The organism is Rhodococcus sp. ARP2 (assembly GCF_001029585.1).
Lineage (GTDB): Bacteria > Actinomycetota > Actinomycetes > Mycobacteriales > Mycobacteriaceae > Rhodococcus_F > Rhodococcus_F erythropolis.
Map to the genome: position 1 here is coordinate 114,135 of NZ_LEKE01000046.1, position 57,478 is coordinate 171,612.

General features: G+C 62.6%; 55 protein-coding genes (1 of these 55 running past the window's edge). 30 read left to right on the plus strand and 25 right to left on the minus strand.

Going from position 1 to position 57,478, the window contains the following annotated elements:
- Window positions 1-116: 116 nt before the first annotated feature.
- The 3 genes from ABX74_RS11055 to ABX74_RS11065 all read right to left on the minus strand — a co-directional run bounded on the left by ABX74_RS11055 (window position 117) and on the right by ABX74_RS11065 (window position 4,130).
- Complete coding sequence (locus ABX74_RS11055) at window positions 117-1,475, minus strand: L-serine ammonia-lyase (RefSeq protein ID WP_047888830.1); 1,359 nt, start codon at window positions 1,473-1,475, stop codon at window positions 117-119.
- Window positions 1,472-2,686, minus strand: a complete 1,215-nt coding sequence (locus ABX74_RS11060; protein ID WP_047888831.1) for an amidohydrolase — start codon at window positions 2,684-2,686, stop codon at window positions 1,472-1,474. The genes ABX74_RS11055 and ABX74_RS11060 overlap by 4 nt, the downstream gene beginning before the upstream one ends.
- A gap of 100 nt (window positions 2,687-2,786) precedes the next feature.
- The gene (locus ABX74_RS11065) at window positions 2,787-4,130 is read right to left on the minus strand and encodes a DUF3100 domain-containing protein (protein WP_029255155.1); all 1,344 of its coding nucleotides are present in this window, start codon (window positions 4,128-4,130) and stop codon (window positions 2,787-2,789) included.
- A 136-nt stretch (window positions 4,131-4,266) separates the two neighbouring features.
- On the opposite strand from ABX74_RS11065, the gene ABX74_RS11070 reads away from it, so the two are divergent.
- On the plus strand, window positions 4,267-5,265 hold the full coding sequence (locus ABX74_RS11070) for an Lrp/AsnC family transcriptional regulator (RefSeq protein ID WP_223257884.1): 999 nt from the start codon (window positions 4,267-4,269) through the stop codon (window positions 5,263-5,265).
- A 36-nt stretch (window positions 5,266-5,301) separates the two neighbouring features.
- Here ABX74_RS11070 and ABX74_RS11075 read toward each other — a convergent pair whose 3' ends face one another.
- The 4 genes from ABX74_RS11075 to ppk2 are packed head-to-tail and all read right to left on the minus strand — an operon-like array spanning window position 5,302 to window position 11,563.
- Window positions 5,302-6,267: an endonuclease/exonuclease/phosphatase family protein gene (locus ABX74_RS11075; RefSeq protein WP_029255157.1), complete on the minus strand. Its 966-nt coding sequence runs from the start codon at window positions 6,265-6,267 to the stop codon at window positions 5,302-5,304.
- 47 nt (window positions 6,268-6,314) lie between these two features.
- Window positions 6,315-8,009 (minus strand): SulP family inorganic anion transporter, encoded by a 1,695-nt coding sequence (locus tag ABX74_RS11080; RefSeq protein WP_019748017.1) that lies wholly within the window; start codon window positions 8,007-8,009, stop codon window positions 6,315-6,317.
- Window positions 8,006-10,768: a cation-translocating P-type ATPase gene (locus ABX74_RS11085; protein ID WP_047888832.1), complete on the minus strand. Its 2,763-nt coding sequence runs from the start codon at window positions 10,766-10,768 to the stop codon at window positions 8,006-8,008. Before ABX74_RS11085 ends, ABX74_RS11080 begins: the two co-directional genes overlap by 4 nt.
- A 27-nt stretch (window positions 10,769-10,795) precedes the next feature.
- Entirely contained in the window at window positions 10,796-11,563 is a 768-nt protein-coding gene (gene ppk2, locus ABX74_RS11090; protein WP_153212522.1) for a polyphosphate kinase 2, read from the minus strand.
- Window positions 11,564-11,782: 219 nt separating this feature from the next.
- On the opposite strand from ppk2, the gene ABX74_RS11095 reads away from it, so the two are divergent.
- On the plus strand, window positions 11,783-12,034 hold the full coding sequence (locus tag ABX74_RS11095; RefSeq protein WP_020907398.1) for a three-helix bundle dimerization domain-containing protein: 252 nt from the start codon (window positions 11,783-11,785) through the stop codon (window positions 12,032-12,034).
- Between the two features lie 131 nt (window positions 12,035-12,165).
- The gene (locus tag ABX74_RS11100; RefSeq protein ID WP_020969370.1) at window positions 12,166-12,543 is read left to right on the plus strand and encodes an SHOCT domain-containing protein; all 378 of its coding nucleotides are present in this window, start codon (window positions 12,166-12,168) and stop codon (window positions 12,541-12,543) included.
- Here ABX74_RS11100 and ABX74_RS11105 read toward each other — a convergent pair.
- Complete coding sequence (locus ABX74_RS11105) at window positions 12,521-13,966, minus strand: hypothetical protein (RefSeq protein WP_047888833.1); 1,446 nt, start codon at window positions 13,964-13,966, stop codon at window positions 12,521-12,523. The two genes, ABX74_RS11100 and ABX74_RS11105, sit on opposite strands and share 23 nt — an antisense overlap.
- A gap of 78 nt (window positions 13,967-14,044) precedes the next feature.
- Window positions 14,045-14,443 (minus strand): hypothetical protein, encoded by a 399-nt coding sequence (locus ABX74_RS11110; RefSeq protein ID WP_019748023.1) that lies wholly within the window; start codon window positions 14,441-14,443, stop codon window positions 14,045-14,047.
- 162 nt (window positions 14,444-14,605) lie between these two features.
- Between ABX74_RS11110 and ABX74_RS11115 the strand changes: the two genes are divergently transcribed.
- Window positions 14,606-15,199, plus strand: a complete 594-nt coding sequence (locus ABX74_RS11115) for a GNAT family N-acetyltransferase (RefSeq protein WP_047888834.1) — start codon at window positions 14,606-14,608, stop codon at window positions 15,197-15,199.
- 17 nt (window positions 15,200-15,216) lie between these two features.
- On the opposite strand, the gene ABX74_RS11120 is transcribed toward ABX74_RS11115, so the two are convergent.
- The 4 genes from ABX74_RS11120 to ABX74_RS11135 form a co-directional block, all read right to left on the minus strand.
- On the minus strand, window positions 15,217-16,293 hold the full coding sequence (locus ABX74_RS11120) for an ABC transporter substrate-binding protein (RefSeq protein ID WP_223257885.1): 1,077 nt from the start codon (window positions 16,291-16,293) through the stop codon (window positions 15,217-15,219).
- A gap of 142 nt (window positions 16,294-16,435) precedes the next feature.
- Window positions 16,436-17,254 carry a helix-turn-helix transcriptional regulator gene (locus ABX74_RS11125; RefSeq protein WP_047888836.1) on the minus strand — a complete coding sequence of 273 codons (819 nt, stop codon included), beginning with the start codon at window positions 17,252-17,254 and terminating at the stop codon, window positions 16,436-16,438.
- Between the two features lie 54 nt (window positions 17,255-17,308).
- On the minus strand, window positions 17,309-17,635 hold the full coding sequence (locus ABX74_RS11130; RefSeq protein WP_047888837.1) for a DMT family transporter: 327 nt from the start codon (window positions 17,633-17,635) through the stop codon (window positions 17,309-17,311).
- The gene (locus ABX74_RS11135) at window positions 17,632-17,982 is read right to left on the minus strand and encodes a DMT family transporter (protein ID WP_019748028.1); all 351 of its coding nucleotides are present in this window, start codon (window positions 17,980-17,982) and stop codon (window positions 17,632-17,634) included. Before ABX74_RS11135 ends, ABX74_RS11130 begins: the two co-directional genes overlap by 4 nt.
- 53 nt (window positions 17,983-18,035) lie before the next feature.
- Here ABX74_RS11135 and ABX74_RS11140 point away from each other — a divergent pair, with 53 nt between their 5' ends.
- The 5 genes from ABX74_RS11140 (at window position 18,036) to ABX74_RS11160 (ending at window position 22,726) form a co-directional block, all read left to right on the plus strand.
- Window positions 18,036-18,755, plus strand: a complete 720-nt coding sequence (locus tag ABX74_RS11140) for a transglutaminase domain-containing protein (protein ID WP_047888838.1) — start codon at window positions 18,036-18,038, stop codon at window positions 18,753-18,755.
- 29 nt (window positions 18,756-18,784) lie between these two features.
- On the plus strand, window positions 18,785-19,642 hold the full coding sequence (gene map / locus ABX74_RS11145) for a type I methionyl aminopeptidase (RefSeq protein ID WP_019748030.1): 858 nt from the start codon (window positions 18,785-18,787) through the stop codon (window positions 19,640-19,642).
- A gap of 8 nt (window positions 19,643-19,650) precedes the next feature.
- Window positions 19,651-21,162, plus strand: coding sequence for a cobyric acid synthase (locus tag ABX74_RS11150; protein ID WP_047888839.1), 1,512 nt, complete (start codon window positions 19,651-19,653; stop codon window positions 21,160-21,162).
- An 84-nt stretch (window positions 21,163-21,246) separates the two neighbouring features.
- Entirely contained in the window at window positions 21,247-21,816 is a 570-nt protein-coding gene (locus ABX74_RS11155) for an RNA polymerase sigma factor (RefSeq protein WP_021333021.1), read from the plus strand.
- A gap of 76 nt (window positions 21,817-21,892) precedes the next feature.
- Window positions 21,893-22,726, plus strand: coding sequence for a GAF and ANTAR domain-containing protein (locus tag ABX74_RS11160; RefSeq protein WP_053062015.1), 834 nt, complete (start codon window positions 21,893-21,895; stop codon window positions 22,724-22,726).
- Here the strand turns inward: ABX74_RS11160 and ABX74_RS11165 are convergent.
- On the minus strand, window positions 22,723-23,148 hold the full coding sequence (locus ABX74_RS11165; RefSeq protein ID WP_020907407.1) for a DUF6069 family protein: 426 nt from the start codon (window positions 23,146-23,148) through the stop codon (window positions 22,723-22,725). The genes ABX74_RS11160 and ABX74_RS11165 overlap by 4 nt on opposite strands.
- A gap of 88 nt (window positions 23,149-23,236) precedes the next feature.
- Window positions 23,237-24,106 (minus strand): PhzF family phenazine biosynthesis protein, encoded by an 870-nt coding sequence (locus tag ABX74_RS11170; RefSeq protein ID WP_223257886.1) that lies wholly within the window; start codon window positions 24,104-24,106, stop codon window positions 23,237-23,239.
- 121 nt (window positions 24,107-24,227) lie between these two features.
- Here ABX74_RS11170 and ABX74_RS11175 point away from each other — a divergent pair, with 121 nt between their 5' ends.
- The 3 genes from ABX74_RS11175 to ABX74_RS11185 are packed head-to-tail and all read left to right on the plus strand — an operon-like array spanning window position 24,228 to window position 26,159.
- Window positions 24,228-24,689, plus strand: a complete 462-nt coding sequence (locus ABX74_RS11175; RefSeq protein ID WP_030535630.1) for a PPOX class F420-dependent oxidoreductase — start codon at window positions 24,228-24,230, stop codon at window positions 24,687-24,689.
- A gap of 46 nt (window positions 24,690-24,735) precedes the next feature.
- Window positions 24,736-25,356, plus strand: a complete 621-nt coding sequence (locus tag ABX74_RS11180) for a TetR/AcrR family transcriptional regulator (RefSeq protein ID WP_047888842.1) — start codon at window positions 24,736-24,738, stop codon at window positions 25,354-25,356.
- Window positions 25,353-26,159, plus strand: a complete 807-nt coding sequence (locus tag ABX74_RS11185) for an enoyl-CoA hydratase/isomerase family protein (RefSeq protein ID WP_042450772.1) — start codon at window positions 25,353-25,355, stop codon at window positions 26,157-26,159. The genes ABX74_RS11180 and ABX74_RS11185 overlap by 4 nt, the downstream gene beginning before the upstream one ends.
- Before the next feature lie 34 nt (window positions 26,160-26,193).
- Here the strand turns inward: ABX74_RS11185 and ABX74_RS11190 are convergent, their stop codons facing one another.
- Both ABX74_RS11190 and ABX74_RS11195 read right to left on the minus strand, forming a co-directional pair.
- Window positions 26,194-27,225, minus strand: a complete 1,032-nt coding sequence (locus ABX74_RS11190) for a phosphotransferase family protein (RefSeq protein WP_042450770.1) — start codon at window positions 27,223-27,225, stop codon at window positions 26,194-26,196.
- Entirely contained in the window at window positions 27,218-28,363 is a 1,146-nt protein-coding gene (locus ABX74_RS11195; protein WP_021343973.1) for a hypothetical protein, read from the minus strand. The genes ABX74_RS11190 and ABX74_RS11195 overlap by 8 nt, the downstream gene beginning before the upstream one ends.
- Window positions 28,364-28,390: 27 nt before the next feature.
- On the opposite strand from ABX74_RS11195, the gene ABX74_RS11200 reads away from it, so the two are divergent.
- On the plus strand, window positions 28,391-29,095 hold the full coding sequence (locus ABX74_RS11200; protein ID WP_223257887.1) for a TetR/AcrR family transcriptional regulator: 705 nt from the start codon (window positions 28,391-28,393) through the stop codon (window positions 29,093-29,095).
- Window positions 29,096-29,121: 26 nt separating this feature from the next.
- On the opposite strand, the gene ABX74_RS11205 is transcribed toward ABX74_RS11200, so the two are convergent.
- From ABX74_RS11205 to ABX74_RS11220, 4 genes are read right to left on the minus strand one after another with little or no spacing between them, the layout of a single operon-like run.
- The gene (locus tag ABX74_RS11205) at window positions 29,122-29,733 is read right to left on the minus strand and encodes a TetR/AcrR family transcriptional regulator (protein ID WP_042450768.1); all 612 of its coding nucleotides are present in this window, start codon (window positions 29,731-29,733) and stop codon (window positions 29,122-29,124) included.
- A 28-nt stretch (window positions 29,734-29,761) separates the two neighbouring features.
- On the minus strand, window positions 29,762-30,406 hold the full coding sequence (locus ABX74_RS11210) for a DUF305 domain-containing protein (protein WP_042450766.1): 645 nt from the start codon (window positions 30,404-30,406) through the stop codon (window positions 29,762-29,764).
- Window positions 30,403-31,962, minus strand: coding sequence for an LVIVD repeat-containing protein (locus ABX74_RS11215; protein ID WP_047888843.1), 1,560 nt, complete (start codon window positions 31,960-31,962; stop codon window positions 30,403-30,405). The genes ABX74_RS11210 and ABX74_RS11215 overlap by 4 nt, the downstream gene beginning before the upstream one ends.
- On the minus strand, window positions 31,959-34,400 hold the full coding sequence (locus tag ABX74_RS11220; protein ID WP_223257888.1) for a beta-glucosidase family protein: 2,442 nt from the start codon (window positions 34,398-34,400) through the stop codon (window positions 31,959-31,961). Before ABX74_RS11220 ends, ABX74_RS11215 begins: the two co-directional genes overlap by 4 nt.
- 224 nt (window positions 34,401-34,624) lie before the next feature.
- On the opposite strand from ABX74_RS11220, the gene ABX74_RS11225 reads away from it, so the two are divergent.
- Window positions 34,625-35,623 carry a hypothetical protein gene (locus ABX74_RS11225; protein WP_143173043.1) on the plus strand — a complete coding sequence of 333 codons (999 nt, stop codon included), beginning with the start codon at window positions 34,625-34,627 and terminating at the stop codon, window positions 35,621-35,623.
- 258 nt (window positions 35,624-35,881) lie between these two features.
- Window positions 35,882-36,427, plus strand: coding sequence for an alpha/beta fold hydrolase (locus tag ABX74_RS11230; RefSeq protein ID WP_003942671.1), 546 nt, complete (start codon window positions 35,882-35,884; stop codon window positions 36,425-36,427).
- Window positions 36,428-36,504: 77 nt separating this feature from the next.
- Here ABX74_RS11230 and mtr read toward each other — a convergent pair whose 3' ends face one another.
- Complete coding sequence (gene mtr, locus ABX74_RS11235; RefSeq protein WP_042450758.1) at window positions 36,505-37,881, minus strand: mycothione reductase; 1,377 nt, start codon at window positions 37,879-37,881, stop codon at window positions 36,505-36,507.
- Entirely contained in the window at window positions 37,878-38,927 is a 1,050-nt protein-coding gene (locus ABX74_RS11240) for an alpha/beta hydrolase (protein WP_003942674.1), read from the minus strand. The genes mtr and ABX74_RS11240 overlap by 4 nt, the downstream gene beginning before the upstream one ends.
- A 146-nt stretch (window positions 38,928-39,073) precedes the next feature.
- Between ABX74_RS11240 and mqo the strand changes: the two genes are divergently transcribed.
- The 10 genes from mqo (at window position 39,074) to ABX74_RS11290 (ending at window position 50,476) form a co-directional block, all read left to right on the plus strand.
- Window positions 39,074-40,612 carry a malate dehydrogenase (quinone) gene (gene mqo / locus ABX74_RS11245; RefSeq protein ID WP_082148488.1) on the plus strand — a complete coding sequence of 513 codons (1,539 nt, stop codon included), beginning with the start codon at window positions 39,074-39,076 and terminating at the stop codon, window positions 40,610-40,612.
- Between the two features lie 11 nt (window positions 40,613-40,623).
- On the plus strand, window positions 40,624-41,100 hold the full coding sequence (locus tag ABX74_RS11250) for a GNAT family N-acetyltransferase (protein WP_003942808.1): 477 nt from the start codon (window positions 40,624-40,626) through the stop codon (window positions 41,098-41,100).
- Window positions 41,101-41,324: 224 nt separating this feature from the next.
- Window positions 41,325-43,289: a magnesium chelatase subunit D family protein gene (locus ABX74_RS11255; protein WP_029538010.1), complete on the plus strand. Its 1,965-nt coding sequence runs from the start codon at window positions 41,325-41,327 to the stop codon at window positions 43,287-43,289.
- Window positions 43,290-43,310: 21 nt separating this feature from the next.
- A complete protein-coding gene (gene cobO / locus ABX74_RS11260) occupies window positions 43,311-43,925 on the plus strand; it encodes a cob(I)yrinic acid a,c-diamide adenosyltransferase (RefSeq protein ID WP_019748043.1) in 615 nt (204 codons plus the stop codon).
- The gene (locus tag ABX74_RS11265) at window positions 43,919-45,295 is read left to right on the plus strand and encodes a cobyrinate a,c-diamide synthase (protein WP_047888845.1); all 1,377 of its coding nucleotides are present in this window, start codon (window positions 43,919-43,921) and stop codon (window positions 45,293-45,295) included. Before cobO ends, ABX74_RS11265 begins: the two co-directional genes overlap by 7 nt.
- Entirely contained in the window at window positions 45,279-45,692 is a 414-nt protein-coding gene (locus ABX74_RS11270; protein WP_041814958.1) for a cobalamin biosynthesis protein, read from the plus strand. Before ABX74_RS11265 ends, ABX74_RS11270 begins: the two co-directional genes overlap by 17 nt.
- Entirely contained in the window at window positions 45,689-46,915 is a 1,227-nt protein-coding gene (cobA, locus tag ABX74_RS11275) for a uroporphyrinogen-III C-methyltransferase (RefSeq protein WP_029255169.1), read from the plus strand. Before ABX74_RS11270 ends, cobA begins: the two co-directional genes overlap by 4 nt.
- A gap of 11 nt (window positions 46,916-46,926) precedes the next feature.
- Window positions 46,927-48,423 (plus strand): MFS transporter, encoded by a 1,497-nt coding sequence (locus tag ABX74_RS11280; protein WP_047888846.1) that lies wholly within the window; start codon window positions 46,927-46,929, stop codon window positions 48,421-48,423.
- A gap of 80 nt (window positions 48,424-48,503) precedes the next feature.
- Entirely contained in the window at window positions 48,504-48,932 is a 429-nt protein-coding gene (locus ABX74_RS11285) for a CBS domain-containing protein (protein ID WP_047888847.1), read from the plus strand.
- Between the two features lie 35 nt (window positions 48,933-48,967).
- Window positions 48,968-50,476: a protein adenylyltransferase SelO gene (locus ABX74_RS11290; RefSeq protein WP_047888848.1), complete on the plus strand. Its 1,509-nt coding sequence runs from the start codon at window positions 48,968-48,970 to the stop codon at window positions 50,474-50,476.
- A 12-nt stretch (window positions 50,477-50,488) separates the two neighbouring features.
- Here the strand turns inward: ABX74_RS11290 and yaaA are convergent, their stop codons facing one another.
- Window positions 50,489-51,232, minus strand: coding sequence for a peroxide stress protein YaaA (yaaA, locus tag ABX74_RS11295; RefSeq protein ID WP_047888849.1), 744 nt, complete (start codon window positions 51,230-51,232; stop codon window positions 50,489-50,491).
- A gap of 55 nt (window positions 51,233-51,287) precedes the next feature.
- On the opposite strand from yaaA, the gene ABX74_RS11300 reads away from it, so the two are divergent.
- From ABX74_RS11300 to ABX74_RS11320, 5 genes are all read left to right on the plus strand, one after another.
- Window positions 51,288-53,033: a proline--tRNA ligase gene (locus tag ABX74_RS11300; RefSeq protein ID WP_020969391.1), complete on the plus strand. Its 1,746-nt coding sequence runs from the start codon at window positions 51,288-51,290 to the stop codon at window positions 53,031-53,033.
- Between the two features lie 79 nt (window positions 53,034-53,112).
- The gene (locus tag ABX74_RS11305; protein ID WP_041814959.1) at window positions 53,113-53,784 is read left to right on the plus strand and encodes an O-methyltransferase; all 672 of its coding nucleotides are present in this window, start codon (window positions 53,113-53,115) and stop codon (window positions 53,782-53,784) included.
- Window positions 53,785-53,806: 22 nt separating this feature from the next.
- Window positions 53,807-54,466 carry a rhomboid-like protein gene (locus ABX74_RS11310; protein ID WP_020969393.1) on the plus strand — a complete coding sequence of 220 codons (660 nt, stop codon included), beginning with the start codon at window positions 53,807-53,809 and terminating at the stop codon, window positions 54,464-54,466.
- Between the two features lie 58 nt (window positions 54,467-54,524).
- Window positions 54,525-56,255: an acyl-CoA dehydrogenase family protein gene (locus ABX74_RS11315; RefSeq protein ID WP_020907426.1), complete on the plus strand. Its 1,731-nt coding sequence runs from the start codon at window positions 54,525-54,527 to the stop codon at window positions 56,253-56,255.
- Complete coding sequence (locus ABX74_RS11320; RefSeq protein ID WP_021343990.1) at window positions 56,252-57,031, plus strand: nuclear transport factor 2 family protein; 780 nt, start codon at window positions 56,252-56,254, stop codon at window positions 57,029-57,031. Before ABX74_RS11315 ends, ABX74_RS11320 begins: the two co-directional genes overlap by 4 nt.
- A gap of 76 nt (window positions 57,032-57,107) precedes the next feature.
- Here the strand turns inward: ABX74_RS11320 and ABX74_RS11325 are convergent, their stop codons facing one another.
- Window positions 57,108-57,478, minus strand: partial view of a pyridoxamine 5'-phosphate oxidase family protein gene (locus ABX74_RS11325; RefSeq protein ID WP_020907428.1) — the 3' portion only. Its footprint extends 55 nt past the window's final position; only the last 371 of its 426 coding nucleotides appear in the window; the start codon falls outside the window, past its right edge; it ends in the stop codon at window positions 57,108-57,110.

Consider the following 57,478-nt stretch of genomic DNA (forward strand, 5'->3'; position numbering starts at 1 on the left):
GTCCACAAGGTCATGTCAACGAGTGTAGAAATCGGTACACCGGACTTCATCGTTCGAGAGGATGATATTTCCGGTGATGGCGTCCGCCCGCCGTCGCCGCTGCCGTCGACATCCCCTCAGCACTCGACGACATTGACGGCGAGTCCGCCTTCACTGGTTTCCTTGTAACGCACGGACATGTCGTTTCCGGTTTGGCGCATGGTTTCGATGACGGTATCGAGGCTCACTACATGCGTCCCGTCACCCAGGTATGCGAGCTGAGCTGCGGTGACTGCAGTCGAGGCGGCTACGGCATTTCGTTCGATGCAGGGGATTTGGACCAGGCCACCAACCGGATCGCAGGTCAGCCCCAGATGGTGTTCCATGGCAATCTCAGCTGCATTCTCGATTTGTCGTGGTGATCCGCCCATGACAGCGCACAAGCCGGCTGCCGCCATCGCGCAGGCAGCTCCGACTTCACCCTGGCACCCCGCCTCCGCACCCGAGATCGAGGCATTCGCCTTGATGATCGATCCGATTGCGGCAGCGGTGAGGAGAAAGGTTCGAACGTCGTGAACGCCTGCGCCCGTCGCACGTATGTGGTGATAGAGCACCGCCGGCACGATTCCTGCCGCGCCGTTCGTCGGAGCCGTTACCACGCGGCCACCTGCTGCATTTTCTTCGTTGACCGCCATGGCATAGACGGTCAGCCACTCGCGTGAGGATGGTGCGCAGTTACGTTGTTCCAGTTGAATGTTCGCAGACCGTGCTCTGCGGCGAACTCCGAGACGCCCGGGCAATACACCTTCGGTCTGGGTACCGCGCTCGATGCAGACGCGCATCGCGGACCAGATCGCGTCGATGCCGTTGAATGCTCGATCCTGGCCGTGTATCGCGATTTCGTCCGACAGTGCCAGTTCGGCGATGGTTCCGGAGCCGCATTCCGCCAGTAGCTCTTTCGCGGTTCGATAGCCTGAGTTGATCGAATGCGTGCTTGCTTGCGTCTCCGTTCCGGCGCGCAGTACGAATCCGCCACCGATCGACAGATATGTACTCGTACAGACGATTTCGTTACCCTTGAAGGCTGTCAGTGTCATCGAGTTGGGGTGCCCGTGACGGCGAACGAGTGGCTCGAACACCATGTCCTCGCGAGTGAACACAACATGTCCGAGTGAACCGCCGACTAGCATCACCGATCCGCCGTCCGACAGCTCGGTCCAACGCCCGTGAACGTCGGTCGGCTCGCACGTTTCAGGATCCAACCCACGAAGTCCCGCAATCACCGCGTCGGGAGTGCAGTGACCTATTCCGGTGGCGGCGAGAGAGCCGTGCAGGTTGCAGCGAATTCGGTCGACCGACGCGGTCAAGCCGGCGGCGGAGAGCTCGCCGCCGAAAGTGCGGGCGGCGCGCATCGGACCGACCGTGTGTGAACTGGAGGGTCCGATGCCGATGGAGAAGAATTCGAGAGCGGAAACATAGACGCCGGTGGTGCTCATTCGGCGCTCGTGACGGTGGTCGCTCCTGACTCGCGCTGGGCCGCAATCGTCAGGAGATTGGAGCGCGAGTCCCCAGTGGCGGCTCGGATCACTGTGCGCGCCATTGCGATTGATCCGTGCAGAACAGCTTCGTCGCCCGCTGCGGAGCGGGCATCAGCGGCAAACTCGATAGTGTGAGGAACTCCGGTGACGCCGCGCAACGCGATCATCGGGTGGATCGAGGGGACCACCTTCGACACGTTGCCCATGTCCGTCGAGCCGCCGGTCAGGGGAGTTCGGGCGGCCGCGGTGCGGCCCAGGCTCGCGATCTCCTCGTCCCAGATCGTCGCCAGCACGCGATGTTGAACAAGCTCCTCGTAGCGCGGTTCGGCGCGTTCGGTCGACCAGGAGCAGTCGCTGGCCACAGCTGCGCCCTCGAAGCAGGCGAGCATGCGACGCTTGGCGTCCAACAGCACGTCGAGTTCTGCGGCCCGAACTTCCGCTCGCACCAACGTCGAGGCCGGAATGATGTTTGTTGCTTCGCCGCCGTGCTCGACATAGGCGTTGAGCCTGACGTCGGACGGAAGTTGTTGACGGAGAAGTCCGATGGCGACCAAGGCGATCGTGGCGGCGTCACCTGCGTTGATGCCCTTGTGTGGCGCAGCGGCCGCGTGTGCGGCTCGTCCGGTGTAGGTCACGTCGAACCGGTCGACTGCCTGCGTTCCGGTGACGGTGCAACTGACGTCTTCACCTGCAGCGCCGTGGACCATGATCGACATCGCCGCGCCCTCCCATGCGCCACGTTCGAGCAGCAAGACTTTCCCGCCGCCATGTTCTTCGGCCGGCGTACCGAGAAGGACGACAGTCAGGCCGTGTTCCTCCGCGACCTCTCCGAGCGCGATCGCTGCTCCCAGTCCGGCAGCGGCGATGACATTGTGTCCACACGCATGACCGATGTCGGGAAGGGCGTCGTACTCGGCGCAGACTACGACGCGGAAGGGGCCGGAGCCTCGCACAGCTTCGAATGCCGTCTCGAGGCCGTAGGCGGCGCGAGTAACCGTGAAGCCGGCTTCCTGTGCGGCGTCCGCCAAGAGGGCGGACGCCCGATGCTCTTCGAATGCCAGCTCTGGGTGAGCATGGATCGTGTGGCTGACATCGATGAGGCGTGATGCCCACTTCTCGATCGTGCTCGAAACCGAGTCTGTGTGGGTGAGGGTGTCAGCGATGGACATGGGTATTGCTTCCTTTCAACATCTTTGGTTCTCTGTGTCTTCGGATCGCGGTGTCTTCGGATCGCGGTGTCTTCGGTTCTCAGCGTCTTCGGGTGCAGTTCTAGTGCCAGAGGCCCAGCGCGAACTCCGCGACGACCACGGAAAGTAGGTAAGAGGCGAGGATCGCGACGATTCCGACGGGCACGATCTTCCAGCCGATCGTCTTGAGCAAGGGAAGGTCCTTGCCGAGGCTGAGACCTGCGACAGTCAAGGTGAGGGTGCAGATCGAGAGAAAGTCGACAGTCCCGACGGTGCTCGAGACGAAATCACCGATGGGGGACCACGGTGTTGTCGCCAAGGCGCCGATGGTGATGATTGCGATCATCGCCGCGATCTTGCCGCGCGTCAGGCGGGCCACGCCGACGCCCAGGAGCAACAATCCGGTGAGGATCAGGTAACCGACGATGATCGATCGAGATACGCCACCCGCTGCGATCGAGGAGACGATGACCCCACCGACGAACAGAATCGGAACGATGGTGGTCAGCGGCACGGTGACGCTCGGCGCAACCGCTCGTGGGGCAGTGTCGGCTTTCCGTTCGCTGGTCGTCTTCGAGCGCTTGGTGAGTGCGCCGTAGATTCGATCGGCAAGGGGGAGTGCGACATACATGCCGACATACACGCCGAGGAGGCCGGTGATGATGTTGGATGTTGCCGCTACGGCGAGTACCTGGTCGGCCATCTCGGGGTGCGCCGAAACGACGCTGGCGGCAGCGGCAGCCATCATCGAGCCGGATCCGACCCCAGCACCCATCGCCAATGCAAGGGGGTCGAAGATGTTGAAGGATGTCGCCAGCGACGCAATCAGGCTGATCAGCACGGCACCGAACAGAGTGCCGAAGACGTACATCGACAGGACACCACGGTACTGGTCGGAATCGGGACCGTAGCGTTCACTGACCATCGCGAAGGACCCCTCGCGGTCGATGGAGAAGGTGGCTCCGACGGTGGCCGGTCCCATCCGAAGGAGTACCGCCAGCGGGAGTGCGAGAGCGATAGTGCCGAACAAGTGCCCCAGTTCCTGCAGTAGCAGGGCGGGGCCCGCCTCGAACAACAGTTGGATGTTCGGGCCGATGGTGAAAGACAGTCTCGCGCAAAGCAAGAGAACAGCCAGCCCCATGATTGCCGAGGCTGCGGCCTGAAGATCGAGGCCGAGAGGTTTCCAGTTCTGACTCGAGACGAGACCGCCGGCAATCAGTCCCCACACCATGGGCAAGATCGTGATGGCGGCAGCGCCGACAGGAATCACTGCGGGGCCGATCAGTTGGGCACCTGCCGCAAGCGCGAGGAGCAGAATCGCCACGATCCACAGCCGTGGCGACCTCAAGGCGAAAACGATCTTTTGCGTCGGGGTTTGATCGCTGACCGGAGAATCGTCATGCGAGACAGGGAATGCTTCGGTCATGTCGGTGTCTTTCTCGAGGGGGCGAACGAACGCAAGAAGCAAGCGTTCTCGAGGTTCAGGATTTGGTGGACTATTGATGTGATGAAGTTAGGATCGATGCGTTTCGATCCTGTTTCGGTGCAGCATTCTTTTGAAAGTGAGGTCCTCGGTGCAGGATCAGGTGCTCAAGGACGAAGATCTTCGGCTGTTGAACGCACTGCAGATCAGGCCGCGAGCCTCGTGGTCCGAGCTTTCACGCGCGATCGGTTCCGACCCGGTCACCCTGACCAGGCGTTGGGAGCGTCTGCACTCGCAAGGGATAGCGTGGATCGCTGCGTACCGTGGGGGTCCCATCGTGTCGGCGACCGCACTGCTCGAGATCGAATGCGCACCGGCACAGACCTTGAGCGTGGCCGAACAGATCGCGCACGATCCCGAAGTTCTCACAGTCGATCTCACAACCGGCAATCGGGATCTACTCGTCACGCTCACCTGCACTGACCTCGATCAATTGTCCAGGTATGTCTTGGAACGAACACGATCGCTGCCGATGGTCACTGCGATGCGAACTCAGATCGTGTCCTCGGCGAATTCCGACGCACGAAACTGGCGTCTACGTGCTCTCGATGCGGAAGAAATTGCCGCGCTCGAGTCGGCCCCGGCGGCGAAGAGTCGTGGGGTACGCGCCAGCGAAGAGGAACAGTCGAAGCTGTTCGACATCCTTTCTCGCGAACCACGAATTACCGTCTCGGCCCTCGCTGCAGCCCTCGGCGTCACGCCGGCTCGCGCCGGGGCGCTCCTTTCTCACGAGCTGTCGACGGGGCGCCTGGTCGTCCGCACGGAGATTGCTCGGCCCTACTCCGGCTGGCCGGTCTACGCCTGGTATTTCTTACGTCTCGAGGGGCGAAAGGAAGCCATTGCTCAGCGCCTTTCCCTCCTGCGTGAGGCGAGGCTTGTTGCTTCGACGATCGGCAGCTACGACATCGCATTGGCGGTGTGGCTGCGCTCGATCGACGACGTGCAGCGTTTGGAAGGTTATCTCGCCGAGCAGTTTCCGGGCGTATCCGTGGTGGACCGGTCGATCGTTCTGCGTACGCCGCATCATCTACATCGAACAATCGATGTGTCGGGTCGAAGCATGCCGAAGCACGGGTGATCCGTAACGCGTTCGCGCGGATCGGGTGCTCTCCGACTACTGGGGGATCGCCACGTCGACGATCAAGCCGTAGTGATCGGAACCTTCGATCTCGATGCGCTCGAGAGACTTCGCCTGTGCACCCCGCAGAAGTACATGGTCGATGCCGACGATCGCGGGAAATTTTTTGTCCGCCGGGTAGGTGCGAACGATGCCGACTCCCAATTGGTCTGCGGTATCGGAGTAGCCGACGTCGAGAAGGTCACGGAATTGCTTGTGCGTGAAGGTCGTGTTGAAATCGCCACTGACGATGACGGTTTCCTCGGCGGCAGCGGCGTCGAGCGCGTTTCTCAAAGTGCTCAGCTCGGCAGTCCACACGTCGGGCGGGGTCACGTACGCCGGTCCGGGGTGAACCGCCAGTAGGGTGAACGCGGTTGAGAATCCCACTTCAGCAACAAGATTGGTAGGTCCGAAGCCGTTCAATTCCCGAGTTTCCGTCAGCGGATAACGACTGTAAATACCTGCGCCACCCCCGCCGGCCTCGTCCGGTACCAAGTAGTGATGCGGCAGCAGTTGCTCGAGCCCTTGATCTCTCAGAGAGCCTTCGAGTGATGTGGTCAGTTCCTGAACCGTCAGGACATCGACTGCCTTCTCACGCACCGTCGCAGTCAAACTGACGGGGTCTGCCTGCCCGAAGAGAAGGTTCGCTTGCATTACACGCAGAGACGGCCCGTCGATTTCGGAACTGTTTGCTACATACAGTGGACTGATCACCGACGCGCCCACCGCTATCAGTACCACCGAAATCGCCAGCAGGATCCAGCGGCGAAAAACCAGGCATATCAGGGACGCTGCGAGTGTGACTGCAAGCAGCATCGGGACAAAGGAGGCCACGGCGATCAACGGGTTGATCGGCTTGGTGGAGTACAACGAGATCAGCGCAATGACACCGACGGCAATCCCACCCACCCCGGCGACCTGAGCGATACGGCGAGCCGGAACGTTGTCCGTCGTGAATCCCATACCAAACGGTACCTAATGCAGCTTAGGCTCCCGATTGCCTGGCGTTGTCAGTCGCCGGTTCGGGTGCGGAATGCGTTCACGGCCGCTTCGATGGTCGGGTAGAAGTGCGTCGAATCGAACCTGTCGCCGACCCCGAATCGGATGAGTCGATCCTTGATCGGACCTTTCATCTCCGCGAATGCCAATCGAATTCCTTTGCCCTCCAAAAATGTATCCAGATCGACGAGTTCGTCGACGGCGGTCGTGTCGAGCCCGGTGATCGGCTCGGCGGCAATGACCACCCATTCGACCGGGTCGGGTGCCTTGGCGACGACGGAGCGAACGTACTCGTCGAAGATCTCGCCATTCGCGAAAAACAGTGGTGCGTCAAATCTCACCAACACGAGGCCGGGGATGCGATGTCCGTCCGGGTGGCGTTCGACGTCGTGGAATCCCGCGGGTTCGCCCGTCTCGACGAGTTCGGTTCGATGTGGCTGCCATACCTGCGCGATGACCGCTACGAAGGAGAGTCCGATCGCAACAAGGATGCCTTGAAGCACCCCGACCAGGGCAACGCCCAGAAACGCCGCGACGGCGAGGCCGAATTCCACGGTGCTCATGCGCCACATGCGGACCATGCCGCCCACGTCGATCAGTGCACACGCGGCGACGATGACGACGGCGGCCAGTGTTGCATCGGGCAGATATGCCGTCAGTCCGGGAGCGACGAGGACAAACACCAGGACGGCGAGTGCTCCGACGACACCGGCCAATTGTGTATGCGCCCCACTCTGTTCGGCTACCGGCGTCCGTGATCCGCTCGCCGATATCGGAAATCCGCCGAACAGTCCGCCGGCCACGTTCGCGACACCGATCGCCTTCATCTCGGTACTGCCGTTCACGTCCTCGCCGTGGCGGGCGGCGAAGGTGCGCGAGAGAACGCCGGTGTCGGCGAAGGCAATCAGCGCGATACCTGCCGCCGGTCCGATCAGGTGCCCGACGTCCTGCCAGGTGACTCCACCGAGAGAGGGGAGGGGAAGTCCTTCCGGCAGTGCGCCGACCATGCCGATGTCATCGGTGAGACCGGCGGCGGCGGACAAGACTATTGCCGCGACGACGGCGACCAGCACACCGGGTACAACAGGTACCCAGAGCCGGAAGACCACAATGACAATGAGTGAACCCACGCCGATGACGGCAGCGAGGGGATCGACATCTCCACCGGCCAGAGCCTTTCCGATCTCACCGATTTCACCGAGGAGGCCGGACGCGTCGACGGAGAAACCGAGCAGCTTGGGAATCTGACCGATTACGACGACGAGCGCGATGGCGTTGAGGTAGCCGAGGCGGATCGGTTTCGAGAGGAGTTCGGTCACGAAACCCAGACGCAGAAATCCGCCGATCACCAGGATGAGCCCGACAAGGACGGCGAGAACCCCGGCGAGTGCAAGCGCGTTCTCCGAATCGCCGACCACCGCCAGCGGTATGACTGCGGCGGCGATGAGCGGTGCCAGCGACGAATCAGGCCCGAGTACAAGAATCTTCGACGGTCCGACTACCGCGTACGCGAGCAACGGCACGATGGTTGCGTACAGACCGGCGTACGCGGGCAATCCGGCGGCCTCGGCGTAGCCCATCCCCGCCGGGATCAGCAGGGCCGTCAAGACGAGCCCTGCTGTGATGTCGGTTCGCAGCCATTCGCGGCGGTACCCGCGGGCAGTCGCGATCCCCGGTAGCCGACCTAGACCCTCCGTCCACGTCATCGTGTGATTGTCCCTCCCTCAGCGGAGTGACGGGCGCGCTCGGGGGCAACTGCAGTGGTCGCGGTGATGGCGACAGGTGTCGGTGAGAGGCGGCGGCGTCGGATCGCCTTTTCCAACTCGACGACAACCGGGATGATCAGCGACCAGCCTAGGCAGACGAGCCACTGGGCGCCGGTCAGTGAGGTTGTCATGAGGAGATCCTGGAGAACACCCGCCTCGACGGCAAATACGGTCACGACCGTGGGGATGGTCAAGATCTTGATGGCACCGAGAACCGGCGGAACAAGGCCGGACTCGGGATCACGCCGCATGGTCAACCCAGCGAATATCGAACCGAGAGAGAGCACTACGAATGCGGTGGTCATGGGGACATTCGCCTCAGTAGTGCTCATTTCGCCGGGTGCGAGAAGCATCGCTGCGAGTGTCACTGCGAATTGCAAGACGCCGTACGCGAGCCACTGAGCGACTGCGCTTCGATGTGCGATCGGCATCTTGGGATCGCGTGGCGGCTTGTTCATCAGATCCGGTGGCGGCGGGTCGAGCATGATCACGGCGACGGGGAACAGTGTGATGAAGAAGTGCTGGAACAGCACCATCAGCGGTGTCAGTGCCACACCCTCGTTGATGTTGAAGATGCTCGCGGCGAGGAAGAGGAGAACCAACGAGAAGAGTTTCGACATCTGGTAGCGGATGTACGAGACGATCTTCCCGTAGATGTTGCGGCCCAGGGTGATCGCGGTGATGAGGGTTCCGAAGTTGTCGTCGGTGAGCACCATCTTGCCCGCCTGTTTGGTTACCTCACTGCCCGAGCCCATGGCGACGCCGATATCGGCCTTCTTCAACGCGGCGGCGTCGTTGACAGCATCTCCGGTCATCGCGACCACGGCGCCACCGCTCTGCATGACATCGACCAAGCGAAGTTTGTCCTGCGGAGTGACTCGGCCGAACACGTGCAGGTTCGGCAACGCGGCCGAGAGTTCGTCATCGGTCATCGCTTGCAATTCGGCTCCGCCGACCGCGCCCGGGCCGAGTCCGAGTTCGGCACCGATCGCGGCGGCGGTGATGGCATGGTCGCCGGTGATCATGCGGACCTCGATGCCGGCCCGGTGTGCGGTTCGCACCGAATCGACCGCCTCCGGACGCAGCGGGTCGATGATGCCTGCCATACCGACAAACGTCAGGTCCTCGACAAAGGACATAGGGTCCGCCACGACAGCGTCTTCCCGTCCGTCGAGGCGTCTGACCGCGAATGCCAGCACCCGAAGACCCTTCTCGGACATGGACTGATTTGCTGCCGTGAGTTCTTCTCGGACTTCCTCGATCGGGACCTGCCGACGGCCGGGGAGAAAGGCCGAAGAACACCGAGCGAGGACGACATCGGGTCCGCCCTTGACCAATCCGACGAACTGACTTACGCCGTCGACTTCGAGATGGTGGTACGTGGCCATGAACTTGTACGCGGAATCGAACGGAACCGTCGCCACCCGCGGGTAGGTCCGTCTGGTGAGTGGGGCGTCGGCACCGATCTTTGCCGCGAGCACCACGAGTGCGGCCTCGGTCGGGTCGCCGACAACTTCCCCGGAATCGGAAACCGTCGCATCGCTGTCGAGACACAGTCCGTATGCGAGAAGGGTGAAGTCGGGCGGTGCCTCGCCGGCAACCTGCGTGATCCTTCCCGCTTTGGCGTAGCCTTCGCCGTCGACCGTGTACCAACGGCCGTGGACGTACAGCGATCGGACGGTCATCTGGTTCATGGTCAGCGTGCCGGTCTTGTCCGAGTTGATTGCACTGGTCGCGCCGAGAGTTTCGACGTCGGTCAGGTTCTTCACGACGGCCTTGGCGTCGGCCAGTTGACGGGCCCCGTAGGCCAGCATTGCCTGGACGAAGGTTGGCAGGCCGGTCGGAATCGCGGACACTCCCATCGCGATACCAAGGAGCAGAAGCGTTGTCAGGTCCTGACCACGAATGAGTCCGATGACGACGATGACGATCACGGCCGTCCACGCGATGATGCCGAGAAGTTTGGTGAGAGAGTCCAATTCTCGTTGCAGTGGCGACTTGCCAGGGGCGACGGCCGACAACATCGACGCGATCTGGCCGATCTGCGTCTGCATTCCGGTCTCGGTGACCACCATGGTCGCTGTGCCGCGGGTGGCCGAGGTGTTCTGGAACACCAGATTGCTGCGGTCTCCGAGTGGAATATCCTCATTGCTCAGCGTTTTCGGGTCCTTCGGGATCGGCGCGCTTTCCCCGGTCAATGCGGCTTCCTGTGTCTCCAGGGTCGTCGAGGCGAGCAACCGTCCGTCGGCAGCGATGATGTCTCCTGCCTCGACTTGGACGACGTCACCCGGCACCAGTTCGGTAGCGTCGAGCTGAATCAGGTTCCCGTCACGAATGACCCGCGCTTGGGGTGTCTGCATCTTGGCGAGCGCGTCGACGCTGGCCCGTGCCTTCAACTCCTGTCGAGTTCCGAGGACGATGTTGAGCACGACGAGCACCGCCACCACGATCGCTGTCGGCACTTCACCGATGGCGATGCTGACCGCGGCCACGGCGACGAGCATCAAGTTCATCGGATCTTTCAGTTGCAGCAGTGCGATCGACCACGTCGACGGCGGTGGCGTCGAGGTGATTTCGTTCGACCCGTAGCGTTGTCGACGTTGGTCGGCCTCACTCGATTGCAGTCCGCGCTGCTGGTCCGACTGCAGTACGGACACGACTGATTCGCCACTCTGCGCATGCCACGGCGTGGGGCTCATGACCGCACGTCCTTTCCTTGGCGATCGTCAATACCGGGTCGGAATCCAGTGAAGCGGTTGTTTGGGCGTCTGGTAGCCGTGGGCCTTCTGCCGTTTCGGCAGGGTGATGTCAGTGGATTGCACGGGCTCGTAGGGGATCTGACTCAAAATGTGACTGATGATGTTGAGTCGTCCGCGTTTCTTGTCGTCGTTGTTCGCGACATACCAGGGCGCCCAGCCGGTGTCGGTGAAGCGAAACATCTCATCGCGAGCACGCGAGTAGTCGTACCAATGACTGAACGACTTCAGATCGAGATTCGACAGCTTCCAGATCTTTCGAGGATCGTCGATCCGGCTTTGCAGACGTAAGAGCTGCTGTTCTTCGCTGACCTCGAGCCAGTACTTGAGCAGAATGACTCCCGATTCCACGATCGCGCGTTCGACGGTCGGAATGAGCTGGAGAAATTGATGAGCCTGTTCTTCGGTGCAAAAGCCCATCACTCGTTCGACTCCGGCACGGTTGTACCAACTTCGGTCGAAGATGACGATCTCGCCCGCCGCCGGGAGATGTGGGACGTAACGCTGGACATACATCTGCGAATGCTCTCGCTCGGTCGGCGCCGGTAGAGCAACCACCCGGAACACTCGTGGACTCACGCGTTCGGTGATGGCTTTGATTACTCCGCCCTTCCCCGCGGTATCTCGGCCTTCGAACACGATGCAGACCTTGGCGCCAGACGATTTGACCCACTCCTGCAAAGCCACGAGCTCACCGTGCATCGGCTTGAGTTCGTGGCGGTATACCTTGTTCTTCATCGGTTTTTCTGCGACGAGTGCCGCGTCGTCGTGAAGAATCCGAGCGTTCTTTCCCACTTCCACTCCTTGGAGACGTGAGCGCGCGGGGCATCGTCCGCTCGTATGTGTATGCCCCGTATTCGGTCAACCTATTCTCTCCGTGATCGAGACCCGAATCGTGTTGTTTTCGAACCTGTTTCGAGTCTTGACGCAGTCGCCTGGACGGACGACCATTAATGAATGACTGGCGACGAAGAGTTGCTCCACGTCGAGCGGGTGATCACTCGCCTGATTTCCCGGTATCCGAATGTTCCTCCACCGGAGATCGAAAACAGAGTGCGAACAATTCACCAACGTTTTATGGGCTGTCGGATACGTGACTTCGTGCCTCTCCTTGTCGAAAAGGCGGCCAGACACGAGATCTCGAACCGGGTGATCGTGATTCCGATAATGGATGAGCGGTCCGCAGTGCTGAACCCTCTCGAACTGTAGCCGGAACGGACGTCGTCGGCGCATACTGAAATGACCTTGGACCAGGGAGTTTTGGCCGACTGCAGATTTCAGGCGCGGAATGTCAGCCTCCCGAACTCCTTATGTGTAAACCGAGTACAGGGAGCGTTGACATGGAAGGTTTCTGGGAATTCTTCTGGTTCATCTTCGTCTGCTTTGCCTTTGTGGCGTATTTGAGCGTGTTGTTCTCGATCATCACCGACTTGTTCCGTGATCACGAGACTTCGGGTTGGGCCAAGGCGTTGTGGATGATTTTCCTCTTCGTCATTCCATTCTTGTCCGCGATGATCTACGTGGTTGTCAAGAATGACGGAATGACTCGGCGGTCGATGGAGGCCGCTCAACAGCACATACACGCGCAGAGTGACTACATTCGAACCGTCGCCGGCAGGTCTCCGACTCAGCAGATCGCCGACGCCAGAGAGCTTCTCGACTCCGGCGCGATCAACGAAGAGGAATTCCAGGCAATCAAGGCAAAGGCGCTGGCGTAGTTTTCGTATCTTCTGCCCCAGGCCTGGCGTCGTCGGTTCCGGCGTCGTCAGGCCGGGCGTCCTGCGCGGCGGCGCGTGCCGGACGAACCAGCACTTCGAGAGCTACGAGTGCAACCAGCGCAATGACGACGATCCAACCCACGACCAAACCGGTGGGGTAGCGCCAGAAGAGCAGCAACAGTGCGGCGATGCCGATGATGGCGCAGCGCAGCGGAACACGAAGCTGATTGGCCCACCGCTCCACCTGATTTGGCGTACGGCCGCTTGAAGAATGCCGGACGAAGTCCAATGCCTGCCCGTAGCCTCGTCGAACGGCGATCGCCGACGACGACCCACCGACCAGGTAGGCGCCGAGCCCGACCACCACGCCGAGGACCGCAACCGCTCGCAGGCTCGTGCGCAGTGGTACCAGAACTGTGTCGATGACGGCAGTCGCGGCGTCTGGCGAGAGGATATCGGTGGGCACACTGTCGAGGTAGATTGCGCGTCCGATGAGAATTCCGATCGCGAGAACCAGCATTCCCAACGCAATCGACAAGCCGACCAGGGACAGTGCGCGGAGCCTGCGACCGGTTGGCGCAACGGCGACAGCGGCTGCCGCGCAAGCGATTCCCAACCACGGCAGCACCGATGAGACCTTGTCGAGTGCCGAGACGGCTCGCTGAGCCTTCACCAGCTCGGGGGACTGGAAGAGAACAAATTCCTTGTCCACGGAGGGGATTTTGTCTGCGAAGGCGAAGCCGCGGTCGATCAAAGCTGCTTTGACCCTGTCGATGATCGTACTGAGCGAAATGCTGACGGTTCCGCTCTGATCGACTTCGACGGAATTGGGGCCGTAATCTCCGGTCATGACCGAGACCAGTGCGTTGTGCGCCGATCGGTTCGCTTGAATCCACAAGTCCTCGAACTGTTGTGACCGAACGAGCGAGCCCACCGTGTCATGAACAAAGCTCTTTGCCTGGCCGGCGATCACCGGTGCCAACCCCACTACGGCTTGATCCAGACGCGGCGCGTTGGCCGCAAGATTCGACACGTCGGTCAGTGCGGTGAGTGCGTCGGTGGTGAGCCCCTCGACGTCGACACGATCGAAGATCTCGTCGGTGATCTGATTCGTGATCTCGGCCTGAACGGCGGGGTTCTCGCCCAGTGGCGCGACCGTACTGACGTAGCGGTCCGTGTCGAGTATCTGACTACGGGTGAAGCGGGTGGTCACGGACAAGACGGCAAGGAGCGCGACCAACACCAGCAGTATCGCCACGGCAGTCCACCGCAGTCCGTGTCGAGGTGGCCGGGAGACTTGCTCGACGGTCGTTTCGCGGGCGCTGGGAGTCTGCTCGCGGAGCGTTGCAACCTCTTGCCGCAACCTGGATAGTTCGGCACGTTCGTCCTCCTGGAGTGGGCCGTCGTTCGTGCCGTTTGCCATCATGTTCCTCTCCGGAGGGAAACTGCTGCCGCACAGATGAAAACGCTGAATTCGATGGGTGGATCCGGAGTCGAGACCTCAGATCACGTCGGGATTCCATGTCGCGACAGCCCAGATGACGAATACGTCGAGCGCGATGATGGTGATCGACCACCACGGAGAGTGGGGTAGCCACAGGAAATTCGCGAGGATCGAGAGCGAACAGAAGATTATCGCGCCTACCCGTGCCCACGTCGCGCCGGTGAAGAGCATGATTCCGACAGCGGTGACGAGCACGCCGAGTACGAGGTGAATCCATCCCCAGGAGGTGAGGTCGAATTGGTACGCGTATTCAGGGCCGACAACGGTCACATCGTCCTTGGATATCGCCGAGATGCCTTGGAGAATTTCGAGCACGCCGACGGTGACGAGAAGAACGGCTCCGCCCAGCGCGCTTCCTTTTGCCACACCTTGCTTGACCAGTGATTCCTCGGCCATGACCGCCCCTTGGTATCAAGTGCGAAATTGCCTGGCGTAACTCCGTATTGCGACTATTTACGGTGGTGAAGTATCCCGCTACGGGGCAAATCAAACATTGAGCGCTGGACATCCTCGCGATATTCGCTCGCTCACGAATCCGAGAGGATCTACCGTGACGGCATGGATGTGGAGGACGCAGGCATGACGCCGACGACTGCGCCGGTAACAATTCGGACGGATCGACTGGTGCTTCGTACCTACCGTCCCGGCGATCGTCAGGACCTTCTCACCTTCTACGGGCGTAGCGACGTGTGCCGGTATTTGTTCAACGAACCCTGGAGCCCGGAAGATGCGCGAGAGGCAGTGCAGACCAGAATGTCTCGCCGCGACCTGGCAGCGGGCGCGGTGGCTCTTGTTGTCGAATACGAGGGCCGGGTTGTCGGAAGCGCGAGTGCATGGCTAGTCGACGAATCAGGGGACGCTGTCGACACCGAGCGCACCGCCGAAGTCGGGTGGGCATTCTCGCCCGACTTCGGCGGCCGAGGATTCGCGACGGAAGCTGTGACCGCTCTGATCGACCTGGTCTTCGCGACACCCCGATTGCGCCGCGTGGTCGCGCAGATGGATGCGAGAAACGAATCCTCGGCGCGACTCGCGCGGCGAATCGGGTTGCGGCGAGAGGCGCATTTTCGGCAGAACGCGTGGATCAAGAACGAGTGGACCGACACTGTGGTTTTTGCAACGCTGCGCAGTGAGTGGCCTACAAGTCTCTGATCAGGAGGGCCGAGCTGCTACTTCGCAACCAGTTCGGTCAACTGGGGGACCAGCTCGTCAGTTGCCCATGGAACGCTCAAAACGCTGACGTACATGGTGGCGGCTGTCAGGCGATTGTCGGTGATCCACAAGTCCTTCCCGTTGGCGATAACCGGCCACCGTGCGAACAGGGTGTTGGCCAACGTGCTGTCGACTTCCGACTGATCGCTTGCCCATCCGAGATATACGTCGGTGTTGATCGTGTCGAGCTTTTCCATGCTGATGCCGAACAGGAACGAGTCGCCTGCAAAGTTCTTGGCACCGTTGACCACGTCGGGAGCGACTGTGAGTCCGAGGTTTTCGACGAACTTCACGCGCGGATCGTCCGGGCCGTAGATGGCCGTTTCGGTTTCGCCTTCGCGGATGTAAGACCCGAAGGCGAACGTGACTCCATTGAATTCAGGATGGCTGGTCTTCGACTCTTCCACCGTATTCTCGACGGACTTGATCAAATCCGCGGTCTGGGCCGGGCGCCCCAAGGCCTTGCCGACATCGGTGGCGAGGTTTTGCCACGAACTCGGCTGGTACGGCTTGGTGTCGTAGGGGAGTGTCGGGGCGATCGAGCTCAGGCGCTGATAGTCCTGCTCGGAGAAACCGGAGTACGGGGCCAGAATCAGGTCGGGTGCGGCATTGAGGATCTGCTCGAACAGAAGCTCACCGCTGTCGGAGTAGTACGGCGCCGGTGTGGGCAGCGGCTGGCCCGACTTCTCGAGTTCCGCGCGCGTCCACGGGAGGAAGCCGTCGGCGTCGCCGGCCCACGAGTCCTTCTGCATTGCAATCGGAGTGACGCCGAGGGCGATGACAGTGTCGGCCGCTGCGGAATCGAGGGTGAGGATCCTGGTCGGTTCCTTGTCGATGGTGGTGCCGCCGAATGCGTGCTCGATCGTGACGGGGTATGCGCCGTCCTCGACAGCAGATGCCGACGAACTATTTTCCTGGGCGTCCGATGACGACTGCGTGCAGGCGGTCAGAGGCAGTGCGGCCGCCACCATCAGCGCAACGACAATTCGCCTCTTCCGTTGGGGACGAATTCTCTGACGGGCAGATCTGAACACGCGAAACTCCTCGGGATAGATCGGGGAAGTGCTTGCACGACTCAGCGCGGTACGCACATGAGAGCAGGCTTACCTAAGTGAATCTAGGGCGCGTGCGTGTAGCGAAGGGGCCAGCAGATGTCGACAACAGGTCAGGCTCGAGTCAGTTGACAGCGGCGAGCGCATTGCCAGGGGTGTAGCCGACCGTCTTACGAAAAGCAGCGATGAACGAGCTCGACGTCCCGTACCCGACTCGACGGCTGACGGCGTTCACACTCATCCCGGTCCCCAGCATGCCCAGCGCTGTACTCATGCGAACCAGAGTGCGCCATTGCGCAAAACTCAGCGCAAGTTCCGCGGCAAAAATCCGGGTGACCGTGCGTCGGCTGAGGTTGAGAACGTGCGCCCACTGGTCGAGTGACCGATCGTCGGCGGGATCCGACAACACTTTGTCGACGAGTTGTCGAAGCCGGGGATCGCGGGGGATCGGTACGTCGAAGTGAGGTGCCGATGCCGGGGTGAGGAGATCGACACAGACCTGCTGTGCCCGAAGGCGTTGTTCTGCAGGCATTCCGGTATGGGCGAGGTGTATCAGCAGTACCCGGGCTGCCTCACTCAAGGTCACGATGCACGGTTCGTTCCAGGCGGGAGTCCACAACTCGGGGGTGAAGAGAGTGGCGCGGAATGCGACGTGCGGATTGGCCTGACCTTCGTGGAGGACCCCGCGAGGGATCCACAGGCCGACGCCGGGCGTGACGGTCCAGAGTTGATTGTCGATGATCATGTTGACGACGCCGCGGTCGGACCAGATGAGTTCGTGCTCGGCATGAGCGTGCTGTGGCCACTGGGTGATGTGGTCGGTCTCGACGATGTACGTCGTCAGTTGGAACGGCGTCGGGACGGCGCGCGCCATCGGAGTGTGGCGGTCGGAATCCGACAGGTGGAGGCCACCGTCGATTTCACGAAGGGCAGGGATCGGCACCGCGGACTACCTCCAAAGCAAAGTTAGGTAAACCTTACACCCTGTTTGCTGGGCTCAGTGGCCCGCACCGAGTTCGATGAGAAGCACGCCTGCCGCGATAAGGCCGATCCCCACGATCATGAGCTTGGTCAGCGGTTCGCGAAAGAGAATGCGGGATGCGATTGCCGTCAGCGCCACCCCGCAAGCAGTCCAGATGCCGTACGCAACGCCGATCGTCAGGCCCGCGTCGAGTGCGAGCGTGAGGAAAGCGAAAGCGGCGAGGTACCCCACGATGACAACCGCGAGCCATCGTTTGTCGCTGCCGTCCTGCGACGCCATCCGTAGTGACAACGTCGCGGTGACCTCGGAAATAATTGCAGCGATCAGAAATACGAAGGTCATGCCGGGTCCGCCGGCCCGCTGTCGGCAGCAACCTGGGAACCGAGTTCAACGCAGAGGACTCCGCCGATGACCAGGGCAATGCCGACGCCCATGGTGGCTGTCAGGGGGTCGCCGAAAAGGAAAGTCGCGAACACCGCGGTCAGGACAACTCCGGTTGCGCCCCAGATTCCGTATGCAACACCGAGTCCCATGCCCTCCCGCAGGACGAACGACAACGCGGTGAATGCTGCGAGATATCCGCCGACGACCACGACGTACCAGGCGGGGTGATCGAGGGCCGCGCGCAGAGACAGAGTCGCAGACACCTCGGTCAGGATCGCGGTGATCAACAGCAGCCATTTCTTCACGGTTCGGATTCTGTCAGGCTCCACCGATTCCGGTCGCGCACTACGGTCGAGACATGACGTGCGTGCTGCTCGGCGGAATCCGCGAAGGTGACATCCGCCACGATGTGTCCGGTGGCGATATAACCGCGACGCCGATTCTCGACTGGGGCCACGATGACGTGGCTCGCCTCTACGAGGACATTGCAGAAGGTGCGATCCAGTCGGCGCTGGAGTTCCTGGTGTCGGCGCATCGCAGCGTCGCTGCAAATAGTCGGCCGGTGTACGGCCTCGACGACCGGCAACCCGTCTCGGTGACATTGAGCCGAGGACGCGGATCCTGCAGTCAGAGACTGGCTATCGTCGAAGCGTTGGCTCGCCGCCGAGGTATCGCCACCCGAGTTCGCGGTCTCGTACTTCGTGGGGAGTTCTGGTACCCGAGATTTCGGCGTCTACATGCGGTGATTCCGAAGTCAGTGCTGCTGGCGTGGCCGGAATTTCTGGTCGACGGACGCTGGCAGGACATCTCCGAGATCGTTTCACCTGCGGTGGTCTCAGCGCTCGAACCGTTCACGAACACCGGCGAGGAGACACTGTTCGACGCGATCGGACGCGCTCCGATCAGTTGGGGCAAATCAATTTCGTGCGATTGCTTGGACTTCTCCGAATTCGTCGACCGTGATCTGGGCACCTTCGAATCTCGCGACAAGCTCTTCGAGGAATTCGGACAGACGATGTCGACCCCCATCAGAATTCTCGTCGATCCGGTTTTCCGGAACTGGAGTGCATCCGGCTGACGCGCGACGCGAGGTCTAGGCTGTTCTGCATGTCTGTGCGTACCCCATTGGTCCCTGGAACCGTCTCTCCCGTCCTCGCTGTGCCCTCGAAGATCGAGCGGCCCGAGTACGCGTGGAAGCCGACCGCCAAAGAGGGCAACGAGCCCTGGGTTCAGACGCCGGAGACGATCGAGGCGATGCGCATCGCCAGCAAGATCGCTGCCGGCGCGCTGCAGGAAGCCGGCAAGGCTGTCGCTCCCGGTGTCACGACCGACGAGCTCGACCGCATCGCACACGAGTTCATGCTCGACCACGGCGCATACCCGTCGACGTTGGGCTACAAGAGCTTTCCCAAGTCGTGCTGCACGTCTCTCAACGAGGTGATCTGCCACGGAATCCCCGACTCGACCGTGGTCCAGGACGGAGACATCGTCAATATCGACGTCACCGCGTACATCAACGGGGTGCACGGGGACACCAATGCGACGTTCCTCGCCGGTGACGTGTCCGAAGAGAACCGCTTGCTCGTCGAGCGCACACACGAGGCAACGATGCGGGCCATCAAAGCCGTCAAGCCCGGCCGCGCGCTCAACGTGATCGGACGCGTCATCGAGTCCTACGCCCATCGGTTCGGGTACGGCGTCGTCCGGGACTTCACCGGACACGGAATCGGCGAGACCTTCCACAACGGCCTCGTGATCCTGCACTACGACGAGCCCGCGGTCGAGACGATCATCGAACCGGGCATGGTCTTCACGATCGAACCGATGATCAACCTCGGTGGTATCGACTACGAGATCTGGGAGGACGGCTGGACCGTCGTCACCAAGGACCGTAAGTGGACGGCGCAGTTCGAGCACACCTTGGTGGTCACCGAGACCGGTGCAGAGATTCTCACCCTGCCTTGAGTTCGGCGATGCGCGGCGCTCTGCTGGTAGCCGGCACTACTTCCGACGCAGGCAAGAGCGTTCTGGTAGCCGGATTGTGTCGCATGTTGGCGCGTCGAGGCGTCCGAGTGGCGCCGTTCAAGGCACAGAACATGTCGAACAACTCCGTGGTCACGCTGGACGGCGGAGAGATCGGCCGTGCGCAGGCACTTCAGGCGCGGGCATGCGGTCTGGAGCCGAGTGTTCGATTCAATCCCGTGCTGCTCAAGCCGGGGAGTGATCGCACTTCGCAACTGGTCGTTCGGGGCAAGGCGATGACCACGGTGGGTGCTCGCGATTACATGCAGCATCGGCAGTGGCTTCGCGCCGTCGTGGCCGAAGATCTCGAATCGCTTCGATCCGAGTTCGACGTCGTGATCTGTGAAGGCGCCGGTTCACCGGCCGAAATCAACTTGCGCGCAACGGATCTTGCCAACATGGGATTGGCTGAGGCTGCGCAGATTCCGGTCGTCGTCGTCGGTGACATCGATCGCGGCGGCGTCCTGGCCCATCTGTTCGGGACCGTTGCTGTGCTCTCGCCGAGCGACCAGGCATTGATCGCGGGATTTGTGATCAACAAATTCCGCGGTGACGTTGCACTGTTGGAACCCGGACTGGATCAACTGCGCAGCCTCACCGGTCGACCCACTCTCGGAGTGATCCCGTTTGCCGACGATCTTTGGCTCGACGCCGAGGATTCGCTTGGCGTCACCGGCAACGCCCCGGTAGGGCGCCCTGGCCCACCCGTCGGTTCGGCCTGGCTCACCGTTGCTGCGGTTCGGCTCCCCCGCATCTCCAACTCGACGGATGTCGAGGCGCTGGCATGTGAACCGGGCGTGGCAGTTTCGTGGGTGACTGATCCGTCGCGGATCCGCGACGCAGACCTCGTGGTGATCCCCGGTAGTAAGTCCACCGTGAGTGACCTCGAGTGGTTGCGGAGTACCGGCCTGGCTGACGAGATCATCGCCCGAGCGGGCCGCGGGCAGGCGGTGCTGGGAGTCTGCGGCGGATACCAGATGCTGGGTAATTCGATCGTCGACGAGGTCGAATCAGGATCAGGGACCACCGCAGGACTCGGTCTGCTGGACCTCGACATCGAATTCGCTTCGGACAAAGTGCTGGCGCAGGTAACCGGTTCCGCCGACGGTATCTCGGTGTCGGGGTACGAGATTCATCACGGACGCGTCGTGCACAACGGGGACCGTCCATTGCTGGCGGACTCGAGCGGTGTGCCGGAAGGCAGTGTGCGAGGGTCTGTTCGAGGGACACACTGGCATGGTCTCCTGGAAAGTGACGACTTTCGGCGCAGCCTTCTGCGTGAGATCGCGGTTCCCGGTTTTGTTGCTGCACCCGACACCTCGGTTGCCGCGGTGCGAGAACAACAACTCGACCTTCTCGCTGATCTCGTCGAGCAGCACCTCGATCAGGATCTACTCGAGAAACTGATCAACGGTGGGGCGCCGATCGGGCTTCCCGTCATTGCCTCCGCACTCGAAGCCTGAGAGCGCTCCCGCGGGCGTCGACGTGGACGCGGTAGAATAGCCAGGCCTCACTCCCGCGACGGCTCCCTAGTAGGAGTGTGCGCGGTGACAGATCAATTCGACGGCTTGCTTACCGACTTCAGTGACGAGGTGCTGGTCGACTCGGCAATGCTCGGCGATCATGCGGCCTTCGACGTCATCGTTCGCCGATACGGCCCGCACTTGTATCGATTTGCCCGTCGACTCGTCACCAGTGAGAGTGACGTCGACGACATCGTCCAGGAAACCTGCGTTGCCGCCTGGCGCCAACTTCCGGGGTTTCAGCGGCGCTCGAGTATCAAGACCTGGTTGTTCGCGATCTGTTCTCGCAAGATCTCGGATGTCCATCGAAAAGTCGGCTCCTGCGCCGCCGATGTGGACGGACTTCGGGACGAAGTCGATACTCGATTGCGCGATCCGAGCGAGGAAGTATGCGGCACAGCATTTCTCGACGCTCTTGAAGCCGAACTCGATCGTCTACCGCTGCGTCAGCGCGCCGCCTGGGTCTTGCGGGAAGTCGAGGGCATGACGTATCCACAGATCGCAGTTGTCCTGGAACTGAGTCCGGACGCGGTTCGTGGCCAACACACTCGGGCGAGGCGGAATCTGGGTCTCGCGCTCGACCGATGGCGATGACGACTCGGCGGTTTGCCGGGTTCTGTCACCGAACTCACTCTCCTGACGGCCCGGGTAGCTGGAAGAATGCTTCGTCGTGGATACCGCTTTCGACCCCAGAGGCTTCGACCCGAGAACCGAGGATTCGGTGCCGTCGGTAATGCCGGACGATGCGACGGCAACGGGTGCTGACGTCGCCGTCGAGGCTGCGGAAACTCGGCTGACTGCAAGCGCGGTCCGGGAGTTGCTGGCAGCGCTCGGAGGAAGTATCGGCGACGAGGACGAACTCGTGGTTTTGCTCCAGCGCGCCGTCGAAATCGCGAACGACGCCATCGAGGGCGCCGACAGCATCGGCGTCACCATCGATCTGGCCGGGCAGACCTACACCGCCGTTCATACCGATTCGCGGACTTTGCGTGTCGACATCGAGCAATACGACGCCGGCGACGGACCATGTCTGCACGCCGCTCGAACCGGTGAAACCGTTGTCGTCGATGCCGAGACCAGCGCGGAACGCTGGCCGCGGTTCGCGGCGGCGGCGAAGGACGAAGGGATCAAGTCCTTTCTCGCGGCGCCGCTCTTCACACCGGATCAGCGACTGGGTTCGTTCAACCTGTACGGACGCGCCCCAGCGGCATTCGACCGCGTCGACGCGGATGTCATGGAGATTCTCACGACAACGGTCTCACGCGCGATCGGCGACTTCTCTCGTTTCAAGTCCGCCAAGGCGGTGGCTGATGCCTTGCAACGTGCGCTCGAGACCCGGGCGCCGATCGAACAGGCCAAAGGCATGCTGATGGCCATCCATCGGATCGACGCCGACACCGCATTTCACATGCTGCGCAAGCAGTCTCAGACGACGAATACCCGGTTGCGCGACGTGGCAGCCGAGATCGTCGAGACGTATTCGGCGCCGCCTACCGCTGTCTAGTTCGAGGGGGACCGACGTACAGCCTCGAGCGCGACGACGACGCTCGCGGCGACAACCACGTGCATCAGCGCGAGCATGACCGTGCTGGCGGCGTCGAAGTCTGCGGCAATGGTCAGAGCGATGGTGCCGAGCGCCACGACTGCCCCCACGATCTGGGCGATGCGGATGATCGGCTCCCACTTCAGTGAGATCAACATTGCGACCGACAAACCGACCAGCAGTGGCACCACCGTCAATGTGATGACCCCACCAGGCGCGACGCTCGCCGGCTTTCCCTGATCTGTCATCTCGAAGGATCCGCCCAATGCGAGGCCGATCAACCACAGGATCAGATTGACGACGAGAGCAATTATCGTGGCGCCGAGTACGGCGCGTGGCTTGGTGACGTGGAGGTTGTGTGCGGTTGACGCGATTGCAGACATGGTGTTCTCCCGGCTCGATGCGATGGTCTTGTGACGTCGCTCTGGTGAATAGACCCGCCGGCGGGCAGAAACTCATCGCTGAGGTTGACTATTGCCCGTCGACGACGGGCACTGCGGTGCCGGTGACCGAGATACCGCCGTCGACTGGGATGTCGACCTCGAGCACACTGGGACGCCCGACGTGTCGGCCCTGGTGGATGGTGATCCGCCGCGGAGTGGCCGCGGGTTCGAGTTTGCGCAGGTAACCGCCGGTCGACGCCGCTGCGGACCCGGTTGCAGGATCCTCGACGATGTTTCCCACCGGAAACAGATTTCGGGCTTCGAAGGTGTTGTCGTCGAGGGGGTGCAGGATTGTCACCGTGCCGGCCCACCCCTGCGCGTCCATCAGAATTCGCATTGCGGATGGATCGAAGGTGAACTCGTCGAATGTCGACTGATCACGAAGTACGACGATCGGGTGAGTGTTGCCGGCGTACGAAAGCATTGCGGGATACCGCGCGTCGAGCGCAGACGAATCGACGCCGATGAGCCCGAGCAGCGCTGTCAGCACGGCGTGATCGATCGGCGAGACCGACGGTTCGACGCTGGTGAAGGTCGCGGTCGACCTTCCGTCCTCGTCGGTCGCCGTGTCGATGGATACCGGTCCGATCGGTGTTTCGAATGTGAAGGTTCCGTCGCCGTCTCGCTCGGTGAGAGCGATGGCCGTCGCAATAGTGGCATGACCGCAGAACGGTACTTCGGCGATAGGGGAGAAGTACCGGATCCGGCTGTGGCGCGGGTTGCCTCCGAGTTCCGGTTCGATGAGGAACGCCGTCTCGGCATACCCGACTTCGGCTGCAACGGATTGTAATTCGGAGTCGTCGAGTCCACGCGCGTCGAGCAGCACGCCGGCGGGATTACCGCCGGCCGGATCCGAACTGAACGCAGTCAGTCGGAGGATGTCGTGAGAAGTTGCCATGTCGACCATCTTTGTCCGCTGTCGTCCATCGGGGGAAGAGACATCGCGCGATTGCGGTCCGCGATCTTCGAACTGGACTGCCTCCGGAACAAACCGGCCGCACGGCGTCGTTGGTGCAGATATGAGCAATGACACAGACACCGACGACGCGTTGTTCGCACTCGTGGCCGAGGGAAAACAAGGTGTGTTGGCAACCGTCAAGCGTGACGGCCGCCCACAGTTGTCCAACATCATTTACCGCTGGGACGTCGAGTCGAAGACGGCTTCCGTGTCCATCACAGCTGATCGCGCCAAGAGTAAAAATGCGATCCGCGATCCGCGGGTTTCCCTTCACGTCAGCGCGCCCGACTTCTGGAGCTACGCCGTGATCGAAGGACTTGCCGAGGTGACACCCGTCGCGGCCGATCCTCACGACGAAGTGTCTGACGCACTGGTCGAGCTGTACCGGGACATCAGCGGTCAGGAGCATCCCGATTGGGAGGAGTACCGCGAAGCGATGGTGGCAGAGCGTCGACAGATCCTCACGGTGCGCGCTGATCACGTCTACGGAATGACGAGGCTCCCCAAACCGTCCGGTACCTGAACTGCGTTCGTTCAGGTAGGGAGATAACGTTACGAGTTAATATGTAATGGTGAAAACCGAGTCTCCCGCCCGTATCGGACGACCACGCGACCCAGGCAAGGACGAGGCTGTGCTGCTTGCAGCTCGCACACTGCTGGCCGAAGTCGGGTACCAGCAGACGACCATTTCGGCGATTGCCAGGACTGCCGGTGTCAATACGCCGGCCATCTACCGTCGCTGGCCGTCACGGGAAGCCCTGATCGAAGAAGCAGTGCATGGACCGGGCGGACATCCGTTGCCTCGGTCGACCGGTGATTTGCGGGTGGATCTGACGACGTGGGTGCACATCTTCCTGGTTCGCGCTGCCCGACCCGCGGCGCGGGCCGGAGTTCCTGGCCTGCTTGCTGATTCGCGGACGGTGGAGGCGCGACAACGTCTGTTGGCTATCGGTGCACCGGTTCGTGCAGCTTTTCAGGATCTGCTGGACGACGCGGTGAGGCGTGGTGAGATCCCGGCAGGTGCGGATGCGATGTTCTTGTTCGACCTGCTGGCCGGGACGACGACAATGCAGGGGTTGACCCGTGGGCTCGAGGGTCAGGACCGCTTTGTAGATGCCCTCGCACGATCTCTGTACGTCCTGGCTGCGCATCCGGCCGATGCCGTCGGGACGGAAGCGGTGGGGCAATGATCTCGGTTTCGGTGGACGGCGGCGTTGCCGTCGTGACCCTCGACAGGCCTGACAAACGGAATGCCTTCAACAAGCACATGGGTCGAGACTTGGGGCAGGCGTACCGAAAGCTCGACGAAGACGATTCCGTTCGCGTGATCGTGCTGACCGGTGCGCCACCAGCATTCTGCGCGGGTGCAGATCTTGGCGACGGCGCCGGCACCTTCGATTCACCTGACGGCGAGCAGTTTTCGTCATCACCGGTGGAACCGCCGGCGTTCGAGTTGCGAAAGCCGGTCATCGCAGCGGTGAACGGACATGCGATCGGAATCGGCCTCACCATCGCGATGCAGGCCGATATCAGAATCTTTGCAGCTGACGCCAAGTATGCAATTCCGCAGGTTCGCCTCGGTGTGTTGCCGGATGCGATGGCGCATTGGACGGTTCCGCGCGTCGCCGGAATGGCTGTGGCTGCCGACATCCTTTTGACTGGAAGGACGTTCGACGGAGCCGAGGCAATCGCGCTCGGGTTGGGTAGCCGTTGCCTGCCCGCTGACGAAGTGCTTTCGGTGGCGTTGGTGATCGCCCGAGACATTGCGACGAACACTGCACCGATGTCGGTGGCACTCTCGAAGCGACTGCTCTGGCAGAGCCAGAGCAGCAGCTGTCGACCAGAGACGGTGGCGGCCATCGAAACGGACCTGCATCTACGCGTCATGGGGAAGCCGGACGCGGTGGAAGGTGTTCGTGCATTCATGGAACGGCGCACGCCTGTGTGGGTTTCGCGCTTGTCCGCCGAGTGGCAGGAAATCCCGTCGGAATGATTCGGGAGCCTTGCGGAAAATCGCACGCGGACGACTACGCGTCTAGCAGCAACTGTTCGAGACGATGTTTGCAGAACGCGGTGATATCCGTATGTTCGCCGAGTTGGAGATGCGTGGACAGGCGCAGGAGCGGAACAGCGAGCAGAACCGCAGCGAGTACCTCGTTGAACAAAAGGTTCTCGACCCTCCAGCCGGTCAGTTCCTCGTAGCGGGCAATGGTCTCTTCTCGGCTGGGAGTGCCTGGCAAAGGTGTGTGTCCCTCGAATTCGCTACACGCCCAATCGAGAAACAACAGCCAGGCGAGGTCGGCCTCGTGATCGCCGAGGTAGGCCATCTCCCAATCGAGAACCCCGGCGATCGACTGGTCCGGGCCGTAGAGAATGTTCGACATCCGGGCATCGCCCCAGCACAGTGTCACATGTTCGGGTTGGTAGATGTTCTCCCTCAGCCAGGCCAGTGCTTTGTCGAATATCGGCGGTAGGTCCGGCGATGCCCAACGAACGGCCCAGTCGAGGTAGTTTACCGCCTGTTCGACCGGATGGGTGCCGAACTTGGGGTAGGAGAGGAATCCGAGCTCGAGCTTGTCCAGGTCCAAGCGATGAATCTGCGCAATCGTCTCGACGCATCCCCACCACATCTTCGCTCGGCCTGCCTCATCGGCTTCGAAGTAGGTTCCGGCACTGTGATACGACGGAAAGTCGCTGGGCGCCTCGGCATTACCGATGCGGTCCATGACGTAATAGGGGCTGCCGAGTGGGTTGTCGCCGCTGTCGATCCACCGAACGTGGGGGACTGCGAGGTCGGACTTCGCGAGCCTTTGTGTCACGAGGAACTGGCGGCGGAGATCGTAATCGGGGAACAGCGAAACCTCCGGTGGACGCCGGAAAACAAAACCACTCGACTCGCCAGTGGCGCCATCGAGGTCGAACAGGTATGTCTCCGTCGAGAATCCGCGTTCGGTGCGCTTGAAATTGACGATCTTGGCGCCTTGAGTACCCGGAATATGCTCCCGGACAAGTGGTTCAAGGGCGGGTGCGATGTCTTCTGCGGCTGTTCGGTCAGTCATTGTTCGTACCTGTCCGTGTGTTGCTCCAATCGGTGTACCCGTAGCGGGGATTCACGCCCATGAAGACCATTTCCACGAGCCCGTATCCGACTTTGTCTCCCATGCGGACCTCGCACAGCGTCTCGCTGAGCATGCTCACCTGCCGGATTTCATCGAGGTTCGTGATGTCGACGGTGAAGCTGTCGCTGAAGTCCTTGCCGCGGTACATGCCGGAGGCGTACCCCCGGTACTCGTCGTAACCGGCCAGTCCGGGCCAGAAATCGCACACTGGATTCACCTCGATCACGTCGGTGGTCCGGTCCGCTCGGTGCACGGTGAAAGTGCCGGATTCGACCACCCGCATGTCGTCACGGAATTTCAGGTCGTGCTCGACGTCGATGATCGGTAGCGCGTCCTTGCCGGAACCGATCGGGAAGAGCACCTCGCCCTCGAACTGCCAGCGCGCGCCGGTACTGGTTTCGCGCTGCGCGAAATGCACTACCTCGTCGTCGAATTGGAATATCCCCATGTAATAGAGGACTCCGTCCGGAACCTCGGACGGCTGCAGGTTCGCGCCCTCGGACAGACTGCCGCCGCCACCGCCGTGTCGTACGCCCCACGAGTGATCGCGGCCGAACCACCAGTTGTCGGGATCGATGTCGATGCGGGTGCCGTCGATTTCGATCCAACCCGTGATGGTGCCGTTCTGGTAGAAGCGTCGGGCGTCTTCGCGAACGCGGCCGCGCGTGCGATGGAACGCTGCCGTCTGCTCGTACACCGGGAAGTCGCCGTGGAAGTCGAGTTGCAGGCTCAATCCGTGTTCGTTTGCGTCGACCGTGGAACGTACCTGGCGGAGTGGTTCGACGATTTCATAGGTGTACGGCCCCACACTCCACGCTGCCAGTCCTCCGGTCTGAGGGTTCAACTCGGTGGACAGGCGCACCACGCGGGCTTCCTCACCCTTGCGCGTCACCATCGCGTAGGCGTCGAGGACGTTGCGGTTCGGGTATTTGGCCAGTCCCGTCATGATGCTGATCTCGCCCGTTTTGTCGAAGCCGTACATTACGATGCGTTCGGTCCAGCGCAGGTCACTTTGGGAGACGTGGTCGAGTGTCGTCGGGAGTTGATGAATGAGTAGTTCGTCGTGCGGTGTGATCACAGTCGGTCCTTGTGTCGACGGAGTGGGGTGTTCACAATCTATTACGGAGCGCTACGCAACGTAATGGTTTTCGGCGAAACCGGTCGGGTACTGTCCGCAGTTGTGGACGAACGCAAAGATCGACGCATCGGCACCGTCGGAGTCGGGCGCCCTCGAGATCCGCAGGTGGACGACGCCATCCTCACCGCCGCCCGCGAGTTGCTGGCGGAGCAGGGTTACCAGAAGACCACGATCACAGCCATCGCGCGAAGGGCCGAACTGGGCACTGCCGCAATTTATCGGCGCTGGGCGACCAAGGAATCCATCATCGAGGATGCGGTCTTCGGAATGCAGGATGCGGCGCTACCGGTGACCACGTCGAATTTGCGTGACGACATGCAGGCCTGGACGAGATGGTTCCTCGCGAGAGTTGCCGAACCGGCAACGCGCGCAGCGATTCCCGGCCTGCTGTCGGCCTACCATCAAGAAGACGGCGCCTACGAACAACTGGTTCGGAGATCGGAAGACCCGGCCCGGCTTGCGCTCGCCGAGCGCGTGCGTGTCGAATTTCCCGAGCGGTCCGACGCGGAAATCGTGTCGACGGCCGATGTGGCCTTCGACATTCTCGTTGCAACCACCATCGTGCGGGGCCTCACGAGTGGCCTCGCCGACGGTGACGCGTTCTGCGCGCGCACTGCGGACGCATTGGTTCTGCTGGTTACGTCGACGGGAACCGAGATCAGCCGGCAATGAGGGGCTGACCGAGGCGCTTCCTCCGGTCAGGCTGGCGGGGCCTCGGCCTGCGTCATCGCCGTCAACAGCGCAAGAAAGTTCCGGAAGGCCGCGGGCATATCCACCTCGTCCGGCGCCAAGAGCCACTGAATTTGGATACCGTCGATCACCGCGATGAGCAGTGGCGCGGCTTCCTCAGGGGTTAGCCCACCGGCCAATCGGTCACCGAGTTCCGCACGTAGCAACGCGGCCATGCCCTCTCGGACCGACGCGTAACGCTCGGTGAAGAACTCACGCGCCGGGTGTTGCCCGGTCGCACTCTCGGCTGCGAGTGCGGTAAAGGTCTGGACAACTCCGGGCCGTTCGGCATTGAATTCCACGATTTGTTCGAGGTGGGACAGTCGCACGTCCGTCGAGGTCGCGAGGAGGGCCGCCGCATCCCACCGGTCGCGCGCTTCGAGCACTCCGATCAGGAGGTGCTCCTTACTGGGAAAGTGGTGCAGCAGTCCGGGTTGCGTCAGACCGACACGCTCGGCGACGGCAGCGAGTGTGGTGCCTCGGTATCCGCGTTCCGCGATCTCGGCCATCGTCGCGTCGAGGATGGCCTCGCGCCGGGCCTCGGCTTTGACCGCTCGTCCGCCACGTTGTCGCTCAGCCATGAAGTGAGCCTAGCGACGGAGGAGTATCTCATCGCGTCTGGGTGAGGAGCACGGCGATCAGTCCCGCCTCTTGACTCTGAGCCGCCATGATGTCGCGCGCTGCTTGTTTGACCGGCCCGTCGGCCATCAGTTGGTCGGCTGCCTGTGCCATTTCGACGCCGCCGAGGTGGTGGCGATGCATCAACTGGAGGAACATTCCTTCCGCGTCGTGGCCGCGGGCGGATGCGAGACTGTCGAGTTCTGTCCTCGTAGCCATTCCGGGCATGAGCCCCGGCGATGTGTCGGGTCCGGGCGAGTGAGTTAAATGCTGGTGCAGAGCAGCGGAATCCGATGTCATCCACGACATGGGTTGCCGGTTGACCGGTGGCGCCTCGGCGAGGCGAAGCCAGCCGAGAAACATGCCGATCTCCGCCGTTTGAGTATCGCGAATCTGTTGGGCCAGCGCTTCGATGCCGGGTTCGGCACCCGGATCGAGGCGCTGCACGATTTGTATCGCTTGTTGGTGATGGGCCGCCATGTCCTGGATGAAACCGATCTCAGTGGCGTTTAGAACCGGTGGTGAGAGCGGCGGGGTCACCGGTGCGAATACCGGACGCATCGCTGCCCCGATCACCACCAGCAACACGGCAAGCGACGTGAACGCAATCCCGCGCACGGCGGCAAATCGTGTCATGACCCGATGGTCGACTGCTGGTTTGCGGGCGGGCTGTATACGTCGTTGTCGAGACGCAGTGCAAGGAAACCGTTGTCGGAGCAGGTTACCCAGAGTTCGTTGCCACGCCACTGCGGCGGTGAGAAGCACCAATCCGTGGACAGGTCGCCACCGGTGAGCATGCCGGTACGTGGCGTCAGAGCTTGGGCGGGATCGAACTGTCCGCTCTGGGTTGCCTGCAACACGGAAGGCACGGCGAGTATCGGGAACCCGAGAATCGACGCCAACGCGTGCGGCGAGTTCCAGCGTTCGAGGTTGCGACCCGTCATCGCGGGCGGATTGAAGTAGGCAATCTCCCGGGCGGCGAACGGATCCCGTACGTCGAAAACCCGGATGCCCGAGGATTCCCAACCGCATGCCAGAGCCGTCGGATTCTCAGGGCGATCCGCGGTGCAGTAGTGCGCGTCGTAGGCGAACGCTGATCCGCCTGAGGCCGAAGCGATCTGGCTGTCGATATTTTCTGGGAGGTTGATCTCGAGTTTGATGCCACCGACGATCCGAGGGGCCGCGTCATCTGCGACGTCGATCAGTTTCACTCCGCCGGAACCGGCTTCGTCGACGGTGAACAGGTAGGGGTGGCCGTCGTAGGTCACCGGGATGCTGTGCTGCGTGGCCAATCCGTCAGTCCACGTCATCTGGGCAAGGACGGGCACCTGGGGGTTCGCGTCCCGACGCTGCACCGCGCTCGTGTCCAGGACTCTGAGTCCTCCGGCATTGTCCGACAGGTACATTCGGTTGCCCACAGGGCTGATGCCGAAGCCGTGGGATGACGGACCGGACATGCCCTGCCAGATCACGCGCGGGTTGGTGGGATCGTCTAGGTCGACCGCGCTGACCAGGCCCGGGGCTACACCGGACGACCAGTAGGTGCGGCCGTCGGGGGAGAAACCGCCCTCGTGGGATGTTATGGGCAGCGGCATCTGCAGGTTGGTGCCGGCTCCAGGATTGAGAAGCCGCGGATGTGCGCAGTCGGAGATGTCGTACACGGAGAGCAATCCCGACCCGGTCAGTGCCGGCACCCCGGTGCCTACCAGCAGTTTCCGGCCTGGATGGACCTTGAGACTTTCCCAGGTACCGGCGAGCATCGCGGGTTCGGTGAGGTTGACGGTGGGAACCGGGTTTGCCGGGTCCGAGACGTCGAGGACTTGCACGCCTGGTGCCGGCCCGAGGAGGTTGCCGGGGAAGATGGTGCCGAGATATGCGCAGTGGTCGAACCCGGCCGAGATGATGCCGGCGCCGCGGCCGGCGAACCCACCCGTCAACGAGAGGTTGCAGCTGTAGCCCTCCGTACTACGTCCGCTGTTCCGGTCGGTCGCAGGGACGTCGCCCTGGATGCCGGTCTCAGGACGCGATCCCGGTCCGCAATCGGCCGACGCAGCGACGCTACGGCTGACCTCGTGCGACTCGATGACTACACCTGAGGTGTCTGTTCGAGGTTCAGCGGAACTGACCACAGGCCAGAGCACTGCCAAGGCGACCGCTCCGGCGATGACACGAAAGGTACTCGAAGACTTCAATTTTGCGCCTCGATGCGTAGGGCGAGCCTGCAGTCGGCCGACGAGGCGCCGACGTGAACATCGTAGGATCCGGGTCGGTAGCACCAGTTACCGCTCTGCTCGTCCCAGATCTCGAATGCACGACGCGGCAGAGTGATTGTTGCCGTTACAGTTTCACCGACGTCTGCCGAGACGCTCGCGAAGCCGGCAAGTGCGCGACTCGGCCGGGACGGGTCGACGCCGACGGCAGCAAGGTACACCTGAACGACCTCGCGTCCTTGTCGCGACCCGATGTTGCGGATGCGAACAGTGACAGTCTCGCCGTCCCGTTCAACACTCTCGTAGTCCCACGTGGTGTAGCCGAGGCCATGCCCGAACGCGAATGCGGGTGCGATGTCACTTCGGTCCCAGGCGCGATAACCTATGAACAGGTCCTCGGAATAGGTGAGCTTGCCGTCGACAGGAGTCACGCCCGTGACGGGGCAATCCGAAAGTGTTGCGGGCCAAGTGGTCGGCAGTCGGCCGCCGGGTTCGGTCAGCCCGACCAGGACATCGGCCAGTGCGGCGCCAGCTTCCTGGCCGGGGAACCAACTCAGCAGTACCGCCGCGACGTCGCATCGCCAAGGCATCTCCACCGGTGAACCCGAGTTCACGACAACGACAGTTCGTGCGTTCGCGGTCGCCACGCGTGAGACCAGTTCGTCCTGGCGCCCCGGCAGATTCAGTGTGCTGCGGTCGAAACCCTCCGATTCGACCTGGTCGGTGGTCGCAACGACTACGACGGCTACGTCCGCCGCCTTCGCGGCCGCGACTGCCTCGGCTATCAGCTCTTCCGGATCTCGTTGCGGCCCCTGGTGTCCCAGACTGAAGCTGAGGATGTCGATCGGTGAGTCCTCCATCTTCGTCGGAGTGTGCTGCAGGACTATTTCGATGGATTCTCCGGCGGTCAGTTCGACTGAGCCGCGGTCCTTCGGGGCGCCGAAGAACAACTCGAAGGGATCGAAGCTTTCCAACGGCTGGTCGCCGTCGAACAGAGTGTCACCGCCGACAGTCAAGGTGAACGCGCCGAGACCCTTGGTGCCGAATCGATGCGCGCCACTCTCGCTCGGTGTGAATGTGCCGAGGAGTTCGATGGTGTGCAGCGCCTGAAAGTCGATACCTTCCGGGAGGATTCCCATCCAGGTGATCATCCCGTTGGGCAGGTCGATTTCTCGAAGCAGCGTTCCGTCGGCGTCGTAGCACCGGGCGCGTAGCTCGAATCCTCGGTCGGCAGCACCCATCTGGTCGGTCAACGCCGCGCCGATGCTGTAGGTGAGCGCGCCCTCGGGTAGCGCTGCCGTCAGTCCGTCGAGAGGGGACACGACCGACTCGGGGAAGACCATGGCGGAACCGCCGCCGAGGACGCGGGCATCGCGGGCGGCCAGTCCGATCAGTGCCACGGTGGTAGTGCTCGGATCGATCGGCAGGATCGCCTCACCGCCGATGGGAGCATTGCGGGTCAGTACAAAGGAACGACCGGCGATCTCGTGCGCAAGTGCGCGCCCGTCCACCGGTGCGGGAAATTCGGTCACGGCAGGATCTGCGTCGTCGAGAAGTCCCGCGCGCGCCGCGAGCAGCAGAACACGACGCACTGCGTCGTCGACTACCGACTCGTCGACCTCCTCGTTTCTGACCGCCTCGGCCAGAAGCTCTCCGTAGACGGAGCGCGGGCCGGGCATCGCGATGTCGAGGCCACCTAGAATGGCGCCCAGGGTCGAGCGAGTTCCCATCCAGTCGGAGACCACACAACCGTCAAATCCCCACTCGCCGCGCAGCACTCCGTTGAGAAGTTCGTTGTGCTCGCTCATGGTGGTGCCGTTGACGCTGTTGTATGCGGACATAATTGCCCAGGGGCAGGAGTTCTTGACGATGTCCTCGAAGGGCGCGAGGTAGATCTCCCGGAGCGCGTTCTGGGAAACGATGTTGTCGACGGACATACGGTCGGTCTCGGCGTCATTGGCAACAAAATGCTTGACGGTGGCGCCGACGCCACCGGACTGCACCCCGCGGACATAACCGGAACCGATTGCGCCGGTGAGCAAAGGGTCCTCGGAATAGGCCTCGAAGTGCCGACCACCGACGGGCGTGCGGTGCATGTTCACGGTGGGTGCGAGCAGCAGGTGCACGCCCTTGCGCCGGGCTTCCTGCGCAAGCAGTGCGCCGGCGCGCTCGATGAGGTCAGGATCCCACGTCGCGGCCATGGCGGTGGGCGAAGGCAGCAGAATCGATGGATCGTCCGGCCCCCAGAACACTCCGCGTACACCCACTGGCCCGTCTGACATCACCAGTGAACCGAGCCCGATATCAGGGAGGGCCGGCAGAGTCCACATGTCCTGACCTTGGAGCAACTTCGCCTTTGCATCCAGATCGAGCTTTGCGAGCGCTGATTCGACCGCCTCGAGTGTTGATTCCTCGTGCACTGTGTACTCCTTCACCATGGGGCGCATGTCGGGTGAACCGTCCGATGGGTGGTGATGGTGCCATCGCGCCTTTCAGATGGTAGGTAATGTTACTAAAATGTTATATTGTTAGAGTTTGTAGGAAACGTTTCACGAAGACGTCTATGCGGCAGGGCAATTCGACATCATAACAGTTAGGTAACAAAACCTAATCTATATTAGGTTCCCTGGTTAAGGTGCACCTCATGAAAAGTCTGATGGGCAAAGGTGTCGTGCTCCTCGCAGCGGCAACGATGATCGTGCTGGGATCGGGCGCGACAGCGCAGGCGGGTGGAACGAGCGAGCCCGTCGAGACCGGCGTAACCGTCGACGCCACGTACTCCGAGCGCGGGCCGTGGGAGGTGACCAGTCAGCAGGGGTTCGGTTGCTGCGATTCCGCCGGAAACAAGTTCGACGTCTGGTACCCGACCGATCTCGGTACAAACGGGGACCGTCATCCGATCATCACGTGGGGTGACGGAACGTGGGCGCATCCATCGCAATACGACTATCTGCTTTCTCACCTGGCGTCGTGGGGCTTCGTGGTGATCGCGGCCGACAACACCAATACGGGCTCAGGCCAGGAAATGCTGCAGGCCGTGGACTTCCTCCGACTACAGAACAGTGATCCGTCGAGCATCTTCTACCAGAGTTTGGACACCGGCAATGTCGGCGCGATGGGGCACTCCCAGGGAGCGGTCGGCGCCCTCAATGCGGCCATCAGTCCCGGTGACGACCTGAAGACCGCTGTCCCCATCGAGCTTCCGGGTCAATACATGTGCAGCCTGCCCAAGCCGGATCCGGCGATGAACATCTGCACCGACCCGCGGGCGCTGACAACGGGTTCCGTTCTGTATGTGAACGGCTCCAACAGCCCGATTTCGCAGTCGACTCAGCCGTTGCCCTGGGACCTGATCGGAGCCCAATCCGCGGAAGGCTATTTCGGGGCCACGCCGGACTCCGTGCAGAAGGTGCGCGCGACGTTGAACGGTCCCAACCACAACGACATTCAGGGGCAACCTGGCTGCCCGGCAAACGATCCGGGTTGCGTCGACGGTGTGCGAGGGTTCCTGGGTGTTCTCACGGCATGGAACATGGACAAACTCCGCGGCGATGAGCATGCGCACAGTGCCTTCGTTTCCGGTTCCGGTGAGCTGTTCGGACTCCCGGGGTGGAGTAACCAGGCGAGCAACATCACGAGCTGAGGTAATGCACGGCGGGTGCCTGTGCCTGTGCCCGTGCCTGTACCGAGGCCTGAGCCCGACCGCCCGACCTCCAACCCCGCAACCCGAGCGAACGGTACATCGGTCGCCTCAGATGCGCCGAAAGCCACTTTCGCTCGGAAGGGAGGGGGCCAAGAGCGAACAAATCGGACTCGCCGGCGGTGGTGAGAATGTATGAGTGGTCATACTTCTGTCGACTCCAGGGTCCTCCACTGTGTGGATCGCGTACCGTTTCCAGACATGGAATTGACTCGAGTAGCGGTGGGCAGTGGTTCGTGCACCGTTCGGATCGACGGGCCGGTCAGCAAGCATGCGGTACTCCTGCTTCCCGGCAAGGGCGACCCCGTCGACTTGTACGACGATGTGTGTGAGCGACTGCATCATTCGGACCTGCGGACCGTCGCGGTGGAATCGATCGAGAATCTCGACGAGACCTCGGCAGTGGTACTGCTGGACGAGTTGAACATCGCCTGGGTGAATCTGGTCGGTCACCGGGAGGGCGCCGATCTCGCGTGGCTGTTGGCTGCACGTCAGTTCGGCCGCTTCGCGAGTTTGATCGCCGTGGACCGTGGACATCCGTCGGCCAGCGATATTGCCGGCGTTCCGCCGGTCGAGGTTCCGACCACCGTAGTCGTGGGCAGTGGAGGTCGGGCCATCGCCGACGCCAGCGGTCGTTTCGTGTACTCCGACTTCCGCGTGACGGAACTTCCGGGTGTCGACGACGTCGTCAAGTCGGCACCGGCCGAACTCGCAACCGAGATCGTGCTGCGTACCAGCCCCTGGTGAAACTCTGACCTACGAAAAGGCGGGCATTCCCATTGCGAGGAGTGCCCGCCTTTTCGGCGTCGTTGGGGCGGCGGGGCTCAGATGTCGAGGCCGAGCAACGCGTTCTCGACCACTTCGGCCAGGGCCGGGTGGATCCAGTACTGGCCACGCGCCATGTCCTGAGCCGACAAACCGAAGCTCATCGCCTGAATGAGCGGCTGGATGACGGTCGGAGCCTGAGTGCCCATGACGTGGGCACCGAGGATGCGTCCGGTGCCGCGCTCGGCGATCACCTTGCAGATGCCCTCCTGATCCTCCATCGCCCAGCCGTACGCTACGTCGCCGTAAGCCTGCACCTTGACCGTGATGTCGAGTCCGGCGTCGCGAGCCTGCTTCTCCGTCATTCCGACGTCGGCGATCTGCGGGTCGGTGAACACGGCTGCCGGCACGAAGCGGTGATCGGTGCTGCGAAGCCCGGACGTGTCCTTCCACGCGTCCTGGAGCAGGTTGTGTTGAACAACGCGCGCTTCATGGTTGGCGACGTGCTTGAGCTGGTACGGCGAGGAGACGTCACCGAGTGCGAAGACGCCCTCGGCGGTGGTGCGTTGGTATTCGTCGACCACGATCGAGCCCTTGTCGTCGAGTTCGACGCCGGCCTTGTCGAGACCGAGTAGGTCACCGTTCGGCTGACGACCGACCGCGACGAGGAGAACGTCACCGGAAACGACTGTGCCGTTTGCCAGTTCGACGGCGATGTTGTCGCCGTCGCCGCCTACCGACGTGAGGGGGGAGCCCAGATGGACGTCCCACTTCTGTTCGGCCAACTCGGTGAAGCGCTCGGAGATCTCGTCGTCGAGGTGCCGCAGCAGTCGCTGGCTGCGACCGATGATCGACACGCGAGAACCCAACGCGGAGAACACGTGTGCGAACTCGGTGGCGATGAATCCAGAGCCGACGATCACGAGGTGCTCGGGAAGTTCGGGCAGTCGCATGATGTCTTCGTTGGTGTAGTACTTCACACCACTCGACGCGATCTCGTTCGGGATGATCGGACGCGAACCGGCTGCGATGACCACCTGGTCAGCGGTGATCGTCTCGCCGGTTCCGGTGTCGATCGTCTTGTCGCCGGTGAACGTGGCGTGGCCGCGGTAGACGGTGGTGTTGGGACTGTCTTCGCTGCGGTACCGCTCACCACCTGCAGAAATGGGATCGATGCGGCCGAAGACGCGCTTGACGATGTCGGACCAACGAACGCCGTCGAGCGTGGCGTCGACGCCGTACTTCTCGGCAGTGGTGACGGTGCGTGCCACCTCGGCGGCGTAGACGAACATCTTGGTCGGGATACACCCGACATTGAGGCACGTTCCGCCGAAGGTGCCCTCTTCGAGGATTGCGATCTTCTTGCCGTCGAACCGCTCGTCGGGCAGCGAGTTTCCGGATCCGCTGCCGATGATTGCAAGGTCGTAGTGCGTCACTGCGCGATCTCCTGTGTGTTGCTTGCTGTGCTTGCCGAACTTTCTGCGGCCGGGGTGAGGTGGCCGTCGAGCCACTCCAACCACAGGTCGAGTTCGGAAAAGGCTGTGGCCAAGGGCTTCTCGGTCGAAAGGAACACGTCGTGACGGGCGCCGTCGATCGGGACGATGGTGGTGCGATCGCCGAGGCAACCGGCCCAACGTGCGATCTGCTTGACGTCGAGCACGGAATCGGCGAGGTCGACGCTCGGGTTGTACGCCTTCGCGAACTGCGACTTCTTCGAGCGCAGAATCAGCGCGGGCACTCCGATGTCTAGGCCGCGGTGAAGTTTTGCGTGACCCGCTCGGACGGCCCGCATCCAGCCGAAGGTAACGGGGCAGCCGGCCAGTGGCTTCCAGTCGAGGTTGTAATCCCAGACGCCGTTGGCCGAAACATGAAGACTGGAACCGTAAGTCGGTAATCCAGTTCCCGGGATCACCGTCTTCGCCGATACCCGTCCGAGCGCATCGATCGCCGTAGTACCGACGTTGCGCACCACTGAGGGACCCTGAAGGTCGAACCAGGGGCTGTTGAGTACCAGCCCGCAGATTCCGGCGCCGTCGCTGCCACCGGGCTTGCGCTGCAAACGGTTCAGCCAGAGCGGAACGATCAGACCGCCGGTGGAGTGCGCCATGAGCAGCACCTCGCTGCCCTCGGTCTCGCTGCGGACGATGCGCAGCGCTTCGTTCAGTTCGGCGTCGTAGAGCGCAAGGTCGGAGACGTAATGAGCTGTGTGCCCCGGTTTGAGGGAGCGGCCGCACTTACGCAGGTCGAGTGCGAAGAAGGCGTAACCCTGCTCGGCAAAGTGCTCGGCGAGGTGCTTCTGGAAGAAGTAATCGGTGAAGCCGTGCACGTACAAAACGGCACGGTGTGTCTTCACCGCCTCCTTCTGCGGTTGGTAGCGGACCAGTGTTGCGTCCACCTCGCCTTCGCCGTCCGGATCCGTTCCGAGCGGGATCGTCAGCTGCTGATATCCGTCACCGAGGACGTCTGGAACCCAAGTAGTCACAAATCACAATCTAATCGTCGTTTCGAGTGCGCGTTGTAGAGCACAATTGGGGGTGGTGAACCGCGCGTGTACGCACGGGTAACCTATTCGGCGTAACACAGCAGGCGGATGCGCGCACGGCTAATGACAAGGAAGTCGATTCTCCAGTGTCGAATCAGAACGCGGTAGAGACGAAGACGGATGTAGTGCTCGTGGGCGCAGGCATCATGAGCGCCACGCTGGGTGCATTGCTGCGCCAGCTGCAGCCCGATTGGTCGATCTCGACCTTCGAGCGGCTCGATGCCGTCGCAGCCGAGAGCAGCGACCCCTGGAACAACGCGGGAACCGGTCACTCAGCCCTGTGTGAGCTCAATTACACACCTGAGAACTCGGACGGCACGGTCGACATCAAGAAGGCCGTCAACGTCAACGAGCAGTTCCAGGTGTCACGCCAGTTCTGGGCACACGCGGTAGAGCAGGGCGTCCTGACACAGCCCAAGGAATTCATCAACCCCATCGCGCACGTGAGCTTCGTTCACGGTGAGGCCAACGCCAAGTACCTCCGTGCTCGTTACGACGCACTTGCCGGCCACACGCTCTTCCGCGGTATGGAGTACATCGACGATCCGGCCGAGTTCAGCAAGCGTTTGCCGCTCATGGCCAAGGGACGCGACTTCTCCGATCCCATCGCCCTGAACTGGAGCCAGGACGGCACCGACGTCGATTTCGGAGCGCTCACCAAGCAGCTCATCGGCTACATCGGCAAGACCGGCGGCAAGATGTACTTCGGCCACGAGGTCACCAACCTGACCCAGAACTCGGACAAGTCCTGGACCGTCAAGGTCACCAACCGTCGCACCGGTGAAAAGCGCACCGTTCGCTCGCGCTTCGTGTTCGTCGGTGCCGGTGGCGGCGCCCTGCACCTGCTGCAGAAGTCGGGCATCAAGGAAGCCAAGGGCTTCGGTGGCTTCCCGGTCAGCGGTGCCTTCCTGCGATGCACCAACCCCGAACTCATCGACCAGCACAGCGCCAAGGTCTACGGCAAGGCTGCCGTCGGCGCCCCGCCCATGTCGGTGCCTCACCTGGACACCCGTGTCATCGGCAACAAGCCGGGTCTGCTGTTCGGCCCATACGCCGGATGGTCGCCGAAGTTCCTCAAGCAGGGTCGCGTCACGGACCTGCCCGGCTCGGTCAAGCCGAACAACATCCTCTCGATGCTCGGCGTCGGCGTCAGCGAGCTCGGCCTGGTCAAGTACCTGGTCAGCGAACTCGCCAAGAACGAAGCCGGTCGCATCTGGGATCTGCGTGAATTCGCGCCCAAGGCGCAGGCTCAGGACTGGGAGCTCATCACCGCGGGCCAGCGCGTCCAGGTGATCCGCCGTGCCAAGGGCAAGGGCGGCGTCCTCGAATTCGGTACCGCTGTGGTCGCCGCTGAGGACGGCTCCATCGCCGGCCTGCTCGGCGCCTCGCCCGGTGCGTCCACGGCCGTCCCGGCGATGCTGGACGTCCTCGAGCGCTGCTTCCCGACCGAGTTCCAGGGTTGGAAGGGCAAGCTTCGTGAGATGGTTCCGTCCATCGGCGTCAAACTCACTGACAACGAAGGCCTGTTCAACCAGGTCTGGGATTGGTCCTCGAAGGTTCTCGAGCTCGATTCCGCTGGTGCTTCCGAATCGGCTCCGGTCGCGGATACCGTCGCGACTGTGTGATAGTCCAACCCATGACGGCAACAGCAGCTTTGAAGCGTTCATGGGCACTCGACCTCGACAACAAGACGTTCTACGAGTTGTTGAAGCTTCGAGTGGAGGTCTTTGTCGTCGAGCAGGCCTGCCCGTATCCCGAGTTGGACGGGCGGGACCTGCTGACGGAAACACGCCACTTCTGGCTCGAGCAGGACGGCCAGGTGGTGTGCACACTCCGTCTGCTCGAAGAGCACGACGACGGAAACAAGAGCTTCCGAATCGGACGCCTCTGCACGTCGCGTCAGGCTCGCGGCCAGGGCCACACGACCCGCCTCCTGCAGGCCGCACTTGCCGAGGTCGGCGAAGCGCCGTGTCGGATCAACGCCCAGACCTACCTGGTCGAGATGTACGCCAAGCACGGATTCAAGGCTGACGGCGAAGAGTTCATCGAAGACGGCATCCCGCACACCCCGATGCGCCGTGGCGGGGGAGAGCCTTTCGTGGCTGTCAGCTAGTTTGTCGGAGATTTGACCCTGGTCGGCTCGTGGAAAAGCGAGCCGACTAGGGTTTTTTCGATACCGAATGTTCGCGGGGAAGTCCTGTTCGATCCAGGCGCGGTCCCGCCACTGTGAAAGATCTCTCCTCTACCGACTGACCGGGAGATCTCAGCCAGGTTGCCGCGACATTCGAGTGCAGCCAAATTCTCGGCGAGGAAACCGAGAGGTGGAGGGATATCGACGTGCGAAGTGAAGAAGATCGACCAGTGGCGGGCTTCCCGTTCAGTGCTGTGGTCGGCCAGGATCAATTGCGGTTGGCGCTGATTCTGTGTGCTGTGCATCCGGGGATCGGTGGAGTCCTGGTCCGCGGTGAGAAGGGAACTGCCAAGTCGACGGTCGTGCGCGCGCTGACTGCGCTGCTGCCCGCGGTCGACGACGCCGGAACGACACGACCGGCCCGCTTGGTGGAACTGCCCGTCGGCGCCACCGAGGACCGAGTGATCGGGTCCATCGACCTCGAGAAGGTTCTCCGCGACGGTGAGCGCGCTTTCCAACCTGGACTGCTCGCCGCCGCTCACCAGGGAGTTCTGTACGTCGACGAGGTGAATCTGCTTCACGACCACCTGGTCGACGTGCTTCTCGACGCCGCGGCGATGGGTCGCGTTCACATCGAGCGTGACGGAATCTCCCATTCGCACCCGGCTAAATTCGTACTCGTCGGCACGATGAATCCCGAAGAGGGAGAACTGCGTCCGCAGCTGTTGGACCGTTTCGGACTGGCGGTCGATGTCGCAGCTTCCCGCGACGTCGACGTACGCATGGAAGTGGTGCGTCGCCGGCTCGACTACGAGCGCGACCCCGAGGCGTTTGTCGCTCGGTACGAATCCGCCGATGAGGAGCTCGCGGCCGAAATCCTCACGGCGCGTGAGAAACTGGACTCGGTCGAGCTGAGCAACCGCGAGCTGCGTCGTATCGCCTCACTGTGTGCGTCGTTCGACGTCGACGGTATGCGCGCGGACTTGGTGCTGGCGCGCACCGCGACCGCCCACGCTGCCTGGCGAGGCGACAGTGAGGTCACTGCGGAGGACGTGCGAGTGGCTGCGGAACTGACGCTGCCGCATCGCCGCCGCCGCGATCCGTTCGACGAGCCCGGCTTGGATCAGCAGCAGTTGGACGATGCACTCGAGCAGGCCGATCAGGACGCCCAGTCGCAGGTCGAGGACGACGCGCGCGACGGAGAGCCCGAACCTCCCGAGAATCCCGAAGACCGTGGCCCTGACGAAGACCGTGGCCCGGAAGATGGTGGCCCGGAAGATGGTGGCCCCGAAGACGAGGGTCCGGACGACGACGGCCCGGAAGACCCTGACGGACCTGGTGGGGGAGTACGCGCCACCGATCGACCTTCGGCACCACCGGCCGGCGAGTTCAAGGCCAAGCTCCTCGAAGTTCCGGGAGTCGGTGAAGGTGCACCGGGACGCCGCTCGCGGTCCATGTCGTCCCGCGGACGGGTCGTGCGGTCCACCCGGGAGCGTGGTCACGGGTTGCATCTGACGAGCACGGTCTTCGCCGCAGCCGAGTCCCAAGTTGCGCGCGGTCGTACCGCAGGACGCTTACGCCTGGCACCTGCCGATCTGCGTGGCGCGATTCGTGAAGGGCGAGAAGGCAATCTGATCGTCTTCGTTGTGGACGCCTCGGGGTCGATGGCGGCGCGCGATCGGCTCTCAGCGGTCACCGGTGCGGTTGTGTCGCTGCTGCGCGACGCTTATCAGCGCCGCGACAAGGTCGCCGTCATCACGGTCCGTGGTCGCGAGGCCGAGCTCGTACTGCCGCCGACGTCGTCGGTGGACATCGCTGTTCGTCGTCTGCAGTCCATGCGTACCGGCGGCAAATCGCCACTCGCAGAGGGATTCCTGCGTGCCCGTGAGGTGGTTCTGCGTGAGCGCCTTCGTGATCCGCAGCGTCGAGCCCTCGTCGTCACGCTCACGGACGGCCGGGCTACCGGTGGCAAGGATGCGCTGCATCGCGCCCGCGTCGCCGCGCACCTTCTTGCCGACGCATCCGTCGCGTCCATCGTCGTCGATTGCGAGACCGGCCTCGTGCGTCTGGGGTTGGCGGCCGAGTTGGCCCGAGAACTACGTGGCGGATACGTCCGCCTCGCCGAATTGTCAGCGCAGCAGGTCGCGGGTGTCGTCCGCGCCGCAGCCTAGATCCCAGCTCAGGAGTTCACGATGCCCAAGGGTGTTCCCGAGACAGTTCCCGACGACGGTCTGACCACGCGTCAGCGTCGCAACGCACCGGTGCTCGCCGTACACACCGGCCCTGGAAAGGGTAAGTCCACTGCCGCTTTCGGCATGGCGCTGCGCGCCTGGAACCAGGGCTTCGATATCGGCGTCTTCCAATTCGTGAAGAGCGCCAAGTGGAAGGTCGGTGAGGAAGCCGCATTCCGCGCCCTCGGAAACCTGCATGACGAAACCGGTGTCGGTGGGCCGGTGCAGTGGCACAAGATGGGCGAAGGTTGGTCATGGACACGCAAGGCCGGTAGCGAGGAAGATCATGCTGCTGCCGCTGCGGAGGGTTGGCAGGAGATCGCGAGAAGGCTTGCAGGCGAGGAGCATCGATTCTATGTCCTCGACGAGTTCACGTACCCGCTCAAGTGGGGTTGGGTGGACGTGGACGAGGTGGTGCAGACACTGCGCGATCGCCCAGGCAACCAGCATGTCGTCATCACGGGGCGTGATGCCCCGCAGGCACTGATCGACGCCGCCGACCTCGTGACCGAGATGACGAAGATCAAGCACCCGATGGATGCCGGCCGAAAGGGTCAACGGGGCATCGAATGGTAAGTCCTTCCACTCCGGCCGTGGTGATCGCCGCTCCTGCCTCGGGTAGCGGAAAGACCACGGTGGCAACGGGATTGATCGGCGCGCTGCGACGGTCCGGAAGCAGCGTTGCACCCTTCAAAGTGGGGCCGGACTACATCGACCCGGGTTATCACGGACTCGCGGCAGGGCGGCCCGGACGCAACCTCGACACTGTTCTGGTCGGCCCGGATCGCATCGGACCGCTCTACCGGCATGGAACCGCCGGCTGTGACATCGCCGTGGTCGAAGGCGTCATGGGTCTGTTCGACGGAAAGATCGACGAGGCCAACTCGCAGCCGTCGGCGGAGGGATCGACGGCGCAGGTCGCGTCGATCCTCGGTTCGCCGGTAATCCTCGTGATCGACGCCCGTGGGCACAGTCAGAGTCTGGCCGCCGTACTCCACGGCTTCGCGACCTACGACGCAGGTGTGCGCATCGGCGGCGTCATTCTCAATCGCGTCGGGAGCGCTCGTCACGAGCAGGTGTTGCGTCATGCGTGCGACAAGGTCGGCGTCGCAGTGCTCGGAGTTGTGCCACGGTTGACGGAACTAGAAGTTCCCTCCCGGCACCTCGGTCTGATTCCGGCGGCCGAGCACGGCGCCGCCGCTGTGGCCGCAGTGGACGCGATGTCCGACTTGATTGCCTCGCACGTCGAACTGGATGCTGTTCGTGCACTGGCCGCCTCGAACGTGGGTGCAGCTGCATGGGATCCGGTTGCCGAGGTCGGCGCACATGCCGAGTCTCGTCCCGTGGTTGCCATGGCGGGCGGCCCTGCCTTCACCTTCGGCTATGCCGAGCACCGTGAACTCCTGACTGCTGCCGGCGCGGACGTGCAGGTGTTCGACCCGTTGCGGGACGAGCTTCCCGCGGGAACTGCTGCTCTTGTCCTTCCTGGCGGGTTCCCGGAAGAGCATGCGGTGGACCTCGCGGCCAATACCGTTCTGCTGCAGCAGGTTCGTGACCTGGCGGACGGCGGCGCACCGATCCACGCCGAGTGTGCCGGTCTGCTCTACCTCGCTCGCAGCTTGGACGGTCACAGCATGGCCGGTGTTGTCGGGGTGGATGCCACATTCGGGAAACGCCTGACCCTCGGGTACCGCGAAGCAGTGGCGATCAGCGACTCCACCCTCTTCGACGCAGGCTCCCGCGTCACCGGTCACGAGTTCCACCGAACGTCTCTCGTCTCGGCAGACGCGGACGGTTGCGGAAGTGCGTGGGGATGGCGGCCCTGGGACGGCGGCAGTGTCCGCGAAGGATTTGTTCGCGGCGGCGTCCACGCGTCGTATCTCCACACTCATCCGGTGGGGCAGCCCCAATCGATCGCGAAGTTCGTCGATGCCGCACGGGGATGACCTCTGTATAGGCGTTGGATTCACGACGAGCGCCACCGCGAAGGACATCGTCGCTGCGGTGAACGCGGTGCTGCAGGAGCGAGCGAGGATCGTGGTCCTCGCCACTGCGACCGGCAAGGCGGCGTCTGCAGCTCTGCTCGCTGCCGCCGATGAACTGAACGTCCCGATTGTGAGTTTCGACCCGGACGTACTTGGGCGAGTTCAGGTTCCGTCACCGTCGACTCGCGTCGAGCACGCGATCGGGACGGCAAGCGTCGCGGAAGCGGCGGCGATCCTCGCTTCCGGGGGCGGGCCGCTCCTAGTGGCCAAGACTGCCAGGGATGGAGTGACCGTGGCGGCGGCCCGTAAAGTTCCCTCCAGCTTGAACAATTCTGACGACGAAACGGAGTGCGAGTGAGCGAGTCCACCGCAGACGAGACCAACTACTTGGTCGGCCTCAACCTGACCGATCGACGCGTGGTCGTGTTCGGTGGCGGCACTGTGGCTCAGCGCCGACTCGGACTGCTGGTCGCCTCTGGTGCCCGTGTTCACGTCATCAGTCGCGCGTTCACTCCAGCCGTCGAAGGTATGGCCACGGCCGGGCAGATCACGGTCGAAGAGCGCCCGTACGCCGACGGCGACCTCGAAGGTGCGTGGTATGCCATCGCCTCGACCGACGAGCCGGAAACCAATGCAGCGATCGTCGCCGAAGCGGAGCGTCGCCACATCTTCTGCGTGCGCGCCGACAACGCGAAGCACGGCACCGCGGTAACTCCCGCCAGCGCCGAGTACGACGGTATGAGTATCGGAATTCTTGCCGGCGGCGATCACCGTCGTTCGGCAGCAGTCCGCACCGCGGTCGTCGAAGGTCTTCAGTCGGGCGTGCTCGCCGATACGGCCGAGCCGGCCGCTGCGGGCGTTGCTCTCGTCGGTGGTGGCCCCGGTGACCCCGACCTGATCACCGTGCGCGGACGCCGTTTGCTCGCACGCGCTGACGTCGTCGTGGCCGACAGATTGGCTCCGCCGGAGTTGCTCGCCGAACTGGGTCCCGACGTCGAGGTGATCGACGCCGCGAAGATCCCGTACGGCCGTGCCATGGCTCAGGAGGCCATCAACGCCGCGCTGATCGACAACGCGAAGGCAGGCAAGTTCGTGGTCCGCCTCAAGGGCGGGGACCCGTACGTCTTCGGGCGGGGATACGAAGAACTCGAAGCGTGTGCCGCTGCCGGCGTTCCCGTGACCGTAGTGCCCGGAATCACGAGCGCGATCTCGGTCCCGTCGGCCGCGGGCATCCCGGTGACCCACCGCGGTGTCACCCACGAGTTCGTCGTCGTCAGTGGGCACGTGGCTCCGGATCATCCGGATTCGCTGGTCGACTGGTCGGCACTGGCCAAGTTGCGCGGCACGATCGTGCTGCTCATGGCGGTCGAGCGCATCGATCAGTTCGCCAAGGTACTCGTCGACGGTGGACGCCCGGCAACCACGCCGGTCACCGTCATCCAAGAGGGCACGCTGCGCACTCAGCGTGAACTTCGGGCCGATCTGGCGACCGTTGCTCAGCGCGTCAAGGACGAGGAGATCAAGCCTCCGGCGATCATCGTGATCGGGCCGGTCGCGGGCTTTTCTGTCGACGCTGGGTAACGTGAAGTCTTGTGTCTGATTCCCCAACGTCTGAAACCGCTTCGGCTAACGCTCCGATAGCGACTCGAGTCATCGGGCTCGCCATCATCGTCCTGAGTGGTTTGCAGATGATGGTGGTGCTCGACGGCACCGTCGCAAACCTCGCGCTTGCCCCGCTGCAGGCTGATCTCGGACTGAGCGACAGTGGCCGCAACTGGGTACTGACCTCTTATGCGCTGGCTTTTGGTGGGCTCATGTTGCTCGGTGGGCGCCTCGGTGACGCGTACGGGCGCAAGAAGATGTTCATCGCCGGAGTCTCCCTGTTCACGGTGGCGTCGTTGCTCTGTGGTCTCGCCCTGAACGAGGGCATGTTGATCGCAGCGCGGGCGCTGCAAGGCGTTGGCGCGGCCGTGGCCTCGCCCACCGCCTTCGCCCTTGTTGCCACGACTTTCGCCGCAGGTCCGGCTCGAAATCAGGCCATCGCGATTTTTGCCGCCATGACGGGCGTCGGATCGATCGCCGGTCTGATCATCGGCGGCGCGTTGACCGAGGTGTCATGGCGTCTGATCTTCCTCATCAACGTCCCGATCGGCATCGCGCTCGTCGGCATGGCGTTCCGCGCCCTTCGAGAGACGAATCAGACGCGTCTGGCGTTGGATGTCCCCGGCGCGATCCTCGCAACCCTCGGATGCACCGGTGTCGTTTTTGCTCTCACCGAAGGCCCGGAAATGGGGTGGGGGAGTATCGCCGTCGTCGGGGCATTGGCTGTCGGCCTGGTCGCCCTCGCAGCCTTCCTCTTCGTCGAGCGAACTGCAGACAATCCGCTGTTGCCGTTCTCCTTGTTCGCCGATCGCAACCGCGTCGCGACGTTTCTGGCCATCTTCTTCGTCGGTGGCGCGATGTTCAGCATGACGGCTTTCGTCGCGTTGTTCGTGCAGGACATCATGCAGTATTCGCCGCTGCGTGCCGGTATCGCGTTCATTCCGTTCGCGTTCGGATTAGGCGCCGCCGCCTCGGTTGCATCCAAGCTCGCAGTGAAGATTCAGCCGCGGTGGCTGGTCCTCACCGGCGTCGTGATCATGATCGTCGGACTCCTCTACGGATCTACTCTCGATTCCGATTCCACCTACCTCGCCAACTTGTTCGTGCCCGTGATCGGAATCGGATTCGGTATCGGCCTCGCGATGGTGCCCTTGCCACTGTGCGCGATCGCCGGAGTACCCGAGACCGAGATCGGCCCACTGACCGCCATTTCCCAGGTTGCCCAGACGCTCGGTGGACCACTGGCGCTGTCGGTAATCGGTGCGATGGCGACGTCCAAGACGCTCTCGCTCGGCGGCACTTCAGGCAAGGCCGCGGACATGAATCCAGCACAATTGATCGCGCTCGGCGAGGGATACACCTTCGCGCTCGTCGGCTGCGCGGTCTGCGCGGTGTTCGCCGGTATCGCAGCGCTCTGCATCAGGTTCACGCCCTCACAGGTAGCCCAGGCACAAGCGGCGGAGAAGGCAGCTCAGGGAATCGCCTGATCAGCCCTGTTTATCCGCTTCGCCAGCCGATACGATCGTTGCAGGACGTGCCGAGAGTCTCGACGGATCGGGGTGCCGTGATGCGGATCGCGGACATATTGCGAAACAAGGGCAACAGCATCGTCACTATTGACGCCCACACGACGGTCAACGGGTTGCTGTGCGATCTCGCCCGCCACAACATCGGGGCCATGGTCGTGGTCGACGATGACGCGGTGGTCGGGATCATCTCCGAACGCGATGTCGTTCGACGCCTGCACGAACGCGGCCCGGATCTCCTGGACATCCAGGTTTCCGAGGTCATGACCGCGCTGATGTACACGTGCGTTCCGGCAGATGCGGTGGACAGCATTGCCGCGATCATGACCGAGCGTCGTATCCGCCATCTGCCGGTCATCGAGGACGGCAGCCTTCTCGGCATCGTGAGTATCGGGGACGTGGTGAAGAGTCGCATCGACGAGCTCAAGAGTGAGCGCGATCAACTCGAGTCGTACATCGATCAGGGCTGATCGATAGGTCGTCTCACGGTGACTACTCTCGTGTGATGGCTGCAATCCAGGAATCCACAGCAGGCGCGGTCACCATCGTGGCCGGCCTCGAGAGCACTTTCGCCGACGAGCTGGGCGCTCTGACCGTGCCGTGGCAGGGTGCTGCCTCGCCTGACCCGCAGTTGCTCGTGGTGAACGAGCAACTGGCCGCGTCGTTGGGATTGGACGTGACGGTGCTGCGAAGTGCGGACGGGGTCGGCGTCCTGTCCGGGTCGACGGTGCCGGTCGGGGCCACACCGGTGGCGATGGCGTATGCGGGCCATCAGTTCGGTGGATACGCACCAATGCTCGGGGACGGTCGGGCGTTGTTACTCGGCGAACTCGTCACCAATGACGGGCAGCGAGTTGACTTGCATCTGAAGGGCTCCGGGCCCACGCCGTTCTCTCGGGGCGGCGACGGGTATGCAGTCGTAGGGCCGATGCTGCGCGAATATCTGGTCAGCGAGGCGATGTACGCCCTCGGTATCCCCACCACGCGCGCGCTGTCGGTGGTGGCGACGGGTCGCCACGTTCGCCGCAACGGCGCGGAACCCGGTGCTGTGCTTGCCCGGGTTGCGTCGAGCCATATTCGAGTGGGGACCTTCGAGTTCGCGGCCCGGCAGGGTGAGGTCTTGCAGTCGCTCGCCGACTTCGCGGTCGCCCGCCATTACCCGGAGCTGACCGAACTGTCGGCGACGGGTACAAACAATCGGTACCTGAGGTTCTTCGAAGCGGTGGTCGAGGCGCAGGCGTCACTGGCGGCGAGGTGGATGCTCGTCGGTTTCGTACACGGGGTCATGAATACCGACAACACGACAATTTCGGGGGAGACCATCGACTACGGTCCGTGCGCCTTCCTCGACGCGTTCGATCCGGCGGCAGTGTTCAGCTCGATCGACCACGGGGGCCGCTATGCATTCGGTAATCAGCCCGCTGTACTGAAGTGGAACCTGGCGCGCTTGGCAGAAACACTGTTGCCACTGATCGATTCCACACCCGACGAAGCAATTTCCGCGGCGTCAGCAGTTCTCGAGACCTTCGACGAGCGCTACGAGGGTCACTACGCGGCCGGTCTCGCGGCAAAGCTCGGTCTGGCCCAGCCGTTTGTCGATCGGGCGCTCGTCGACGATCTGCTGACGTTGTTGGCGGAACACGGTGCTGATTGGACGGGCAGTTTCCGCGCTCTCGCCGACGTATTGCGCGGAAATTCGGTGCCTCTCGACAACCTCGTGCCACGGGAGCACATCGCGCCCTGGTTGCAGCGGTGGCAGGGAGCCCTGACCGAAAACGGATACGGGGCCGCGGAGACCGCGAGCGCGATGGATCGCGTCAACCCGCTGTACATTCCGCGTAATCATCGGCTCGACGCTGCCCTGCGCGCCGCGACCGACGGCGACCTCGCTCCATTCGAGAAGCTGCTGGAGGTTGTCACGCATCCATTCGACCGACGCGACGAGTGGGCTGACTACACGGAGGCGGCTCCGCAGTCTTTCAGTGAAACATTCCAAACCTTCTGTGGCACTTGACAGACGAAGCCATCAATCCGTCAGGATGATCAATTCGCGCTCCGACGCGATTTCGACGCGCAGGCCTGCTTTCGACGCGACGCGGGCAACTCCCTTGATGTCACTGGGTTCGGCGCGCGAGACCACAAGGGCGCGCGCGAGCAGACCCTTGTGGTGCTTGTTGAAGTGACTGACGACAGTGCGGGTGCCGTCCGGCTTCTCGGTGAGGACCGTTGCGATCAGTGCGTCCGGAACCGGTCCGAGGTCTTGGTAGGTGCCGGACCGTAGATCGATGACAAGGCCGTCGGCTTCGGCCGCCAAGGCCTTCGGCAACTCCGGCTTCCACAGTGAGCGGAGCGTGCCCATCCCGGGCAGCTTGGACCCGCCGGAAAGGCGGTAGGCGGGGATCAGATCTCCCGCACGGACTGCACCGAACAGAGCGGAGCCGATCGCGATCCGATCGAGAGCCTTGGCCTTCTGGGCACGGGTGAACGACTTGGCGTCGAGGGCGTCGAAGAGCACCCCGGTGTAGCGCTGCAGCGCGGGCCGCGTCGCGGACACCCACAGCTTGGCGTTGCGTTCCACTTCGTCTGCTTGCGTCGGACCGAGCCCGAGCGCTTCGCACGACGCCTCGACGTCAGCGGCCAGATCGACCAGCGTCTGAACCAGCAATTCGCGCGTTTCGGTCAACTGTGGCATCGACAGTTCGGCCAGATCGAGGGGCGCATCCTTGCCGCCGTCGGACTTGGTTTCTGAGGGAGGCAGCAGTACAAGCACGCTGTAACCGTACCGAGGCCCGCTCGGCCGACTGCGGCGACTATCCTTACACCTCGTGATTACCCGTCTGTCCCACCTGTTCCTGCGTACCCTGCGTGACGATCCCTCGGACGCCGAAGTTGCCAGCCACAAATTGCTGGTTCGTGCCGGCTACGTGCGTCGTATCGCTCCAGGCGTCTACTCGTGGTTGCCGCTGGGATTGCGGGTGCTGCGCGAGGTTGAGCGTGTTGTCCGCGAAGAAATGAATGCCATTGGTGGGCAGGAAATTCTGCTGCCTGCTCTGCTCCCGCGCGATCCGTACGAGGCGTCGAACCGCTGGACCGAGTACGGCCCCAACCTGTTCCGCCTCAAGGACCGCAAGGGCAACGACTACATGCTCGGCCCGACCCACGAGGAGCTCTTTGCTCTGACGGTCAAGGGTGAGTACAACTCGTACAAGGACTTCCCGGTCACCCTGTACCAGGTGCAGACCAAGTACCGCGACGAAGAGCGTCCGCGTGCGGGCATTCTGCGTGGTCGCGAGTTCCTCATGAAGGATTCGTACTCCTTCGACCTCAGCGACGAAGGTCTGACGGAGTCGTACCAGGCGCACCGCGGTGCCTACGAGAAGATCTTCACGCGTCTGGGCGTCAAGTACGTCATCGTCTCGGCCACCTCCGGTGCGATGGGCGGCAGCGCGTCCGAGGAGTTCCTTGCCGAGAGCGAGATCGGCGAAGACACCTACGTACGCTGCCTCGAATCCGGCTACGCCGCCAACGTCGAGGCCGTCAAGACTGTTGTTCCCGACTCCATTCCGTTCGACGGGCTGCCCGAAGCGAAGGTGTACGACACCGCGAACACACCCACCATCGACACTCTCGTGGACTGGGCGAACGGTGCCGACCTCGGCCGCACGATCACCGCCGCCGACACTCTCAAGAACATCATGGTCAAGACCCGCCTGCCCGGCGGCGAGTGGGAACTGCTCGGTATCGGCATCCCCGGCGACCGTGAGGTCGACGAAAAGCGCCTCGAAGCTTCACTGGAGCCGGCCGAGTTCGTGATGATCACCGAGACCGACTTCAAGAACAACCCGTTCCTGGCCAAGGGTTACATCGGCCCGAAGGCTCTGCAGGCCAACGGTGTTCGCTACCTTGTCGACCCGCGCGTCGTCGACGGCACCAGCTGGATCACCGGCGCCGACGAAGACGGCAAGCACGTGGTCGGCCTCGTTGCCGGTCGCGACTTCACCCCTGACGGAACCATCGAAGCCGCCGAGGTTCGTGACGGCGACGCCTCGCCCGACGGAGCCGGCACGCTGGTCTCGGCCCGCGGTATCGAGATCGGGCACGTCTTCCAGCTCGGCCGCAAGTACACCGACGTCTTCACCGTCGACGTCCTCGCCGAGAACGGCAAGCCCGTCCGCCCGACCATGGGTTCGTACGGCGTCGGCGTCTCGCGTCTGGTGGCCGTCATTGCCGAGCAGCACCATGACGAGAAGGGTCTGCGCTGGCCTGCCGAAGTTTCACCGGCCGACGTCTACCTCGTCATCGCGAACAAGGACGAGACTGCACGCGAAGGCGCCGAAGGCCTCGCCGCGCAACTCGACCGTGCCGGACTCGAAGTAATCCTCGACGACCGCAAGGCATCGCCGGGCGTGAAGTTCAAGGACTCCGAGCTGATCGGCGTTCCGCTGATCGTTGTCGTCGGCCGTGGTTGGGCCGACGGCAAGGTCGAGATTCGCGACCGCTTCACCGGCGAGAGCCGTGAGATCGACGCCGACTCGGCGATCGAGGAGATCATCAGCGCAGTTCGCGGCTGATTCGAATAGTCGTCTGGGCCGCCGCAGCCACCTTCCGAGGTGTCTGCGGCGGCCCTTCTTTTCTGCCACAATCGTGGCTATGGAACGCGAACCGGATTGGGCAGAAGTCGACGGTTACCTTGTCTCCACGTTGGTAGGTGAAGATCCGGTTCTCGACGCGGCACTCGCCGCCAACTCCGAGGCCGGCCTCCCTCCGATCGACGTGGCGCCGAACCAGGGCAAGCTCCTCAACCTTCTGGCGCGAATGTGCTTGGCGCGCAATGTCCTCGAGATCGGAACGCTCGGCGGATACAGCACGATCTGGCTCGCTCGCGCGGTCGGCCCCTCGGGCCAGGTCATCACGCTGGAATTCGATCCCACCCATGCGGATGTCGCTCGGGCGAATATCGAGCGCGCCGGCTTGGCTGACCGTGTCGACATCCGCGTCGGGGCCGCGCTCGACAGCCTCCCGTCGATCGCGAAGGAAGAGTTGGGACCTTTCGACTTGGTCTTCATCGACGCCGACAAGGAGAACAACACCGAGTACGTGCGGTGGGCGTTGGCCCTTTCGCATCCCGGAACCGTCATCATCGTGGACAACGTGGTGCGTGGGGGACATGTGTCCAACCCGGATATCGACGACGAGCGCGTCAAAGCGAGTCGAGCGGTGTTGGAGATGATCGCGGCCGAGCCGAAACTCGATGGCACCGCCATTCAAACCGTGGGTTCGAAGGGATGGGACGGGTTTGCCGTTGCAGTAGTGAACGAGTGAGCGCAGACTCGAAGCGGTGAGGATGCTGGGGGCAGCAAAGGCGGCATGGCGATGGGTGCGCAGTGCTCCCGGTACCTATGTCTGGTTGCTTGCCCTGCTGTTCACCACGCTGTTCCTGCGGCATCTGCCTGACAATGTCGAGGAGCGTTTTCTCGGCAAGCGCTCGACCAATCTGCATCACCTGGCCGAAGACCCGCTACGAGTCCTGTTCTCGAGTGCCTTCTGGCTCGAAGGTGGCGGTTGGTTGGGATACCTGGTTCTCTTCACCATCTTTCATGCAACGGCTGAGCGTTGGCTCGGGACGTGGCGGTGGCTGTGTGTTGTCGTCATCGCCCACGTCGGAGCCACGTACATCAGCGAAGGTGTTCTGTACGAAGGTATTCGGCACGGATACGTGGCGGAGTCGGCGGTCAACACTCTCGACGTGGGAGTGAGCTACGGTCTGGCCGGCATCATGGGGATTCTGGTGTACCGCATCGTCGATCCGTGGCGATTCGTCTATCTCGCGGGGCTGTTGCTCTTCTACGGTGTGCCTCTGATTTTCGCCACCAATTTCACCGCCATCGGCCACATGTCTGCGTTGTTGCTGGGATTGGCGTGCTATCCGATCACGCGTGCTCGGGCGGGCACGTGGAATCCGATGGACCTGTGGCATTCGCGAAGAATCGCAGGTCTTCCATGAATCGCACCGCGGAAAGTTACCCGCTGGTAGTTTAGCGTCATCGACGAAAGGTAATGACGTGTCTGGCACCGATGGATTGCTCTTCAACCCCCATACTTACGACCCCGCTCAGTTCGATCCGGAGACCCGCCGTTTGCTGCGAGCCACCATCGAATGGTTCGAGAGCCGCGGCAAGAAGCAACTGCTTCAGGACGACCTCGACGCCGTGTGGGTCTCCGACTTTCTCGAGTTCGTCGGCAAGGAGAAGTTGTTCGCGACGTTCCAGACTCCGGCGGCATTCGCCGACGGTGACGAGAACCGTCGTTGGGACGGTGCCCGCAACGCGGCCTTGAGTGAGATCTTCGGTTTCTACGGACTCGCTTACTGGTACGCCTGGCAGGTCACGATCCTCGGACTCGGACCGATCTGGATGAGTGACAACGATGCAGCGAAGAAGCGTGCAGCGCAGGAACTCGTCGACGGTGGTGTCATGGCGTTCGGCCTGTCCGAGCGTGATCACGGCGCCGACGTGTACTCCACCGACATGCTTCTCACTCCCACCGACGGCGACGTCGCCTTCCGCGCGAGCGGCGAGAAGTACTACATCGGAAACGGCAACGTAGCCGGAATGGTGTCTGTGTTCGGGCGGCGTACCGACGTCGAGGGTCCCGAAGGCTACGTGTTCTTCGTCGCCGACAGTGCACATCCGAACTATCAGCTTGTGGACAATGTCCTGCGCGGGCAAATGTACGTCAGCAATTTCCGCCTCGACGACTACCCGGTGCGCGAGGAAGACATTCTGCACACCGGCGTCGCCGCATTCGAGGCCGCGCTCAACACGGTCAACGTCGGAAAGTTCAACCTGTGCACCGGCTCCATCGGGATCACCGAACATGCGTTCTTCGAAGCAATCACTCACGCGCAGAATCGAATTCTCTACGGTAATCCGGTCACCGACTTCGCCCATGTACGCGCCGCCTTCGTCGACGCGTACTCACGTCTGATCGCGATGAAACAGTTCAGCGCGCGGGCGGTCGACTACTTCCGCAGCGCCAGCCTCGAAGACCGTCGCTACCTGCTGTTCAATCCCATGACCAAGGCCAAGGTCACCTCGGAAGGTGAAAAGGTCGTCGGGTTGCTGCACGACGTGATCGCGGCAAAGGGGTACGAGAAGTCCACGTACTTCCGTGAAGCAGCGCAGATGATCGGCACGCTGCCCAAGCTCGAGGGCACCGTCCACGTCAACGTCGGCCTGATCCTCAAGTTCTTGCCGAACTACCTGTTCAACCCCGCGGAGTTCCCGGAGATCGTCACGCGCGACGACGCAGCCGACGACGAGTTCTTCTGGAATCAGGGACCGACCCGCGGCGCTGCGAAGATCCAGTTCCACGAGTGGAAGCCCGTCTACGAGAAGCACTCTTCGATCCCGAACGTCGCTCGTTTCTACGAGCAGGCGATCGCACTCACCGAATTGCTCACTGCCGCAGCGCCGGACGCGCAGCAGCAGAAGGATCTCGATTTCATGCTCAATGTCGGGCACCTGTTCTCCCTCGTCGTCTACGGTCATCTGATTCTCGAGCAGGCCGAGATCAGCGGACTCGACGCCGACGTTGTCGATCAGATCTTCGACTTCCAGATTCGCGACTTCTCGGGATACGCGATCGCACTGCACGGAAAGCCGTCGTCGACGCCGGAGCAGCAGAAGTGGGCCTTGGCCGCAGTGCGGAAGCCTGTTGTGGACAGTGAACGCTTCGACCGGGTGTGGCAGCAGGTCAAGGCGTACGACGGTGCATACGAGATGCGCGCATGACCGCGCCGGTGGTACGTGAGCAGTTGATGGCCGTCGTGGAGGGATCCCCGAAAGCCGTCGGCGCGCATGATCGCTCGACCTGGGTTGCGCTGTTTGCCGAAGAGGGCCAGATCAACGACCCTGTAGGTTCACGTCCGCATAACGGGCAGGCGGCGATCGAGAGTTTTTACGACACGTTCATCGCCCCCAATTCGATCACCTTCCACGTCGAGCGCGATATCGTGTGCGGCCGCACAGTGTGGCGCGATCTGAGCCTCGCTACCGAGATGTCGACCGGAGTCGTCCTCGACGTGCCGATGCATTTGCGCTACGACTTGGTGGGGGAGCCCGATTCCTTGCGGATCGGAACCCTCTATGCGCATTGGGAATTGGCAACGATGCTGAGCCAGCTCGCTACCGCCGGCGTTGCCGGGGTGAAGGCTGCCGCGAAGTTGACCCCGCAGCTGCTCTCGAACCAGGGGATCGGCGGAGCGCTCGGATTCTCGCGCGGCATCTTCGGAGTCGGAGACAAAGGCAAGAAGGCGGCTTCGCGGTTCCTCGATGCGGCCGCTGTCGGTCGAACGCCGCCGGTACCCGTCGAGCTTCCGGCGGGGACGCAGTTGTCCAATGCCGACGTCAACGCTCTGCTCACCGGCGTGACGAAGAGCAAGATGCTGGTTGCCGGTCGCACCGTGACGGCGAGCGTAATCGTGTGCGGGGAACCGGCCATCGCCCTGTTCGGCTTCGAGGCGAGCGGTCATCGCCTCAATCGGGTGCGCTTCTTCACCGAGAGCTGATACCGAGAGCACTCGCATGCAGGTCAGGCTCGGCGCGCCACTCCGGCGCGCCGAGCCTTCGCTTTTCTGAGAATTGTCAGATCGCCCCGAGATCCGCAGACAGCCAGTGCTGCGGATTCATGTAGATCGCTACCTGCTCGCCCAACTGCGATCGCGCGAATTCGAGATATCCGTCGACCTTGTCCGGGGTCAGGTATCGCCGCGAGACTTCGACCAGCATCTCGTCGGTGCCCGGAACGATCTTGTCGACGGATCCGCTGACGCTGACGTAACGGATTGTCGGATCGAGCCTTTCGGCCATCAACGAGAAATGCCCGGCCGACTCGATGAGTCGAGCCTTTCGCGAATCCTTGCCCGTGAGGATCCATGGTTTGCCACCGGGTGAATACAGGTACCAGATCGGGACGGTCAACGGACCGCGTTCGGTGCCGTCCGCTACGGACAGCG

Excerpts from the sequence above, each read along its gene's own strand:
- ABX74_RS11055 (WP_047888830.1), bottom strand. The coding sequence starts at position 1,475 with ATGAGCACCACCGGCGTCTATGTTTCCGCTCTCGAATTCTTCTCCATC.
- ABX74_RS11060 (WP_047888831.1), bottom strand. The coding sequence starts at position 2,686 with ATGTCCATCGCTGACACCCTCACCCACACAGACTCGGTTTCGAGCACG.
- ABX74_RS11065 (WP_029255155.1), bottom strand. The coding sequence starts at position 4,130 with ATGACCGAAGCATTCCCTGTCTCGCATGACGATTCTCCGGTCAGCGAT.
- ABX74_RS11075 (WP_029255157.1), bottom strand. The coding sequence starts at position 6,267 with ATGGGATTCACGACGGACAACGTTCCGGCTCGCCGTATCGCTCAGGTC.
- ABX74_RS11080 (WP_019748017.1), bottom strand. The coding sequence starts at position 8,009 with ATGACGTGGACGGAGGGTCTAGGTCGGCTACCGGGGATCGCGACTGCC.
- ABX74_RS11085 (WP_047888832.1), bottom strand. The coding sequence starts at position 10,768 with ATGAGCCCCACGCCGTGGCATGCGCAGAGTGGCGAATCAGTCGTGTCC.
- ppk2 (WP_153212522.1), bottom strand. The coding sequence starts at position 11,563 with ATGAAGAACAAGGTATACCGCCACGAACTCAAGCCGATGCACGGTGAG.
- ABX74_RS11095 (WP_020907398.1), top strand. The coding sequence starts at position 11,783 with ATGACTGGCGACGAAGAGTTGCTCCACGTCGAGCGGGTGATCACTCGC.
- ABX74_RS11100 (WP_020969370.1), top strand. The coding sequence starts at position 12,166 with ATGGAAGGTTTCTGGGAATTCTTCTGGTTCATCTTCGTCTGCTTTGCC.
- ABX74_RS11105 (WP_047888833.1), bottom strand. The coding sequence starts at position 13,966 with ATGGCAAACGGCACGAACGACGGCCCACTCCAGGAGGACGAACGTGCC.
- ABX74_RS11110 (WP_019748023.1), bottom strand. The coding sequence starts at position 14,443 with ATGGCCGAGGAATCACTGGTCAAGCAAGGTGTGGCAAAAGGAAGCGCG.
- ABX74_RS11115 (WP_047888834.1), top strand. The coding sequence starts at position 14,606 with ATGGATGTGGAGGACGCAGGCATGACGCCGACGACTGCGCCGGTAACA.
- ABX74_RS11130 (WP_047888837.1), bottom strand. The coding sequence starts at position 17,635 with ATGACCTTCGTATTTCTGATCGCTGCAATTATTTCCGAGGTCACCGCG.
- ABX74_RS11140 (WP_047888838.1), top strand. The coding sequence starts at position 18,036 with ATGACGTGCGTGCTGCTCGGCGGAATCCGCGAAGGTGACATCCGCCAC.
- map (WP_019748030.1), top strand. The coding sequence starts at position 18,785 with ATGTCTGTGCGTACCCCATTGGTCCCTGGAACCGTCTCTCCCGTCCTC.
- ABX74_RS11150 (WP_047888839.1), top strand. The coding sequence starts at position 19,651 with ATGCGCGGCGCTCTGCTGGTAGCCGGCACTACTTCCGACGCAGGCAAG.
- ABX74_RS11165 (WP_020907407.1), bottom strand. The coding sequence starts at position 23,148 with ATGTCTGCAATCGCGTCAACCGCACACAACCTCCACGTCACCAAGCCA.
- ABX74_RS11170 (WP_223257886.1), bottom strand. The coding sequence starts at position 24,106 with ATGGCAACTTCTCACGACATCCTCCGACTGACTGCGTTCAGTTCGGAT.
- ABX74_RS11175 (WP_030535630.1), top strand. The coding sequence starts at position 24,228 with ATGAGCAATGACACAGACACCGACGACGCGTTGTTCGCACTCGTGGCC.
- ABX74_RS11180 (WP_047888842.1), top strand. The coding sequence starts at position 24,736 with ATGGTGAAAACCGAGTCTCCCGCCCGTATCGGACGACCACGCGACCCA.
- ABX74_RS11185 (WP_042450772.1), top strand. The coding sequence starts at position 25,353 with ATGATCTCGGTTTCGGTGGACGGCGGCGTTGCCGTCGTGACCCTCGAC.
- ABX74_RS11190 (WP_042450770.1), bottom strand. The coding sequence starts at position 27,225 with ATGACTGACCGAACAGCCGCAGAAGACATCGCACCCGCCCTTGAACCA.
- ABX74_RS11205 (WP_042450768.1), bottom strand. The coding sequence starts at position 29,733 with ATGGCTGAGCGACAACGTGGCGGACGAGCGGTCAAAGCCGAGGCCCGG.
- ABX74_RS11210 (WP_042450766.1), bottom strand. The coding sequence starts at position 30,406 with ATGACACGATTTGCCGCCGTGCGCGGGATTGCGTTCACGTCGCTTGCC.
- ABX74_RS11225 (WP_143173043.1), top strand. The coding sequence starts at position 34,625 with ATGAAAAGTCTGATGGGCAAAGGTGTCGTGCTCCTCGCAGCGGCAACG.
- ABX74_RS11230 (WP_003942671.1), top strand. The coding sequence starts at position 35,882 with ATGGAATTGACTCGAGTAGCGGTGGGCAGTGGTTCGTGCACCGTTCGG.
- ABX74_RS11250 (WP_003942808.1), top strand. The coding sequence starts at position 40,624 with ATGACGGCAACAGCAGCTTTGAAGCGTTCATGGGCACTCGACCTCGAC.
- cobO (WP_019748043.1), top strand. The coding sequence starts at position 43,311 with ATGCCCAAGGGTGTTCCCGAGACAGTTCCCGACGACGGTCTGACCACG.
- ABX74_RS11265 (WP_047888845.1), top strand. The coding sequence starts at position 43,919 with ATGGTAAGTCCTTCCACTCCGGCCGTGGTGATCGCCGCTCCTGCCTCG.
- ABX74_RS11270 (WP_041814958.1), top strand. The coding sequence starts at position 45,279 with ATGCCGCACGGGGATGACCTCTGTATAGGCGTTGGATTCACGACGAGC.
- ABX74_RS11285 (WP_047888847.1), top strand. The coding sequence starts at position 48,504 with ATGCGGATCGCGGACATATTGCGAAACAAGGGCAACAGCATCGTCACT.
- ABX74_RS11290 (WP_047888848.1), top strand. The coding sequence starts at position 48,968 with ATGGCTGCAATCCAGGAATCCACAGCAGGCGCGGTCACCATCGTGGCC.
- ABX74_RS11305 (WP_041814959.1), top strand. The coding sequence starts at position 53,113 with ATGGAACGCGAACCGGATTGGGCAGAAGTCGACGGTTACCTTGTCTCC.
- ABX74_RS11310 (WP_020969393.1), top strand. The coding sequence starts at position 53,807 with ATGCTGGGGGCAGCAAAGGCGGCATGGCGATGGGTGCGCAGTGCTCCC.
- ABX74_RS11320 (WP_021343990.1), top strand. The coding sequence starts at position 56,252 with ATGACCGCGCCGGTGGTACGTGAGCAGTTGATGGCCGTCGTGGAGGGA.